Origin of the sequence: Butyrivibrio sp. INlla16, assembly GCF_900104155.1 — a bacterium.
Classification (GTDB): Bacteria; Bacillota; Clostridia; order Lachnospirales; family Lachnospiraceae; genus Butyrivibrio.
Window position 1 is genome coordinate 57672 of sequence record NZ_FMYB01000010.1, and the last position, 52453, is coordinate 110124.

At 42.3% G+C, this 52453-nt stretch carries 53 protein-coding genes and 1 pseudogene (1 of these 54 running past the window's edge); 14 read left to right on the forward strand and 40 right to left on the reverse strand.

Annotated elements, in window-relative coordinates:
• The 12 genes from BLR42_RS06820 to BLR42_RS06875 form a co-directional block, all read right to left on the reverse strand.
• Nucleotides 1-356: the start of a methyl-accepting chemotaxis protein gene (locus tag BLR42_RS06820; protein WP_091867736.1), read on the reverse strand. It extends 1129 nt beyond the left edge of the window; only the first 356 of its 1485 coding nucleotides appear in the window; the start codon lies at nt 354-356; its stop codon lies off the left edge, out of view.
• A gap of 140 nt (nt 357-496) precedes the next feature.
• Nucleotides 497-1036, reverse strand: a complete 540-nt coding sequence (locus tag BLR42_RS06825) for a hypothetical protein (RefSeq protein WP_091867739.1) — start codon at nt 1034-1036, stop codon at nt 497-499.
• A gap of 30 nt (nt 1037-1066) precedes the next feature.
• Nucleotides 1067-1402, reverse strand: a complete 336-nt coding sequence (locus BLR42_RS06830) for a GtrA family protein (protein WP_091867741.1) — start codon at nt 1400-1402, stop codon at nt 1067-1069.
• 5 nt (nt 1403-1407) lie between these two features.
• A complete protein-coding gene (locus BLR42_RS06835) occupies nt 1408-1959 on the reverse strand; it encodes a glycosyltransferase family 2 protein (RefSeq protein ID WP_091867743.1) in 552 nt (183 codons plus the stop codon).
• A gap of 2 nt (nt 1960-1961) precedes the next feature.
• A complete protein-coding gene (locus BLR42_RS06840) occupies nt 1962-3890 on the reverse strand; it encodes a hypothetical protein (RefSeq protein ID WP_091867745.1) in 1929 nt (642 codons plus the stop codon).
• 42 nt (nt 3891-3932) lie between these two features.
• The gene (locus BLR42_RS06845) at nt 3933-5501 is read right to left on the reverse strand and encodes a helicase HerA-like domain-containing protein (protein WP_026497791.1); all 1569 of its coding nucleotides are present in this window, start codon (nt 5499-5501) and stop codon (nt 3933-3935) included.
• A 145-nt stretch (nt 5502-5646) separates the two neighbouring features.
• Nucleotides 5647-5925, reverse strand: coding sequence for an HU family DNA-binding protein (locus tag BLR42_RS06850; protein WP_022761419.1), 279 nt, complete (start codon nt 5923-5925; stop codon nt 5647-5649).
• A gap of 215 nt (nt 5926-6140) precedes the next feature.
• Nucleotides 6141-7562, reverse strand: coding sequence for an amidophosphoribosyltransferase (locus BLR42_RS06855; RefSeq protein ID WP_022761418.1), 1422 nt, complete (start codon nt 7560-7562; stop codon nt 6141-6143).
• Between the two features lie 114 nt (nt 7563-7676).
• Nucleotides 7677-8795: a glucose-1-phosphate adenylyltransferase subunit GlgD gene (gene glgD / locus BLR42_RS06860; RefSeq protein ID WP_091867747.1), complete on the reverse strand. Its 1119-nt coding sequence runs from the start codon at nt 8793-8795 to the stop codon at nt 7677-7679.
• The gene (locus tag BLR42_RS06865; protein ID WP_091867749.1) at nt 8795-9937 is read right to left on the reverse strand and encodes a glucose-1-phosphate adenylyltransferase; all 1143 of its coding nucleotides are present in this window, start codon (nt 9935-9937) and stop codon (nt 8795-8797) included. The genes glgD and BLR42_RS06865 overlap by 1 nt, the downstream gene beginning before the upstream one ends.
• 167 nt (nt 9938-10104) lie before the next feature.
• Complete coding sequence (locus BLR42_RS06870) at nt 10105-11799, reverse strand: DUF3502 domain-containing protein (protein ID WP_091867751.1); 1695 nt, start codon at nt 11797-11799, stop codon at nt 10105-10107.
• Between the two features lie 131 nt (nt 11800-11930).
• Entirely contained in the window at nt 11931-12389 is a 459-nt protein-coding gene (locus tag BLR42_RS06875) for a CAP domain-containing protein (RefSeq protein ID WP_170832661.1), read from the reverse strand.
• Between the two features lie 302 nt (nt 12390-12691).
• On the opposite strand from BLR42_RS06875, the gene BLR42_RS06880 reads away from it, so the two are divergent.
• Nucleotides 12692-12952 (forward strand): hypothetical protein, encoded by a 261-nt coding sequence (locus tag BLR42_RS06880; RefSeq protein WP_022761413.1) that lies wholly within the window; start codon nt 12692-12694, stop codon nt 12950-12952.
• Between the two features lie 48 nt (nt 12953-13000).
• Here the strand turns inward: BLR42_RS06880 and BLR42_RS06885 are convergent, their stop codons facing one another.
• The 13 genes from BLR42_RS06885 to BLR42_RS06945 form a co-directional block, all read right to left on the reverse strand.
• Nucleotides 13001-13480, reverse strand: a complete 480-nt coding sequence (locus tag BLR42_RS06885) for a hypothetical protein (RefSeq protein WP_091867756.1) — start codon at nt 13478-13480, stop codon at nt 13001-13003.
• A gap of 30 nt (nt 13481-13510) precedes the next feature.
• Nucleotides 13511-14482: a phage tail tip lysozyme gene (locus BLR42_RS06890; RefSeq protein ID WP_170832662.1), complete on the reverse strand. Its 972-nt coding sequence runs from the start codon at nt 14480-14482 to the stop codon at nt 13511-13513.
• A gap of 15 nt (nt 14483-14497) precedes the next feature.
• Nucleotides 14498-15277, reverse strand: a complete 780-nt coding sequence (locus tag BLR42_RS06895; RefSeq protein ID WP_022761410.1) for a CheR family methyltransferase — start codon at nt 15275-15277, stop codon at nt 14498-14500.
• A gap of 129 nt (nt 15278-15406) precedes the next feature.
• Nucleotides 15407-15850, reverse strand: coding sequence for a DUF3021 domain-containing protein (locus tag BLR42_RS06900; RefSeq protein WP_170832663.1), 444 nt, complete (start codon nt 15848-15850; stop codon nt 15407-15409).
• Nucleotides 15843-16334, reverse strand: coding sequence for a LytTR family DNA-binding domain-containing protein (locus BLR42_RS06905; RefSeq protein WP_091867762.1), 492 nt, complete (start codon nt 16332-16334; stop codon nt 15843-15845). The genes BLR42_RS06900 and BLR42_RS06905 overlap by 8 nt, the downstream gene beginning before the upstream one ends.
• Nucleotides 16335-16536: 202 nt before the next feature.
• Nucleotides 16537-18384 (reverse strand): leucine-rich repeat protein, encoded by a 1848-nt coding sequence (locus tag BLR42_RS06910; protein ID WP_170832664.1) that lies wholly within the window; start codon nt 18382-18384, stop codon nt 16537-16539.
• A gap of 81 nt (nt 18385-18465) precedes the next feature.
• Nucleotides 18466-18678, reverse strand: a complete 213-nt coding sequence (locus BLR42_RS06915; protein WP_091867767.1) for a cadherin repeat domain-containing protein — start codon at nt 18676-18678, stop codon at nt 18466-18468.
• Nucleotides 18679-18819: 141 nt separating this feature from the next.
• Nucleotides 18820-19545 (reverse strand): hypothetical protein, encoded by a 726-nt coding sequence (locus BLR42_RS06920; protein WP_091867770.1) that lies wholly within the window; start codon nt 19543-19545, stop codon nt 18820-18822.
• A 319-nt stretch (nt 19546-19864) separates the two neighbouring features.
• Nucleotides 19865-20998 (reverse strand): 30S ribosomal protein S1, encoded by a 1134-nt coding sequence (rpsA, locus tag BLR42_RS06925; RefSeq protein ID WP_022761606.1) that lies wholly within the window; start codon nt 20996-20998, stop codon nt 19865-19867.
• Nucleotides 20979-21833, reverse strand: a complete 855-nt coding sequence (ispH, locus tag BLR42_RS06930; protein ID WP_091867772.1) for a 4-hydroxy-3-methylbut-2-enyl diphosphate reductase — start codon at nt 21831-21833, stop codon at nt 20979-20981. The genes rpsA and ispH overlap by 20 nt, the downstream gene beginning before the upstream one ends.
• Before the next feature lie 49 nt (nt 21834-21882).
• Nucleotides 21883-22545: a (d)CMP kinase gene (cmk, locus tag BLR42_RS06935; protein ID WP_091867774.1), complete on the reverse strand. Its 663-nt coding sequence runs from the start codon at nt 22543-22545 to the stop codon at nt 21883-21885.
• A gap of 1 nt (nt 22546) precedes the next feature.
• Nucleotides 22547-23830 (reverse strand): BaiN/RdsA family NAD(P)/FAD-dependent oxidoreductase, encoded by a 1284-nt coding sequence (locus tag BLR42_RS06940; RefSeq protein WP_091867776.1) that lies wholly within the window; start codon nt 23828-23830, stop codon nt 22547-22549.
• A 21-nt stretch (nt 23831-23851) separates the two neighbouring features.
• Nucleotides 23852-24406: a TetR/AcrR family transcriptional regulator gene (locus BLR42_RS06945; protein ID WP_091820479.1), complete on the reverse strand. Its 555-nt coding sequence runs from the start codon at nt 24404-24406 to the stop codon at nt 23852-23854.
• A 253-nt stretch (nt 24407-24659) separates the two neighbouring features.
• Between BLR42_RS06945 and BLR42_RS06950 the strand changes: the two genes are divergently transcribed.
• On the forward strand, nt 24660-25469 hold the full coding sequence (locus BLR42_RS06950) for a hypothetical protein (protein ID WP_091867781.1): 810 nt from the start codon (nt 24660-24662) through the stop codon (nt 25467-25469).
• Nucleotides 25470-25576: 107 nt separating this feature from the next.
• Here the strand turns inward: BLR42_RS06950 and BLR42_RS06955 are convergent, their stop codons facing one another.
• From BLR42_RS06955 to gap, 6 genes are all read right to left on the reverse strand, one after another.
• A complete protein-coding gene (locus BLR42_RS06955; protein WP_091867814.1) occupies nt 25577-26926 on the reverse strand; it encodes an NCS2 family permease in 1350 nt (449 codons plus the stop codon).
• Between the two features lie 210 nt (nt 26927-27136).
• A complete protein-coding gene (locus BLR42_RS06960; RefSeq protein ID WP_091867783.1) occupies nt 27137-29155 on the reverse strand; it encodes a methyl-accepting chemotaxis protein in 2019 nt (672 codons plus the stop codon).
• A gap of 175 nt (nt 29156-29330) precedes the next feature.
• Entirely contained in the window at nt 29331-30077 is a 747-nt protein-coding gene (gene tpiA, locus BLR42_RS06965) for a triose-phosphate isomerase (protein WP_091867785.1), read from the reverse strand.
• 71 nt (nt 30078-30148) lie between these two features.
• A complete protein-coding gene (gene tpiA / locus BLR42_RS06970) occupies nt 30149-30895 on the reverse strand; it encodes a triose-phosphate isomerase (protein WP_022761615.1) in 747 nt (248 codons plus the stop codon).
• 18 nt (nt 30896-30913) lie between these two features.
• Nucleotides 30914-32149, reverse strand: coding sequence for a phosphoglycerate kinase (gene pgk / locus BLR42_RS06975; protein ID WP_022761616.1), 1236 nt, complete (start codon nt 32147-32149; stop codon nt 30914-30916).
• Between the two features lie 70 nt (nt 32150-32219).
• On the reverse strand, nt 32220-33245 hold the full coding sequence (gene gap, locus BLR42_RS06980) for a type I glyceraldehyde-3-phosphate dehydrogenase (protein WP_022761617.1): 1026 nt from the start codon (nt 33243-33245) through the stop codon (nt 32220-32222).
• A gap of 281 nt (nt 33246-33526) precedes the next feature.
• Here gap and BLR42_RS06985 point away from each other — a divergent pair, with 281 nt between their 5' ends.
• On the forward strand, nt 33527-34369 hold the full coding sequence (locus BLR42_RS06985; RefSeq protein ID WP_170832666.1) for a cache domain-containing protein: 843 nt from the start codon (nt 33527-33529) through the stop codon (nt 34367-34369).
• A 28-nt stretch (nt 34370-34397) separates the two neighbouring features.
• Nucleotides 34398-35228 (forward strand): histidinol-phosphatase HisJ family protein, encoded by an 831-nt coding sequence (locus BLR42_RS06990; RefSeq protein ID WP_091867789.1) that lies wholly within the window; start codon nt 34398-34400, stop codon nt 35226-35228.
• 78 nt (nt 35229-35306) lie between these two features.
• On the opposite strand, the gene BLR42_RS06995 is transcribed toward BLR42_RS06990, so the two are convergent.
• Together BLR42_RS06995 and BLR42_RS07000 are read right to left on the reverse strand one after the other, a co-directional pair.
• On the reverse strand, nt 35307-37340 hold the full coding sequence (locus BLR42_RS06995) for a methyl-accepting chemotaxis protein (protein ID WP_091867791.1): 2034 nt from the start codon (nt 37338-37340) through the stop codon (nt 35307-35309).
• Between the two features lie 16 nt (nt 37341-37356).
• Nucleotides 37357-37593 (reverse strand): hypothetical protein, encoded by a 237-nt coding sequence (locus tag BLR42_RS07000; RefSeq protein WP_022761621.1) that lies wholly within the window; start codon nt 37591-37593, stop codon nt 37357-37359.
• A 176-nt stretch (nt 37594-37769) separates the two neighbouring features.
• On the opposite strand from BLR42_RS07000, the gene BLR42_RS07005 reads away from it, so the two are divergent.
• Genes BLR42_RS07005 through BLR42_RS07045 form a run of 9 tightly spaced genes read left to right on the forward strand, consistent with a single transcriptional unit; the run spans nt 37770 to nt 44591 of the window.
• Nucleotides 37770-38492, forward strand: coding sequence for a GGDEF domain-containing protein (locus BLR42_RS07005; RefSeq protein ID WP_170832667.1), 723 nt, complete (start codon nt 37770-37772; stop codon nt 38490-38492).
• Between the two features lie 10 nt (nt 38493-38502).
• Nucleotides 38503-38991, forward strand: a complete 489-nt coding sequence (locus BLR42_RS07010) for an RNA polymerase sigma factor (RefSeq protein WP_139165119.1) — start codon at nt 38503-38505, stop codon at nt 38989-38991.
• Nucleotides 38992-39032: 41 nt separating this feature from the next.
• Nucleotides 39033-40154, forward strand: coding sequence for a transglutaminase domain-containing protein (locus tag BLR42_RS07015; RefSeq protein WP_242879240.1), 1122 nt, complete (start codon nt 39033-39035; stop codon nt 40152-40154).
• A 14-nt stretch (nt 40155-40168) separates the two neighbouring features.
• Nucleotides 40169-41221 carry a type II secretion system F family protein gene (locus BLR42_RS07020; protein ID WP_242879242.1) on the forward strand — a complete coding sequence of 351 codons (1053 nt, stop codon included), beginning with the start codon at nt 40169-40171 and terminating at the stop codon, nt 41219-41221.
• Nucleotides 41222-41227: 6 nt separating this feature from the next.
• Nucleotides 41228-41581: a hypothetical protein gene (locus BLR42_RS07025; protein ID WP_022761626.1), complete on the forward strand. Its 354-nt coding sequence runs from the start codon at nt 41228-41230 to the stop codon at nt 41579-41581.
• The gene (locus BLR42_RS07030; protein ID WP_022761627.1) at nt 41578-42078 is read left to right on the forward strand and encodes a DUF4860 domain-containing protein; all 501 of its coding nucleotides are present in this window, start codon (nt 41578-41580) and stop codon (nt 42076-42078) included. The genes BLR42_RS07025 and BLR42_RS07030 overlap by 4 nt, the downstream gene beginning before the upstream one ends.
• A complete protein-coding gene (locus BLR42_RS07035) occupies nt 42075-42662 on the forward strand; it encodes a hypothetical protein (protein WP_022761628.1) in 588 nt (195 codons plus the stop codon). The genes BLR42_RS07030 and BLR42_RS07035 overlap by 4 nt, the downstream gene beginning before the upstream one ends.
• The gene (locus tag BLR42_RS07040) at nt 42652-43071 is read left to right on the forward strand and encodes a hypothetical protein (protein ID WP_091867796.1); all 420 of its coding nucleotides are present in this window, start codon (nt 42652-42654) and stop codon (nt 43069-43071) included. The genes BLR42_RS07035 and BLR42_RS07040 overlap by 11 nt, the downstream gene beginning before the upstream one ends.
• 20 nt (nt 43072-43091) lie before the next feature.
• On the forward strand, nt 43092-44591 hold the full coding sequence (locus BLR42_RS07045; protein ID WP_091867798.1) for a diguanylate cyclase: 1500 nt from the start codon (nt 43092-43094) through the stop codon (nt 44589-44591).
• 353 nt (nt 44592-44944) lie between these two features.
• Here BLR42_RS07045 and BLR42_RS07050 read toward each other — a convergent pair whose 3' ends face one another.
• From BLR42_RS07050 to BLR42_RS07060, 3 genes are all read right to left on the reverse strand, one after another.
• A complete protein-coding gene (locus BLR42_RS07050) occupies nt 44945-46831 on the reverse strand; it encodes an InlB B-repeat-containing protein (protein ID WP_170832668.1) in 1887 nt (628 codons plus the stop codon).
• Nucleotides 46812-47444, reverse strand: a complete 633-nt coding sequence (locus BLR42_RS07055; protein ID WP_091867802.1) for a hypothetical protein — start codon at nt 47442-47444, stop codon at nt 46812-46814. Before BLR42_RS07055 ends, BLR42_RS07050 begins: the two co-directional genes overlap by 20 nt.
• Before the next feature lie 119 nt (nt 47445-47563).
• Nucleotides 47564-48016: a hypothetical protein gene (locus BLR42_RS07060; RefSeq protein ID WP_091867804.1), complete on the reverse strand. Its 453-nt coding sequence runs from the start codon at nt 48014-48016 to the stop codon at nt 47564-47566.
• A gap of 379 nt (nt 48017-48395) precedes the next feature.
• Between BLR42_RS07060 and BLR42_RS07065 the strand changes: the two genes are divergently transcribed.
• Nucleotides 48396-49535 (forward strand): transglutaminase domain-containing protein, encoded by a 1140-nt coding sequence (locus BLR42_RS07065; protein ID WP_170832669.1) that lies wholly within the window; start codon nt 48396-48398, stop codon nt 49533-49535.
• 55 nt (nt 49536-49590) lie between these two features.
• Here BLR42_RS07065 and BLR42_RS07070 read toward each other — a convergent pair whose 3' ends face one another.
• The 4 genes and pseudogenes from BLR42_RS07070 to BLR42_RS22650 all read right to left on the reverse strand — a co-directional run.
• Nucleotides 49591-49971, reverse strand: a complete 381-nt coding sequence (locus BLR42_RS07070; protein ID WP_091867808.1) for a hypothetical protein — start codon at nt 49969-49971, stop codon at nt 49591-49593.
• Nucleotides 49955-50683, reverse strand: coding sequence for a hypothetical protein (locus BLR42_RS07075; protein WP_139165121.1), 729 nt, complete (start codon nt 50681-50683; stop codon nt 49955-49957). The genes BLR42_RS07070 and BLR42_RS07075 overlap by 17 nt, the downstream gene beginning before the upstream one ends.
• 217 nt (nt 50684-50900) lie before the next feature.
• The gene (locus BLR42_RS23265) at nt 50901-52175 is read right to left on the reverse strand and encodes a hypothetical protein (RefSeq protein ID WP_091867812.1); all 1275 of its coding nucleotides are present in this window, start codon (nt 52173-52175) and stop codon (nt 50901-50903) included.
• A 4-nt stretch (nt 52176-52179) separates the two neighbouring features.
• Nucleotides 52180-52453, reverse strand: a pseudogene (locus BLR42_RS22650) (transposase); the annotation flags it as partial.

Sequence of the window (52453 nt, forward strand, 5' to 3'; positions counted from 1 at the left end):
ATTACTGAACTTCCGCCTATTATAATGCGCTTGTTCATATAAAGAATTCCGCATACAAGGATAGGAAGTCCGAACATAACATAGTAGAGCTGACCTTCGACAACCATTACAACAACGAAAGTAACCGTTGCACCAAGCATGATCATCGTAGAACCGATACGGCCTTCCCTGAACTTCGCCATCGCTACGCGCATTACCGCAATACTTATCACAACGGAAGCTATTTCAAGAATTCTTCCGCCGGAAAAGCCCGCCGTAACCCCTTCAAACACAAAAGCGAGTGCACAGGTAGCCACAATAATAAGGCATACCGTAAACGCTCGCTGATTGGCACGGGAGAATTGGTTCTTATCCATATTGTCCTCCTGATATATAAATGCAAACAATTGATACAAATATTCTCACACTTAATATTTTATCAGAATAGACGAAATTCAGTTCTAAATTTTTACTAAATAAGGATATTCTCTCTTTATAATTACTTTATAAATCGGACCTATTGCCTGTCATAATAAGCTTTGCCTGAGCAAATAAAATAGGTTCTGATGTATCCGTCTGTGGAAACAAAGGCGATTTCATTGGTTGATTCAAGATAATAAATATCATCACCGTCCTCGGCTTCAGTCTTGTGAAGAGCCTCCGGATTGTTTATAAGAGCATTGGCTCCTTCAAGATATTCTTCCTCTGAAGAAAAGCCCATTTCCGCCCCATGCTTTTCGAAATGGCCGGATAAGCGGTCAGGATAGCGGAAATTGTAGGTTTTCCCATCACGCTCTTCAATTGCTGATATAGCAGCCTCTGCTGCACTTTTGGCATCGCTTTTTTCATCGTCTGTAAGGAGCTGCGCTGAATTTTCCGCAGGCTCGTAGCTTGAAAGCTCAGAGCTGCTACTTCCGGCATTATTCCCCTCATTCGATGAACCAAACTGGGGATACATTATCATATACATCACGCAGATGATAAAAAGAACCATTATCCCCATGTAGTAGCTCTTTGATTTTTTTCTGCGCGGTTTTCTATTTAGACGATTATCCATTACTCTAATCTCCAACAAAACCTAAGTCATTTATTTATATACAAATTCGCGCTGTATAACAAAGCTAAGCAAAAACAATACGGTGTCCACCGGGATTTTCACATATACTTCCGGAACCGATTCAAAGAAGCCGTGAATAAAGGTAACTCCGTAGCCGCTAAGCAGCATTATAACAACGGCAAGCAGCAGATATTTGGCTGCAGCAAGGAATTTGTTTCCTCTCCCCTTAAATACCACCTTGTAATTAACCATAAAATTGTAGGTGGCGGATATCACTCTTGCCAGTATCGTAGAAAGCAGAATATATCCTATAAAAAGATCCTCGACATTCCTGAAAAGTCTGCAAAACAGAGCAAACATAAGCATATCTATTACACTCGACGAAAGCGAGGAAATAATAAACTTAAAGAACACCGCATAAATCCCGCAGGAATAGCACGTAGACCGGTCTGTGTATCAGTCACCTTTACTCCGGTCAGGACACCCATCACCTTGCTGGTGGTTTTATTTCCAAACACGGATCTCGCGGGAATTCCGCCCTCATCAAAATTTCGGCACCCTAAAATCAGAGCATCGCTGTTTTCCAAAAGCTCTCTCTTGACCCTTGTGATATCTGTCGTTGTATGCTGTCCGTCGGAATCAGCGGTTATGACTCCTATCATATCGGGATACTCATTCAAGCAGTAATTGAAGGCATCCTTCAGTGCTCTTCCCTTACCCATATTGACTGCATGTCGAAGGACAACTGCCCCATATTCAGACTTGGCCGTCTCAAAGAGTTGTCCATAGGTATCCTTATCCGAGCCGTCATCCACTATTACAACAGGTTTAAGCTCCGATGCTTTCAGGTCGGAAAGAAGCTTTATTAACTTTTCATCCGGCTCATAGGCCGGGATTATAATCGGTATTGTCTTATTTTCCATATTTAATATAAATAAACAGGGTATAGTTTAATATCGTTTCCTGATTTTTCTATCCTGTATATCTTCCAGAATTTAAAATATTCCTCACCTTCCGTGATGGTGTTAAAAGTTTCTGCCATAGTCTCTTCCCCAACAGAGGGTACTTCCGCAAAGAGATACTCAGCATGACTGCTTAATATTTTTTCACATATAGTCGCTGCTGTATCAGTCTCTGTAAGTGTATCATACACCGCCGGAACAGGCGATGCTTCCTTGCTGATGTAGGTATCGTGGACCCAGTGATTAGACTCACCGCTCCTAAGATTCAATACTCTGTGTCCCCAGAGATCCCTGTGCCCGTAAACGGCTTCAATAAACATCTCTCCGCCATCATCTATCATATCGCCGTTGTACGTCTTATTATCGGCAAGTTCTGTTCTATATCCCGCTAGATACTTGTACATACCCTTATAATCTGCCGTAAGAAGCACAAAAGCCGCGAACGCGATGTAAATCAGTATCGCCTTCTTATTGTTGTCCGGGGCATCGGATTTTTCCGAAAGTTTCTCATATCTTCTCGCCTTCGTAAATGCTATTCCCGCAATCAGATATATGCCGCCTATAGTAAAAGGTGCCCCATATCTTGCTATCGAATTTGTCATAGCAAAGGCATCAAGATACTGATCCTCAGCCTGAAAAAGCGAAATATGTGCAATGAAAATAATTGCATGTGAAATAAAAGCTGATATCAAAAGGAAAATCCCTATCGGCTTCGCCTGCTCCCTTGCTATTATTCCCTTTTTTACCATCAGAATAAAAGCTGCAAAGATAAGGATTATCACCGCGCCTATCGGAAGGTCAAAGGTTATATTGTGATCAGCATGCATCGGCATGGTCCAAAGCCCGAGGAAAAAGTATCTGGCTTTATCAAGTGCATTAGCGGGGACAGAATAGGAACCTGTTGCCATTTTTATTCCAAGTCCCGTAGCCTTGGCCACTCTCCTGTTTATCAGGCAGAACAGAAGCCAGCTTCCGTAAAAGGATGCCGAAAAAAGTGACGCGAAGATTATTCCTCTCTCTTTGTATCCAAGCATAAAATAGAACAAAAGTGCAAAGAGTGCCCACTCGATACCGACAGATTTCGTAAGGAACAGCACCGCTGCATATAGCGCAATCCTTCCGTAATAAAAAAGACTTGCATGGTCTCTTTTGTCCCAGATGGCATACAGCAGAGCTCCATATATGATGCCCATAGTGATATCAGCCGGAGTTCCGTAAAAGATAATTCCGTTTACAATTCCCGGGACCATAAATGCAAGCAGAGTTGCCGGCGCTGAAAGCTTGTCCCTCACTGCTTTTACAAGAGGCATAAGAAAAACTGCGTTTAACGCAAAATAGCCGGCAAACTGGAGTCCTTCAATATATCTGCCCGAACTAATCTGCAGGAAAACCCATTTAAACAGTGATGTTACCGGCGGATAATCTCCGAATTCCGGTGAAACATTGCCGTATTTTCCGGGAAACCTGTTCAGATAAAACAACTGTTTAGCATCAGATGACCAGAAATTGATATCATCCCACCAGGTGAAAATCTGGTCCTTTGTAAGATAGGTAACAGCTGTCAAAACAAGGATAAAGGTAATTACAGAAGGTCTAAAGAAAGCCTTTAAACATCTTCGAAATACTCTTTTTTTGCTGTTAATGTTCACGATCTTGGATGCAAGCGAAGCCTCCTTTATACAGTGCTCCGCATAAATAATCAGCACAAAAAAGGCTATTATCAAAAGAGCTATTACATAAATAGCCCTCATTTCCCCAATTACAGCCAGAAGGTACAATGCAAGTATCTGCATTGCACCTGTCATGGCTATGGTATCGCATATGCTCTCTTTGAATTTAACGGCAAGAACAGATGCCGTCAGAAAAAATGCTGTTGGAATTAGCAGCCACATGTGTATGTCTCCAGATTAGTATATTCTCCCAGGGGGAAGGCTTTATAACTTAAATAGCGTACCGATAATTCCTCGGCCGAGGCTTGCTCCGATGTTGCCTCCAAGTGTCTTTCCGAACTTTCCGAAGCCCTTGCCGGCAGCTTTACCTACTTCACGTCCCACTGTGCCACTCACGGTTGAAGCAACGGATTTTGCAGCGCGCTTCTTTGCAGCTTCTGCCTTCTGCTTTTCACGCTCCTCTTCTTTTGCCTTGGCTGCCTCTTCTTTCTCCTTTGCTTTAGCAGCCTCTGCCTCGGCTTTAGCCTTAGCAGCTTCCTCTGCAAGCATTACTCCCTTTCTCTGAAGCATCTCATACGCAGAATCGGAATCTACTGCATTTGCATATTTACTGTAGAGAAGGCTTCCCTTTATTGCGCTGTCTCTCTCAGAGTCGTCAATTCCTCCGATTTTACTCATAGGAGGAAGAATAAATGCACGTCTGACAACTCCCGGCGTACCGTTCTCATCAAGGAAGGACACAACAGCCTCTCCTGTTCCAAGCTCCATGATAGCATCATAAGTCTTAAACTCGGGATTCTCCCTGAAGGAATCCGCAGCGGCCTTAACAGCCTTCTGATCTGCGGGAGTATAGGCATGAAGCGCATGCTGTATTTTATTGCCGAGCTGTGCAAGAACTCCATCCGGAATATCTCTCGGATTCTGAGTGATGAAATAAACACCGACTCCCTTGGAGCGAATAAGTTTTACGACCTGCTCTATCTTATCAAGAAGGGCCTTGGAAGTGTCCTTGAAAAGAAGGTGCGCTTCATCAAAGAAGAATACCATCTTGGGCTTCTCCATATCTCCCACCTCGGGAAGCGTCTCAAAAAGCTCTGAGAGCATCCAGAGAAGGAAGGTTGAATATAAAACGCCATTATTTATAAGGCTCTCGGAATCAAGAATGTTGATCATTCCCTTTCCATTCGTATCTGTTGTAAACCAATCGGTGAGATTAAGCGCAGGCTCTCCGAAGAAAGTCTCGGCCCCCTGTGTCTCAAGCGCAACAACGCTTCTTAAAATCGCGCTTATGGATACGGGACTCATCTTACCGTACTTGGCGGCATATTCCTTATTGTTCTCTGAGAGCTCATTTAAAAGAGCCTTAAGATCTTTGGTATCAAACAGGAACCACCCGTTATCATCCGCTATTTTGAATGCAATTGTGAGGATATCGCTCTGAAGATCGTTGAGTCCAAGAATTCTGGACAAAAGAATAGGTCCCATCTCAGAAACAGTGGTGCGAAGCTGAATTCCCTTCTCTCCGAAAAGATCCCAGAAAGTAACAGGATACTTTTTGTATTCGTAGCCTGTTCCTGCAAGAGAAAATCTCTCTATTCTCTCTTCCATCCCTGAGCCTTCGCGGATCATTCCTGCAAGATCGCCCTTAACATCGGCCAGAAATACCGGAACACCCATATCGGAGAAGGATTCCGCAAGAACCTTAAGTGTAACCGTTTTACCTGAACCGGTTGCGCCTGCAATCAGTCCGTGTCTGTTTGCCATCTTCGGCAAAAGGCATAAATCATCCCCATTGTCTGCTTTTGCTACCCACACCTTACTGTCTTTAAACATTTCCATACCCTCCAACGTTATGCTTAAATTCAATCTACTTACTATTTTAACTACAAATCTTCAGCAAAACAACAAACATAAACAATTTTTGATTAATTGAAAAAACCGGTAGTCTTACGACTACCGGCTGTTTCTGAAGTTTAAATTATTTCTTATTAACAAGATCCTTAAGAGCCTTACCAGCCTTGAACTTAGGAGCTACAGAAGCGGGAATCTTGATGCTCTCGCCAGTCTGAGGGTTCTTACCTGTTCTAGCTGCTCTCTTTGTGGTCTCGAAAGTACCAAAGCCAACAAGCTGAACCTTATCCTTCTTCTTAAGCTGCTTTGAAACAACGTCAACGAAAGCCTTTACAGCCTTCTCAGAATCCTTCTTAGAAAGACCTGTCTCCTTTGCAATTGCTTCTACTAATTCTGTCTTGTTCATAATCGTTTTCCTCCAAATATAAGAAAATTTAACTACATTGACTATACTAGCACCCAAAAAGCCTAAAAACAAGCCTTTTTTGACAAAAAAAGTCGGATTTTTCCGTATTTAAGCCGTTTTTAGTGATATCTGTCAAAAAAGTCTGATTATTCTTGTGAAAAACAGATATTGAAACTTGCAAAATAAGGTGATTCAAGGGTTTTCAGAAGGTGGGATTACTCTTTACCGCTCCAACAATAGGTACACAGCTTGCAGGGTTCGATCGGTATAGCCTCCACCATGTCATCCAGTCTGTGGTAATGAAGGGATGTGAAATTAAGCTCCTTTCTTATCTCCTCAAGCATAGCCTCGTACTGGGGAGAATCGGGATCGGTATACTTACGTACAGTCTCTTCACCCGGCTTCGGATATCCTTCAAGCTTCTCAATGACGCGTCTTGTGATAAGCTCCATCTCCGAATTCGAACGTGAGAAATTCAGGTACTTGCAGCCGTAAATAAGCGGAGGACATGCAGGTCTTATATGAACTTCTTTTGCCCCGCTCTTGTAAAGAAACTCAGTTGTCTCACGAAGCTGAGTGCCTCTTACTATCGAGTCATCTATAAGAAGAAGACTCTTATTGTTTATCAACTGATTAACGGGAATTAGTTTCATCTTGGCGATGAGGTCACGTCTTGACTGAATTGTGGGCATAAATGATCTCGGCCAGGTGGGTGTGTATTTTACAAACGGTCTTGAATACGGGATTCCTGAAGCATTCGAATATCCGATGGCATGAGCAACTCCGGAGTCAGGTACACCTGCAACAAGGTCGGGATGCAGCCCTCTTTGCATATCACGCTGAGCAAGCTTTTTTCCGCAGCCGTATCTGATATTCTCAACACTTAGTCCCTCATAGGTCGAAGCAGGAAATCCGTAATAGATCCACAGAAAGGTACAGATACGCATTTCATCAAAGGCCGGAGCTACTATCTCTACACTTTCGGGTGTGATGAAAGCAATCTCTCCGGGGCCGAGTTCCCTGTAGGGATCATAACCCAGATTCAGATATGAAAAGCTCTCAAAGCATACACAATATCCCTCATCCTTATGGCCGATTTCAACCGGTGTTCTACCGAATCTATCTCTGGCTGCATAAATGCCCTCCGGAGTCATAAGGAGCATTGTGAGCGATCCCTTAATTATCTCCTGCGCATATCTAATGCCCTCAACAATCGTAACCTTCTGATTAATGATGGAAGCAACAAGCTCTGTGGGGTTTATATCGCCACCGCTCATCTCAAGGAAATGAGATCTGTTGTCCGCAAATAGCTTATTGGTAATCTCTTCAATGTTGTTGATCTTACCGACCGTAGTTATGGCATAAGTGCCATGGTGAGAACGAACAATGAGAGGCTGCGGCTCAAAATCGGAAATACAGCCGATTCCGAGATGTCCCTCCATTTTTAACATATCCTCTTCAAATTTAGGTCTGAAATACGATCTCTCGATATTATGTATGGAACGGTCGAAGCCCTTCTTCCTGTCATATACAGCGAGACCTGCCCGGCGAGTGCCGAGGTGAGAATGATAATCAGTTCCGTAGAACAGATCAAAAACTGCGCTTTCACGCGATGCTACGCCAAAAAAACCACCCATGGAAACCTCCCGATAATGATTATTTAAACACTACGTGTTCAATAATATCATAAAGGAAGTTCCATGTGTGGTTAAATTTTTATATTATCCCCCAAGGGGAAGGCTTGGGATAAATCACAAAATATCGTTTCTCTTTACATAGGCGGGTGTAACCGAATCAGAAACTACTCTCTTCACGTTTCTTATATCAGCCCACTTGTCTATTACAGCATTCTCGATATGCACGCCGTCAGCGATGTTATTGTAAGCAAGAACGATTGAATTTCTTACAACCGCATTCTTACCTATATGAACATTACGTCCGATTATGGAGTTCTCAACAGTTCCTTCGATGAGCGATGCATTACATATCATAGAATTTGTAACCTTCGCGCCGTGGAAATACTGAGTAGGACATGCATCTGTAGTTCTTGTATAAATAGGCCACTCAGGTCTGAAGAATTCCATTGCAGTACCATAATCAAGAAGCTCCATGTTAGCTCTGTAGTAATCATCGAGACTTGTTATCGCTGCGAAGAAACCTCTGTGTTGGAATCCCCTTATATCGAGATCCTTGCATGAAAGGGCGATCATATCAGCCAGAGAATATGCAGAGGATTCTTTTCTCGACTTCTTAATGAGATCAATGAAAATCTCCTTCTTCATAACATAGGTATCCATGCTGATATTTCTTTCCTTAGCTGTGCCCATGTTGCGCTCGATTGACTCGATACCCTTCTGCTTATTAAGAGTTACTATGTTGCAGGCTCTGTAATATTCCTTAGCCTGATCTACTTTGTGATAGAGAAGTGTAATATCTGTCCCTGATGCTACGTGCTCATCAAGGAGTGCCTGATAATCCTGCTTGTAGATCATATAGCTCGGAGCAACAACAACGTAGTCCTGATGCATACGCTCGATCTGCTCCATATTCTCAATATAGGCATTGATATCAGTGTTGTAAATTGAGCTTGCACCATTGTTCTGTGTAAAGAACATCTGGATCGCACCGCGCTTGGAGTTGATATTGTAGTGACGTCCGGAGCCGATGTGCTCAACTATTGATCTGGGTCTGCTGTTGAGGCATACCTGAATTCTGTCGAATCCACTGTTGCTCATGTTGGAAATAGGAAAATCGATTACACGAAATCTTCCAAGGAATGAAAAAGCTCCTATAGGTCTGTAATCATGAAGTCCCTCAACGCGAATATAATTAGCGGCGGAATTGATCACGCCAAATGCCTTATTTGCCATTATTTATCATCCCCCTTTACACTTTTTGCAACAAGGAGGATTTCCTCGCTCTTTTTGCTTCCGACAACAGCATTCTTGCCAATGCGTACCCCCTCTGCCACAAGGCATCTGGTAACCGTAGCACCTTCAAGAACTGAAGCATTAGGCATCAGAACAGAGTCTATAACCTTTGCTCCGGGTCCGATCTTTGCTCCGGCAAAGATAACTGAGTTCTTAACCTCTCCTCCGATAGCAGAACCCTGATTGATATAAGCCCTGTCAATCTTGGCGGATTCTGCGATATATGCAGGTGTCATTCCGACATCCTCTGAATAAATCTTCCAGGACGTATCATCAAGATTAAGCTCGTTCTCACTGTCAAGAAGATCCATATTAGCTTCCCAAAGAGAATCGATTGTTCCGACATCCTTCCAGTAGCCGGAGAACTCATAGGCAAAAAGTCCCTTGCCTTCATTGAGCATTACAGGGATAAAGTCCTTACCAAAGTCATGACTGGAATCAGGATTCTTCATATCCTCGATAAGCATCTTGCGCATGGTCTTCCAGTTGAAGATATAGATACCCATGGAAGCCAGATTGCTCTTAGGCTTAGCAGGCTTTTCCTCGAACTCTATAATGCGTCCGTTGCCATCAGTGTTCATGATGCCAAAACGGCTTGCTTCCTTCTTCGGAACGCCGCGAACAGCAATGGTTGCATCTGCCTTATGCTCTTTGTGGAATCTGAGCATCTTATCATAATTCATTTTGTAGATGTGATCTCCGGAAAGAACAAGAAGATACTCCGGGTCGTATGCATCGATGAAATCAATATTCTGTGAAATTGCATCAGCGGTTCCGCGATAAACGTCGAGTCCGGAATCTGCCTTTTCTCTCGGAGTCAGAACGAATACTCCGCTGTCCTTTGTATCCAGTCCCCAACGTCCGCCGGCTGCAACATAACTGTTGAGAAGTACCGATTCGTACTGAGTAAGGACTCCGACAATATCAATTCCACTGTTCGCACAGTTACTAAGCGGAAAATCAATAATGCGGTATTTTCCTCCATATGCTACAGCAGGTTTTGCAACCTTGTTTGTGAGCTCGTGGAGTCGGCTTCCCCTGCCACCTGCAAGGATCATAGCCAGCATATTAGTCTGAGCCATATTGTTTATTCCCCTCTCTATATTTATAAAAACTTTATAACTTATATTCTAAGCGTTGTGCACAATATTTTCAACGAAAAATCATGCTTTTCGGCAATTTTTGACATAGAAAAACCGGAGAATTTAACCTCCGGTTTTCAAACAAATTACTATTTTCAAAAAAATGATCACTTAAATAATACGTCTATCTGTTCCTGTAAAACAGCCGTAACGTCATCAATGCCCTCAAGTGCAAGCTCATCCTGCATTTGAGTCACGATATCTTCAGCTGTGCCATCATACTTCCCGTAGGATATCTGCTTCATATAAGTGCTGTAAATCTCATTACACTTTTCTATTTTGCCCTCTATCTCGGTTTCATCGGGAACAAACTGCCCATAGGGATAATCCCTCTTCTTTTTCTCATAGGCTGTGTAAAGCTCATCTACCGTATCCCAGTTTGTCTTTGCGTCGCGAATCTCATTATTGTCGTTTCTGCCCCACCAGAAGTTGGTTATGTCATATATATTGTCAGCTTCCGGATTATAGCCTTCAGGCTGATCGCGAAGCCCCTGCTCGTTTATCGAATAAGAAACTCCCTCTATTCCATAGCATATCAATCTATAGCAGACAGGATCGTTTCGCAAAAGATCATATACCATAAGTGCGCGCTCGGGATTTTCAGATGCCGCCGAAACCGCCATAGCACCGTGAGTGATAATCGGTGCAACAAGGTTCCCGTTTTCCTGCCCAAAGTAAAAGAATCCTGAGCTTGCATCCGGATTGTCCTGATATAGAATATTTTCACCCGTTTTTGAGCAAAGATTTACATAGGTCTGTGTGTGATGCTGTTCCAGTGCAACCTGCCCTTTTCTGTATTCCTCGCGATTATCAGCGCTGCTGTTCGTCATAACATCCGAAGGCCACACTCCCCTGGCATCCCACTCTTTCATGAGCCTTGCATATTCAATAAGCATATCCGTATCCTGCATTGCAGGAACATATAATGTATAAGGATCTTCCAATGTCCCGCCCCACAGATTGGATGAACACAGCCCCTGAATAGGTACATAATCGCTATGGGAAACTATCCATCCCTCTGCCATATTAAGATACTGCGTACCATCGGCATCCCAAACTTCCTTAAGTTCGGGATGAATACTTCTGACATTCTCCAAATACCGGGTTAACTCTTCCCAATTTGTAATGCCGTCTTCCAGCCCCAGTTCCTTTGCAAAATCCATACGATAGATAAATCCATGGTTTGTCCACTGAGTATAATTATCCTCGGGCATAAAATAAATATCGTCATTGTACTTGCACATATCCCAATGTTCAGGTGTAACTGACTCATAGGTAAGGGGCGCATATTTTTTCAGCATATTTTCCGACAGAGGTAAAAAGACACCTTTTTTAGCATTTATCCATCCGTCAAGCCAGTCGGTCGAGGCTCCCACCAGATCTACGCTTCCATCAAGCAATGCCAGCTTCTCATTATAGTTTTCGAGGTAATTATCCCATTCCACAAAATCAATATTAAGCTCGGCATTGACCTTCTCATTAAGTGTCTCATTAAGCTCAGCTATGGTCTCCCTGAGTCTTTCAGCCGCTTCTCCAACCGGCTTATCTCCTGTCGTAAGATAAGTTATGACAACATGCTCCGAGGTATCAATACCTGAAGTATCAAAACCGCCCTCTTCTTCACTCTCTGTAAGTGAAATGCCGGCAGTCCCGTTCTGCATTTCTTCGGACACAACAAAACCGCCCTCCTGCTCTGAAGCAGTAGGCTCGGCAGGCTCATTCGGAGGAACCGCTTCATTACACCCTGCCGTACCGAGCACAAGTATTAAGCTGATAATTGCGGAAAGTGCCCGTCTACTCATAAAAACACCCCTGGTTACGTAAACTACATATACAATTTAATTATGTCATAAAACAGCGATGGGAATTATTATATTTGTATAAAAAAACAGCTATCCTTTCGTAAAGGAAGAATAGCTGTTTCCCATAATATTCAATTAAATTCGCAGGCGATATAAGCCACTCCGTTTGCATCCTCGTAGCAGGCAATTCCTATCTGCGTGGACTTGCTCAAAAGATTTGCCCTGTGAGACGGGCTGCGATACCAGGCTGCCATTATATTCAGCGTTCCTTTTTTCTCGTCATTGTCCGCCCGTGCCAGATTTTCGCCGTAGATACCGGAGCCTACTGTATACCATGCGCTTCCATCAGGTCTCGTGTGATCGAATCTCGCCGGTAGTTCACTTGCTCTGATAGCTGCGGACTGGTTAAGCGAATCCGATACAGTAAAAGCAGGAAGCCCTAATTCACCTCTGAGCGCATTCATGTAGGCAACCACCTCACCGGTATTTACCGTCTTTGCCCTCGCGGTGATACCGCCCGATACAAAAATCATAACTGTGATACACAAAATAAAATGAAGCTTAAGCAGGCTGATCCTTGTTGTACTCATATTCAATTTCCCCCTCAACAAAATAATAATCTCCATATAGGCGACCATATTTTTATAAATATATTATCGTGCAAAAATTTCAAGAAATTATAAAATTTCTGTAAATTTTTGCCGAATTATATCATTTCCATGATTATATACAATAAATAGTCGGATAATTGACAATTTTTAGAAAAAATTTCACTTGACCTTAATAATACTTGATAGTCTGCTTCCTTTGTGGTAATGTATATGTAGTTTTAAATACTACATGAGATAGTTATTTCTATTATCTCATTGTGGATTGCATATTGGAGGAAGGTATGACAGCAAAAGAGTTAAAGAGTTTTTTCAAAGAACACCTCGTTCCATCCAAACTGTACAAGATTGGTAAAGAGCGTGACGGCAGAGTGTGTCTGACCAAGAATAAAGAATTTTGGGAAGTGTATTTCCTGGATCATAAGAAAAAGATCGGTCTTATGAGATATACCGATGAAAATAGCGCATGTCTTTCCATGATGAATGAGCTCAGAAAAATAATGGAAAGTTTTTACGAGATAACCTGGAAACCAACCAGAGCATAATAAAAGGCTATATCCGCAACTTACGGATATAGCCTTTTTCTTTTGTTTTTAGCTTCTGAAATATAGGATTGCACAAATAATTGATAATGCCCAGAACATGAACCCTACGTAGGTTGTCCATCTGGAACTGTCATATTTTTCCTGTGCGATGTAGTTTTCCTTTATTAGTTCTATTCGTTCCTCCTCGTGACCGTCATAAAGCGGAGGTCCGGCTTCTTCCTCTTCACCCTCTGATTGTTCTTCGGATTCAGCCTCTTCCTCAGCTGCGTCCTCCTCGTCCGTCTCAAGAGCAATGTCTTCTATGGTTGGTTCTTCAGGCTCAGGTACAGGCATCTGAATATCTTCTCCGGATATTTCAGCCGTCCCGGGGCCTTCCTGTTCTCCATTTTCTTCATCCTCATGCCCCAATAAATTGGGATCCTTGAGCTCCGGCTTAGGCGGCCTGTTAAACTCTCCTGCGGTAAAAAATCCCATGCCTACAAGGAATATAAAAAGCGAATAAACCAGATATATCTTGTTATGCTCCATATAAGTCCTACCTCATAAGAAAAAGTATACTTAATATTTTTGAATCTCAATTCCTTCAGGTGCCACTTTTTTCAGCTTTTTGGCATATTTCTTTTTAACAGCCTTCTTGACATAAAATACAGCAGTTTCACTTATGTCTCTAAAGCAGGCTTTTCCGAAGGTTTTTATTTTCTTTGACTTGATTGTAATTTCATTAAGATGCGAGCAACCTGCAAAGGCACACTTTCCTATCTTGGTTACATTCCCTCCTATTGTAACGCTTTCAAGGTTTTCATTATCCTCAAAAGCCCTTGGAGCGATCGCCGTTATCTTGGCGGTGATATTGCCTATCTTGACTTTTCCCGGTATATCAAGAGAAGTCACTTCTTCATCAGTCATCTCTAAGAATGTGACCTCAAAATCTCCCGTTGCCTTAAAAATACCCATGTCAGTTTCATAGGTTTTACCCTTCTGAAGCTTGGTCTTTACGCTCTTATACTTTGGCCAGTAATAATCACGTGCAAGCTCGCCTCTTTCCCTGGCTCGCTCCTCCTTGTCCGCAGGAACTTCAAAATAGTAGCACCAATCATGTCCCGCTCTATAAGCCCCTGACTTTGAGTTTTTCACTCCCCGAAGAACCGAGCATGTGTATGGATAATACGTGTCCAGCTCATATTCAAGGTAATAGAGCTGCCCCTCCAGTTCTTCCCAGTCATAACCGTGGTCATTACACCAGGCTCTAAGTCTTGACATTCTCTCTGCATGCCATTGGCAAATGCCATAGCTTGTACCACCATCAGATAATGCTTCCGTCCTGAACGAGGATTCCTTTTCAATATTTGCAAGAACACCGGCACCGGCAGCATTGTTGAAATTCATTTCTTCTCTTAGAAAAAAGAAAATCTTTTCCTCATTGCTATTTCCATGCAAAGATGCAGCCTTTGCACCCATTCCGGGCACAAGCAGACTGCATCCCAATATACATAATATTCCCAGAATTATTTTTCCCCAAACTTTTTTCATACACATGTCCCCTTTTCACATTGGCTTTTCGTAATAGAATGAGCTCTTTCTGATAAAGCCAATCTCCTTATAATTTATAATCTGCTCTGTACTACCTATGAACAGAACTCCGCCGGGAGCAAGAGAAGCATAATACTTTCTGAAAATTTCATCCTTAGCTTCCTCTGTGAAATAGATAAGCACATTTCGACATACAATAAGATGATAATCCTTCGGATAAGGCTCTCTCAAAAGATCTGCCTGCTTAAAGTTTACACGCTTTTTAACATCATCGCAAACACGCCACTTATCACCTTCCTGGGTAAGATATTTCTTCTTAAGGTCGGCCGGAACACCCGATACTTCCTTGGCATCATAGACGCCTGCTCTTGCCTTCGCAAGCGCTACAGTGTCAATATCCCACGCCATGACATTGATCTGATTGAGTGGCACATGATTGGACATGAGCATGACAATCGTATATGGCTCATCACCTGTAGAGCAGGCAGCGCTCCAAATCTTCAGGTTCTTACCAAACCTGTTCATCAGCTCCGGCACCATCTGCTTATCCATCAAATTCCACTGATCGATGTTTCTGAAAAACTCGGAAACATTGATTGTAAGATAAGTAATAAAGGTTTCTCTTGCAGTCTGGTCCTTTTTGATAAGATCCATATACTGATCATAACCCTTACATTCTGTCTTACCGATGAGCGTATCAATTCTGCGCTTCATCTGCTTTTCTTTGTATGCATTAAGATCAATCTTTGTGAGCTTATAAACTTCGCCTTTAAACCACTCATAATCAACTGCCATATCTTATAACCCCCTTATAAGTTGATACGTAAGAAAATTAAGCGATTATCACTATTTTCATTGTAGCCCACATCATAGATGAATGTAAAATTAAATATATATAAACATAATTATGTAAATATAACTAATTCAGTTTATCTGCTTATTTGAGCGTATCGCCCTAATATCATCATTCATCCCTCTGATATACTTCCTATATGCCAGATAATTAAACAGCCATATGAGAAAATAACATACCAGAAAAGCCACTGAAATTATCCAAAATATAGGATTATCAAGTCTTAACCATCCCTGCACAGCAGCAAGAATAATGAATCCCGAAAAAGTTATAACAAAATGGGTCGCAGTTGCTCTAAAAATGCTCCACTCCTCTATTTCATATATAACGCTTCCTCCCATGGGTATAGCGCCGTATATTCCTCCTGCCAAAAGTTTCAAAAGGATTTCGCCGGCAAACACCATAGGACCATCCGCATTACCATTAGCCAAAAAGCTTATGAAAACACCAATAGCCAGTCCTATCCAAAATCCTATTGTTGCTAAAACAATTCCTTTTTTTATCAATCTATTCATGATACTCACCACCTCTTCGCATAAAGCTAAGCCTCTTCTGCAAGTCCTTGACAAAGCGTCTCGCAACCCAGGTTTCGCTTCCATCTTCAAAGGATACATGAATAGTACCAGTGATACTCAGATCAAACCCCGAAATCCTTTTAATATTAACTATTTCTGCGCGACTTATTCGTGCAAAAAATCTTTTATCAAGCCTGTCTTCCAAGTCGCGCAGCGCTCCCCTTACTTCATATACCCCCGCCATGGTACACACCTTCAGCTTTCTGCTCTCGGTATATATACGAATAATATCGTTAATATCAATTAGTATCTCCTTATCCCTGTCCTGAACTACTATTTTGGACATGATATTCCCAAGTGCATACTGCTCGATACTCTTTATAATGTTTTCTACCAGTTCATTCTTTTCACTTGCCCTGATTATCACCTGCGGCTTATCATGCTCAGGGTCATACTCAAAGCGAATGTTAATTCTATCATCCATATAGAGTAAACACTTTCCGATTTATACGTTATATTTTAGTCTTCATAATGAAAACATATTGCCAGGAAAAACATGTATTTCTCTCACAATTATACTATATTTCACTATGGTTCAAAACTAAAATACGTTTATCACAAAATGATACTTTCAGGATTATTATTCTTTAGCCTCAAGATATGAATGTGTTTTTCCCCAAATATTTTTACTGATAGCTATATGTGATATATGCAGTATCTGCACTATTTCTTGTATTACCTGATGCACTTACCCTTATATTATCATTGTCTGTTGCGGAAATAGCGTTGGTGTTACAAAGAGTCCAGTACTGATCAGCAGTTCCTCTGTAATTAATCTGAGTGAGCTCATGAGCCGTCGGATGATCCTGAGCAAAAGCACCGGCGCCAATCGACGATACCGAAACCGGAAGTGTTATGGTTGACAATTTATATATACTGTCAAATGCATAAGCACCTATAGTTTCAAGTTGGCTGTTTACACCAAAGCTTACGCTGGTAATTCCGGTTCCGCTATTATATATACAGCAATTGCGGAATGCAGAATTACCTATAGATTCCAAGCTATCAGGAAATGCTATAGTACAAGTCAAATTATCATTATAAAAAAAAGCGTAATCACCTATGGATGTAAGTCTGCTTCCATTCGTAAATACAAGACTTGAAATTTTTCCATGTTCATTCATCGAAAATGCACTATCCGCAATGGTTGTTACAGTTGAAGGAATGGTTAGTGTTCCTGAAATCGCTTTTTGATTTCTAAATGCGCCTTTCCCAATACTAATGAGCCCTTCATTTAAGGTAACCATGGCAAGCTCAGGATTCCTGTCATAAGTAACAGCAAATGCCCCTTCACCAATGCCGGTCACAGATGTTGGAAGTACAAGTGCAGCAAGTGCAGTATGGTTATCAAATGCATGTGCACCTATATAAGTAACGCCATTTCCAATCACTAGTTCTGTGATATATGCTTTATATTCGTGCCAAGGAGTGTTGTAATCCCCATAAGACCACGAATAATCTGTCATCGCGCCATTTCCGGTTATTTCAAGTCTATAAGTTGTATTAGATGTCCTATACAGTGCATAAGAAACATTGCCTGAAGTCCCTGCCATAACTGCATTTATAACAGTAACGCTGCACGTCCTGCTAGCTCCACTTCCATCTGCCGCAGTACAGGTTATCGTGGCATTTCCTGCTGCTACACCACTCACAACCCCGGCAGCAGTAACCGTAGCTATAGCAGTATTTGAGCTTTTGAAAGTGACATTTTTATTTGTCGCATTTGCAGGGGCTACTGTTGGAGTCAAAGTAAAAGCCCCACCAACAGGTATTTGATTTGATGTGTAGTTTAGAGTAATGGACGCAACCTTGATATCAGCATTGCCTTGGTTGTCATCATTTCCTTGGTTATCATCTTTACCTTTGTTGTCATCATTGCCTGAATCATCCTTCGCGTCTTCATTAACTGTTACTGTACATTTAGCACTTTTCCCATCAGCTATAGCAGTGACAATTGTCTGACCTGCTCCCATCGCAGTAATAACGCCTGAATCAGATACCGTTACGACAGCCGCATCTGAGCTGTTAAAGCTAACTTTCTGATTCGTGGTTGTTTCAGGAAATACCTTAGCTGTTATTCTTTTTGATTCACCCTTTTTTAGCGTAACATTAGCCATATCAAGTTCAACACTCTTTGCAGCTACTTTATTCACAACCTTCAGCGTGATCACACATTTATTCTTTTTGTCTTTTGAAGCAATCGTAATTTTGCATTTCCCTATTTTTCTTCCTGTGATCACACCTTTGTTTGTAACCTTGGCTATATTTTTGTTACTCGAAGAGTATTTTAAATTCTTGCCGGATAAAATCTTCTTTCCGGTATCACCACTGATTTTGATTTTGTATCCTTTTGTAAGCAGAATTGTTTTCTTTGAGGACTTCTTTTTTAAATCTATTGTAATATTATGAGTTCCCCCTGCAGCCCTAACACTGACTGCCGGCAAAGCTGCAAAGAGCATGATGAATAGAGCCAAAATACATAGTCCATGAAATTTGCTTTTACTATAATAATATTTCAAATTTTTCATAAGCACTTAGCACCTGCCCTTCTGTATTTATTTCACTGTTATTCTAAATGTCCCTGTGACAACTCCCTTTTCATGGTTCTTATCTCCCTGCGCGGTAACCTTAACCGTGATATCATAAGTTCCTTTCTTTACACCCTTCTTGATTGTAACTGCTCCTGTACTCTTATTTATACTTGCTACATTACTTCCCTTTACTATGAAATATCTCTTTTTACCTATAGCCTTGGATGCCCTGAACAACTTGCCATACGGAACTACGAGACTTGATTTTTTAATCTTTGAATGTTTAACTTTGTAATTCTTGTGGGTCTTTATCGCAATCGGATTCGGAGCCTTTTTAATCTTCCATTTAAAGGATTTATTCTTTTTGCTTCCATCCGGTCATGTATAACCGTTCTTAAGTTTCGCTGTAGCTTTATAACTACCGGCATTTGTTCCTTTATTACCGGTAATTGTATATCCGGTTCCGGAAGCAACACCTGTCTGTGTTTTGCCATTATATACAGGATTATTCACCTGCGGTATACTTGCAATCTTACGCCCAATCTGAGATGTAGCACCATCGCCGCCACCGGCTCCTCTATCATCATTTTGTCCTCCTGAACCTGAATTACCGCCGGCAGCTCCGGAATTACCGCCGCCAGCTCCGGAATTACCCCCGGCACCTTCTGCTCCACCTGATCCTGAAGATGACTCATTACCGTTTGGATTATTCTTGTCATATTTACAAACCGTACATATGCCCTTGTCATCAAATTTATGATCCTCACCAATGCTGTATGCCCCACATACATCACATGTACCACTGTATGTATGGTATGAACTGCTTGTTATGGTGATAGTGGCATTAGGATAATCAGAATGGTGTTCAGTCCGTGTCGTATCCGGTTGTTCTCCATATGCATTTACAGCTGTTCCATCGAAAATTTTTCCGCACTCAGTACACTCTGTACAGACGGTATGAGTAGTCCCAGTTTGGGATATAACATGATCCTTATATGAATGAGCATAACCGCATACTGTTTCAGCCGCATGCACATGTATACCATCCATAGTTACAAAAGCCATAGACACGGTCATTGCAATTGTCATGACCGTCGATATCATTCTAAAAATCTTCTTTTCATAGGCCGCTTCCTTTCCTGTCTTTCCTCATAATCGATTTACAAGTAGTATCAGAATAACTAAATGATATCTTAGGGTTATATATGTTCAATAGGTTTTGTCTAAGCGGTCGTTTCCCGTGTCTAAACGGTCATTGGTTTATGTAAATTTTCCGGCTGGTTTATTACTAGTTAATATTGTCGTTCAAGGAATAGCAAATCAATTATCTACTATGAACACAAAAAATGGTGTATGTCTATGACATACACCATTTTGCTCAATTTCATATAGGACTTTTATAATGCCTCAAAATCAATTCTGATTATTCAGCATCCTGCTCAGCGATAGCCTTCTCAATATCTACTGATACAACATCACCGCTCTCCTCAGCTTCGTCCTTCTCGGGAGCTGTAAGAGCCTTGATGCTAAGGCTGATCTTGCGATCTGCTTCGTTGAAATCAACGATTCTGGCTGTAACTTCCTGACCGATGCTAAGTACATCTGAAGGCTTCTCAATGTGCTCTCTTGCGATCTGAGATACATGAAGAAGTGCGTCGATGCCGGGCTCAAGCTCGATGAATGCACCAAAGTCAGTCATTCTTGCAACCTTACCGGTTACCTCGTTACCAACTGCATACTTGGAATCAGCATCCTTCCAGGGATTCTCATCATCAAACTTTCTGGAAAGAGCGATCTTGCTGCCGTCGATACCCTTGATCTGAACCTTAACTGTATCGCCAACCTTGAAGGTCTTCTTAGGATTCTCAACACGTCCCCAAGACATCTCAGAGATATGAAGAAGTCCGTCTGCGCCGCCGAGATCGATGAATGCACCGAAATCTGTAACGTTCTTAACAACACCTTCAACGATATCGCCAACACCGATTGTCTCAAACAGCTTCTTAGCCTGCTCAGCCTTCTCAGCTGTGATGAGCATCTTGCGGTTACCGATATATCTTCTGCGCTTAGGATTGTACTCTGTAACTACGAACTGGATCTCCTGTCCTTCGTACTTGGAAAGATCCTTCTCGTATGTATCTGATACAAGACTTGCAGGGATGAAGATACGAACTTCATCAACTACTACTGTAAGACCGCCATCGAGAACCTGAACAACCTTAGCTGTAAGTACTTCCTGGTTGTTATAAGCCTCTTCGATACGCTTGTTTCCTCTGTCGAGGGCAAGTCTCTTGTATGAAAGGATAACCTGACCGTCTGCATCATTGGTCTTAAGGACTTTGACATCCATTGTGTCACCTTCCTTAACAACCTGAGTAAGATCGATACTGTTATCGTTACTATACTCGCTCTTGGTAAGTACACCATCTGATTTATAGCCAATGTTAAGAATAATCTCATCAGGCTTCACAGATATAACAGTGCCTTCAACGACCTCCCCCGTATGAATTGTTTTGAACGACTCATTGAGCATTTGTTCAAAAGATTGTTCTGACATGATTCTGAACCTCCTCGATAATGTTCTTTGGGGTGGACGCCCCGGCGGTAATACCCACTAGTTTAACCGCTTTAGGAAGTTCTAAATGCAAGTCATCCAGTGTCTGAATAAAATATGTATTGGCACACTTCTTACTGCATATCTCATACAGTTTCCTTGAATTAGAACTGTGCGCTCCGCCTATCACTATCATAGCATCGACTTTAGCAGCAATAGCTTCCGCTTCTGTCTGTCTTTCTTCAGTCGCACTACAAATAGTGTTCACAACATTAACATTGTAGCGCGTATCTGAAAATTTATCAACGGTTTCTTGAAATTTATTTGTATTAAATGTTGTTTGTGATACTATACAGATTTCCGTTCCCTCTTTCAGGTTTAAAGCCTCCGCCTCTTCAGGGGATTCCACCACGAAAACAGGTCCCGTAGCATAACTCACAATACCGTCAACTTCAGGGTGTTTTGCGCTGCCTACAACCACTATTGTTTTGCCCTCTGCGCTCTCTTTCTCGACTATGTTGTGAATTCTTTTTACAAAAGGACAGGTCGCATCGACATAGTCAAGGCCCTGCTTTTCAATAAGTTCATAGATTTCCTTGCGGATTCCGTGGGATCTGATGATTACGATCCCCTCCGTAAGCTTCTTTAAATCCTCTGCACCTTCAATTACCTGAACGCCCTGCTTTTCAAGATCCGAAACCACAGTTTCATTATGAATGATAGGGCCGTAAGTGTAGATTTTTTTACCCTTATTCTTTTCTATCTGGTCATATACCACGTCAACGGCTCTGGTTACACCAAAGCAGAAGCCGGCATGTTCGGCGAGAATAACTTCCATAATGTTTCGTCCTTTCCCCTCATCCGGCGCTACGCGCCGGATGAGGGCATTAATGTTCCTTATACAGAGATATAATCCTGTCTGCCACTTCCTCGATTGTCATATTGGAAGAGTCGACCTCCACCGCGTCATCTGCCTTTTTAAGCGGTGAATTTTCTCTTGTCATATCTCTGTGGTCTCTTTCCTTGATATCTGCCTCAATCTCATCGATGTTGCAGGTTTCGCCCTTTTCGATAAGCTCTTTGTATCGTCTCTCGGCGCGTACTCTGGTTCCCGCGGTAAGATAAATCTTAAGCTCTGAATCAGGAAGGACAACAGTTCCGATGTCTCTTCCGTCCATGACAACATCTGTGGTCTTAGCCTGCTTTCTCTGGAGCTCCACAAGCTTTTCTCTCACCTTCGCATTTGCGCTGGTCTTTGAGGCCATAGCGCTTACCTCTTCTGTCCTGAGGAGTGAGTTAACGTTTTCTCCGTTGAGATAAACTACCTGCTCTCCGTTCTCATGTCCTATGGAAATATCTGCGCTGTCGATGTTCTTTTCAATCTCTGCGCTATCATCTCCGGATACACCGTTTCTTATCATGTGAACGGCCATTGCACGATACATAGCGCCCGTGTCAATGTATATGAATCCAAGCTTTTTGGATACGATCTTTGCAATTGTACTTTTGCCTGCTCCTGCAGGTCCATCTATGGCAATACTGCTTCCCATATTAGTTCTCCTTTTCTGTTGTTGCTGCGGATTCGCCCGCCAGGTGTCCCGTGGACCAGGCTATCTGCAGATTAAAGCCGCCGGTCTGAGCATCAACATCTATCACTTCACCAGCAAAATAGAGCCTCTTTATCTTTTTGGACTCCATCGTCGAAGGATTTATCTCGTTCACGGCAACGCCGCCACGCGTGATTATGGCTTCGGGGAAACCGCGAAGTCCCTCAACTTCCATCCTGAGATTCTTGATCAGCGATACAAAAGAAAGTCTCTCTCCTCTTGTTATCGAGTTGACCTGTTTCTCGGGATCTATGCCCGACAATCTTATCATAACAGGTATCATCTTTGAAGGAAAAAGTGAATTCAGGCAGTTTTTAAATTGTCTGTTCTTACCATTTTCAAACTCTCTTTGTATTCTTTTATCCAGTTGTTCTTCAGTAAGTGCCGGCTTAAGATCGAGATGAATCACATAAGAATACTTCTCTCCCTTTTTGTCAGCCTCCTCGTAATAACAGCTGGATGTAAGGATCAGCGGTCCGCTTACGCCAAAGTGCGTAAACAGCATCTCTCCGAATCCGTCATAAACATACTTCTTTTTCTTTCCGGGACCGGACGCAGGAATCTGCTCCAGTTTTATCGCAACATTTTTAAGAGAAAGTCCCTGAAGCTCAGCGCACCACTCTTCCTTGATGTTATAAGGAACAAGTGACGGTGTGGTCTTCGTTACCTTTAATCCCAACTCTTTTGCGAATTTAAGGCCATCTCCGGTAGATCCGGTAGACGGATAGGACAAGCCACCGGTACACACTATTACAGCATCAAATTCACTTATACCGGAATCCTCGGAAACTACGCCCTTTACATGGCCATCTTCTCCGACCTGAATCCACCTGACCTCGTCCTGATATCTGATATCCACTTTGTTTTTCTTAAGGATTCTAACGAGTGTGCTTATTATGTCTGAGGAGTGATCCGACACAGGAAATACCCTGTCGCCGCGCTCCGTCTTAAGCTTACAGCCGTTATCCTGAAAAAGGCGCATTACCGCTTCGTTGTCAAAGCCGTATAGTGCGCTGTACAAAAATTTTGAACCATGTGGTATTTTATCAAAATATTCAGATATATCGCAGGCATTTGTTACATTACACCTGCCCTTACCGGTTATATAAATCTTCTTGCCTGGCTTTTCATTTTTTTCAAAAATAGTGACGGCTGCTCCGCTATTCGCCGCGGAAATAGCCGCCATCATTCCGGCTGCACCGCAGCCAATTACAGCAACCTGCTTCATAAAACTCCAATTACTCCAAAATCAGGAAAGTCTGAATGCCTCATATGCTGACTCAAGCATTGAAACAGACTCAGCCTCTTCAAGGTCAAAATCCCCGGTTACAGCCATGCAGCCTGCGCCGTGGATAAACACCCACATCTTCATGAAAAGCTGCTCCGCATCCGGAACACCCTGATCCTTAGCCTTTGAAACCTCTCTTACAACATTGTCATCAGAACCGTTGACAATATCATACATGCTACGTCCCTCAAGCGCATTCGCAGTAATAAACAGAAGCTTAAAAAGATTCGGGTACTTCTGCGCAAAGGTGATATAGCTAAGTCCAAGATCAATGAAGGGCGTATCATGGTTATTACCGGTTTCCCTGCAATGCTTCTCGAAGGTATCTACCGCCTTGGCGATGACATCCTTTTTAAGTTCATCCATATTCTCATATATTCTGAAAATAGGCTGTGTTGAACATCCTGCAGCTGCGGCAAGACGTCTTGACGTGATCTGATCAAAGCCCTCTTTCTTAGTGATTTTAAATGCAGCATTTACTATTTCTTCCTGCGTAATCGTGGCTTTTCTTGACATAGGATTCCCCTCCGTTTAAGCATATTGTTAATCGTATCATGTGTTATTATTTTAGTGTTTTGAAATTCTCATGTCAATCGGGAACTCTGTAAAGTCTTAGAACAAATTGAAAGAAACTTTCATTTTTTTTCAGATAAAAAGAAAGTTATTTTCAGACAATAATATAAGTTGTCAGAATATTGCAAAAGTGGTATAATCAATATAGGTATTTATGTGCAGTTATCTGCACGCTTGGGGAGACTGGAGGGTTACTATGGAAGATTTAAGTATTTCAATGGTCAGAACCGGCACAGAAGCTATACGCCCCACTCAGACAGCGGATACCACCAGTAAGGCTGCGGAAACCCTGAAAGAGCAAAATAAAGATGACAGTTCGAGAAAAGAACGGATCCAAGAGGTTCTTAAGGATGTTATAGCTGTATCCAAGGATGGTGATACTGCACAGGCAAGTAAAATCTCCCAGGATAAACTGAAAGAGACCGAAGAGATCGGCGATGTCAAGGAGCTCAAAACCAAACAGGACGCAGGGCCTTCTCCTGCTGAGCGCGCTATTGAAGATGCTGAGAAGGCAAAAGCTCAAATTGAAGAGGCTCACAAAAAAGCTGAAGCTGCAGAAAAGAAAGAGAATCCTTTCAACAAAATAAAGAAAGAGAATCCCTTTAATGCAGAAAAGAAGGAAAATCCTTTTAACGAGCAGAATAAGGCTCCTGAGTTAAGCAAGGTTCACGCAAATCAGCCTACTGTTAATACTAAGAACGCCAATGCTCGTTCCTTTGATTCCTACACTGACGCACAGCTTCGCCAGATGTATATAAAGGGCGATATCTCGCGTTATGATTATGATCACGAGATTACCACCCGCGAAGAATCCGGCAATAACAAAAATGCTGAAATACGGGAGGAAAAGGTATTTCAAGAGGGTATCGTAAGAGCCATAGATAACGAGGAAAAGACTGAACGAAGCAGCGCAAATATTGAGCGGGCTTTTGATGAGGAAGCTAATGATAATATGAAAGCCGAACAGCGAATGGCTATGGTTGATGCAGCAGAGCTGACAGGCTAAGCCGGCAGATAAGAATTAAATAACACGAACTTTTTCATAGAAAGAGAGCGCGTACATCGACTGACACTGGATGTGCGCGCTCTCTTTATTATCTGTTTTATAAACTATTACTGGAAGTTGGTAATAAGTGCAATTATTCTAACTGCAAACATTACAAATACAATCCACATAACAGGTGATACGTCCTTAGCCTTGCCAATGAGAAGCTTAACGATAACCCATGCAAGAACTGCGAACATGATACCGGTTGCTATTGAATATGAAAGCGGCATCATAACAAGTGCAAGGTAAGCGCCAAGAGTATCTGCGATATCACCGTCAAAGTTAATATTCTTAGTGCTGGCAACCATAAGCATTCCAACATATACAAGTGCGGGAGCAGTTGCAAATGAAGGGATAGCAAGGAAAATAGGGCTAAGTACAAGTGATACAACAAACATGATACCTGTCGTAAGAGCTGTAAGACCTGTACGTCCGCCTGCAGCAACACCGGCACCTGACTCAACAAAGCTTGTTACTGTTGAAGTACCAAGGCATGCACCAACTGTTGTACCGATAGCATCTGACATGAATACGCTTCCAACCTTGGGAAGGTTTCCGTCCTCATCAAGGAGGTTAGCCTTATCTGCAACACCTACTACTGTTCCTACTGTGTCAAAGATATCAACATAAAGGAAACTGAATACTATAGCAATAAACTCAACAAAATGAGCTGCAGCCCATCCGAAGTTAAACTTGAATGCTGTATCTGCAATTCCGCCGAGCTGAAGTCCTGCTGAAAAATCAGGGAATACATTAGTTGCTGTATACCAGCCTGTAGCCTGTGCAACCATTCCGAGAACCCATGTAGCAATGATTCCGATAAGAACAGAACCTGTAACATGGAAATGCTCGAGTACGATAATTATGATAATACCAATCAGGCAAAGAACAACGTCTGCATCAGCAAAGCTACCGAGTGCTACTGTAGTAGATTCACTGGGAACGATAACGTTGGCTCCTCTAAGTCCGATAAATGCGATGAAAAGACCGATACCTGCAGAAATACCGAACTTAAGGTTCTGCGGTATACTGTTGATGATCTGCTCACGAATCTTAACAAGTGACATAAGAAGGAAAATGATACCTTCTATAAATACAGCTGTTAAGCAGATCTTGAATGCATTCTCACCCTCTGCTGCAAGCTCACCAAGGCAAACAGTGTAAGCAAAGTAAGCATTAAGTCCAAGTCCTGCTGAAAGCGCTATAGGATAATTGGCCATGAATGCCATACAGAATGTAGCAATTGCTGATGCAATAGCTGTAGCTACAAAAACACCGCTCGGATTCATTACAGTTCCAAGAATACTGGGGTTAACGGCGAGAATGTACGCCATTGAAAGGAACGTGGTTAAACCGGCAATAATCTCGGTTTTCACCGTAGTATTGTGTTCCTTGAGATGAAAAACTTTCTCCAACATGTTACTCTCCTCCTTTTGCGGGTAGACCGCTGTGCATGAACACATAAGATAAAAAACCTTTTAAAATATATCATAATTCAGTAGCATCAACAATATGAAATAACCACGGAAAAAATTGATTTTTACATCCTTTTTGCACAAAAAAGTCCCGTCATCAAATACTTGTGATTGATGACGGGATTTCCCTATTCCATAAAAATTTATCAATTAAGACTTGAAGAATTTCATCTCTTCATTGAGCTGTTCCGCTATAGCCTTCAAGCTGTCGGCTGAGCCTGCAAGCGTTGTTACCGTAGCTGAAAGCTCCTGCATGGAAGCTCCGGTCTCCTCCGAAGATGCAGCATTTTCTTCTGAAATTGCGGAAAGTGCACTCATGGTGTCAACCACAGCATTCTTAGAGGACTCGCAGGTATCCGCGCCTTGAGAAATAAGCTGTACACCTCCAACAGTACTTCCGATATCCTCAAGCATTCCGTTAACAGCATCAAGGGTTTCTCCGATGGCAATCTGCTGTTCATTGTTACCCTGCTTAACATCCTCTGCAGCGGCAACGGCTGCTTTACTCTGTTCAAGAAGTGTACCCATCTCCTTCATGATGTCATCAGCCATCTGCTTGGAATCATCTGCAAGCTTACCGATTTCCTCAGCAACAACCGCAAAGCCTTTTCCTGCTTCGCCTGCCCTTGCTGCCTCAATAGAAGCATTGAGAGAAAGAAGGTTTGTCTGAGTAGCGATGGATGTGATACCCTCAACCTTTTCACTGATATTGTCTACAGCTTCCTGTGTTGCCTGAATCGTTCTTGCAATGTCATCAATCTTGGCTGTCATCTCAGCAGAAGAATCCTGAAGGGATGTAAGTGATTTGCTTGAAACTTCGGATGCTTCCTTCATCTTTCCGGCAAGTCCGGAGAGGTTTCCTGTTGATGTCTGTACATCTCCGACAGCATCTCCGATAAGGCCTACATTTTCAGATGCACTCTGAATCTCATCAGCCTGCTGCGTAGCACCGGATGCAATCTCCTGCACCGCATTTGATACATCCTCTGCCGTCTGCGAAATCTGGTTAGCCATGTCGGAAAGCTCTTCCGAAGAAGATCCGACATTTGCTGCAGATTCTTTAATATGTGAAACTATTTCATCAAGGGTATGTATAACAGAATTAGTATTTCTGGATATCTGTCCAAACTCATCTTTTCTGTCAGCTTCTTTTCCAACCTTTTCAAAACGTCCGTCAGCAAGCGCGGAAAGAGATTTCCCGACTGCTAAAATCGGTTTTGTAAAGCTATTAGCCATTACGAAAGATACAATAATCACGATTACCAGCAGCACCAGGCCTACAATTATAGTAATAGTAGCTGATTTTCTTGCAGATGCAAGCACCTTCTTCTCATTGCTTGCTGCGCAGACTCTAAACTGTGATTGGGGTTCTTTTACATATGCGACATAAGCATCATAGCCCTTGCCTGTATCCACAAAGTAGAAGCCTTCGTCCTTGCCCGAAACCATAAACTCTGATTGAGCTCTGCTCTCCTCTTCATGCTCGCCTTCACCGATTTTATACTGTGAATGTGCCGCTACAAGGCCTTCTCTATCTACAAGGAAGGCATCCTCTGCTTCATTTGCCAGAAGTTCATGGAAATTATTAAGGTCATAGTTCCTGTGAACAATACCTATAGCCTTACCATCAAACATAATAGGCGCAGCAAAAGTCAGCATACGTCTTCCGTTCTTCTTACTGATCTGAACGTTAGAAACATATACGGTTCCTTCCATCGCCTTCTGGAAGTACTCTCTGTCAGAAACATCGATACAATCTCCGGATGTTCGAGCAATCTGCATTCCTGTCGCATCTGTAATTGCAGTAGTATCTCCATCATTCAGGATAGTGTCACACTCCGAAAGAGTATTTATAATTGCATCCAGCGGAATATCTCCCTCCTTGGCAACAAAATTGACCACGGTAGGACTTCCGGCTATACTCCTTATCATGTTCATATTCGTATCAAGCACAGTAACAAACGACTGCTCCAGATACCATGCCTCCCATTCCAGGGAATCCTGAGCATCAGCAAGAGCTTTATCCGTAGATGTCTTATAGCTCACGATTACAGCTATCAAAAGAGGTATCGCAGCAGCCAGTATCATTATACAAATCAGTTTGGTCTTGATACTGTCCTTAAAGCTAACTCTTTCAGTGCTTCCGCGAGCATTTTCATTCTTTGCCATAACACGCCTCCATGATGAAATAAATCATTTGAAAGGAAATAGTTTCTCATCAAAAATTATACAACTTAAGCGTGCCTTAAAAAGTGAATTTGTGAACATTTAATCGTTTTTTAATATCAAGTTTATATATAAAAAACCTGCCACCATGAATGCTTTTCATAGTGCCAGGTTTCTTTTAACAGTTAACGATTTTTCCAAAATCAGGCTTAAGAGATGCACCTCCCACAAGACCTCCGTCAATGTCAGGCTGCGAAAACAGCTCTTTGGCATTAGCCGCATTTACAGAGCCGCCGTACTGGATGCGAACTCTCTCCGCTGTGCCTTCACTATAGATTTCAGCAATGCACTCACGTATAGCCTTGCATACCTCCTCTGCCTGTGCCGATGTGGCAGTTTCACCTGTGCCTATGGCCCAGATAGGTTCATATGCAATAACCATCTCTTCCACATCTGAAGCAGGAACTCCTGCAAGATCAGACTTTATCTGCATTCTGATGAAATCGAGTGTGATGCCTTTATTCCTCTGCTCCAGTGTTTCTCCGCAGCACAGGATAGGTGTAAGGCCGTGTTCAAAAGCCTTCTTCACCTTTTTATTAAGTACCTCATCTGTCTCGTGGTTATATTCACGCCTTTCCGAGTGACCGAGAATAACGTATTTCACACCAGCATCCGTAAGCATTCCCGGTGCTATTTCGCCTGTATAAGCGCCATTCTCCTCAAAGTGCATATTCTGTGCACCTATTTCTATATTTGTTCCCCTTGTGGCTGTCATTGCAGGGATAATATCAATAGCAGGCACACATAAAACGACGTCAACCTCTGTATTGTCAACCAGCGGACGAAGCTTTGCAATAAAAGCAGTCGTCTCTGCCGGTGTCATATTCATCTTCCAATTTCCGGCTACTATTCTTTTTCTAGACATTACAAATACTCCATATAAAAATGAGTTCAGTTGATGAAGCCAACTGAACTCATCTCTTATTTTAATATATATTATGCGTTAACAATCTTACCAAAGTCGGGCTTAAGTGAAGCACCACCGATAAGACCGCCATCGATGTTGGGCTTTGAAAGAAGCTCAGCAGCGTTGCCTGCATTCATTGATCCGCCGTACTGGATACGAACTTCATCAGCTGTAGCCTGATCGTAAAGCTTAGCAACAAGCTCACGGATAAATGCACAAACTTCTTCAGCCTGGTCAGCAGTTGCTGTCTCGCCAGTTCCGATAGCCCAGATAGGCTCGTAAGCGATAACAAGCTTCTTAACCTGATCAGCTGTTACACCGCTAAGATCCCATGTAATCTGTCTCTCGATCCACTCCTTGTAAGTACCGGCCTTACGAAGTGCAAGTGACTCACCGCAGCAAAGGATAGGTGTAAGACCTGCAGCAAATGCCTTCTTAACCTTAGCATTGATAAGAATATCATTCTCGCCGAAGATGTCTCTTCTCTCGGAATGTCCCATGATAACATACTTAACGCCTGCATCTACGAGCATGGGTGCGGAAATCTCACCTGTGAAAGCACCCTTATCCTCGATGTAGAAGTTCTCAGCACCAACATTAACGTTTGTACCCTTAACAGCCTCTACTACAGGAACGATATCAATTGCAGGAACGCAGTAAACTACGTCTACATCATCATTTTTAACTAAATCTTTAAGCTCAGCAACAAGCTTTACAGCTTCAGAAGGTGTCATGTTCATCTTCCAGTTGCCGGCAATGATTCTTCTACGTGCCATTTTAAAAAGTCTCCTTCTTTACTTATTATCTGCAGCAACAACACCGGGAAGCTCCTTACCCTCAAGGAACTCAAGTGAAGCACCGCCACCTGTTGAGATGTGGCTCATCTTGTCAGCAAAACCAAGCTGGTTAACAGCTGCTGCACTATCACCACCACCGATGATTGTTGTAGCATCTGTCTCTGCAAGAGCCTTAGCAACAGCCTTTGTACCTTCAGCAAGTACAGGGTTCTCGAATACACCCATAGGTCCGTTCCAAACAACAGTCTTTGCACTCTTTACAGCATCTGCGAAAAGATCTCTTGTCTTCACACCGATATCAAGACCTTCCTTGTCAGAAGGAATTGCGTTGGACTCAACGATTGCTGTCTCGATATTAGGATTGTCGATAGGATCCGGGAATCCGCCTGATACAACTGTATCAACAGGAAGAAGAAGCTTCTTGCCGTTCTTCTCAGCCTTCTCCATCATTTCCTTACAATAATCAATCTTCTCGTTATCTACGAGTGAAAGACCTACTTCATATCCCTTAGCTTTAAGGAATGTGTAAGCCATACCACCACCGATGATAAGTGTATCGCACTTCTCAAGGAGGTTATTGATAACATTAAGCTTATCAGCAACCTTAGCGCCGCCAAGGATTGCTACGAAAGGACGAACCGGATTCTCAACGGCGTTGCCGAGGAAGTCGATCTCCTTCTGCATAAGGTAACCAACTGCGCAGTTGCCGCCCTTCTCACGAACATACTTTGTAACAACAGCTACAGAAGCATGTGCTCTGTGAGCAGAACCGAAAGCATCACATACATAATCGTCACAGAGATCTGCAAGCTCTTTTGCGAAAGCTTCGCCTGCATCTGAAGGCTTTGTCTCTTCCTTGCCACGGAAACGTGTATTCTGAAGAAGAACTACATCGCCCTCGCCCATAGCCTCTACTGCAGCAGTTGCGTCTGCACCTGTTACGTTGTAGTCAGCGATGAACTTAACGTCCTTGCCAAGCTTAGCAGAAAGGCTCTTAGCTACAGGAGCAAGAGACTCACCCTCGTTGGGGCCATTCTTAACCTTACCAAGATGTGAGCAAAGGATTACCTTGCCGCCATCTGCGATAAGCTTCTTGATTGTAGGAAGTGCAGCGTTGATACGTGTCTCGTCTGTGATCTCACCATTCTTGAGCGGTACGTTGAAGTCACAACGAACAAGTACTCTTCTGCCCTTTGCGCTGAAATCATCAACAGATTTCTTATTAAGTGCCATTATAATAGCCTCCTTGTATTAAAAATTTAAGGCCCGGTCCTTTCGGACCGGACCTTTTCTTAATCAGTTCTTACTTAACGAATTTTTCAAAATACTTGATTGTACGAACCATCTGAGATGTGTAAGAGTTCTCGTTGTCATACCATGAAACAACCTGAACTTCATAGAGGTCGTCACCAATCTTTGTAACCATTGTCTGAGTTGCATCGAAGAGTGAACCATATGTCATTCCAACGATATCAGAAGATACGATCTCATCCTCGTTGTAACCGAATGTCTCAGGATCAGAAGCCTTCTTCATAGCCTCGTTGATGCTCTCCTTAGTAACTTCTGTGCTGCTCTTAACTACAGCAAAAAGAAGTGTTGTGGAACCTGTCGGAACCGGTACTCTCTGAGCAGCGCCGATGAGCTTGCCGTTGAGTTCAGGAATAACAAGGCCGATAGCCTTTGCAGCACCTGTGCTGTTAGGAACGATGTTAACAGCGCCTGCACGAGCTCTTCTAAGGTCACCCTTTCTCTGAGGTCCGTCAAGGATCATCTGATCACCTGTGTAAGCATGAATTGTTGCCATGATACCGGACTGGATAGGTGCATAGTCGTTAAGAGCCTTAGCCATAGGTGCAAGGCAGTTTGTTGTACAAGAAGCTGCAGAGATGATGTTGTCATCTGCTGTAAGTGTCTCGTGGTTAACGTTATATACAATTGTAGGAAGATCATTTCCTGCAGGAGCAGAAATAACAACCTTCTTTGCACCAGCGTTGATGTGTGCCTGAGCCTTGTCCTTAGATGTGTAGAAACCTGTACACTCAAGAACAACGTCTACACCGATCTTACCCCAAGGAAGGTTATTAGCATCAGCTTCCTTGTAAATTGTGATCTTCTTTCCGTTTACTGTGATGGAATCGTCATCGAAAGATACCTTATCAGCATACTTGTACTTACCCTGTGAAGAGTCATACTTAAGAAGGTGTGCAAGCATCTTGGGTGCTGTAAGATCGTTGATTGCTACGATCTCTGTTCCCTCGTGCTCAAACATCTGTCTGAATGCAAGACGACCGATACGGCCAAAACCATTGATTGCTACCTTTACTGCCATTTTAAGTCCTCCTAAAATGATATTAAAATTTATTTGCTGCTACTAATTCTTTACAACGTGATTGTCAAAAATTTGACAGCAAATTTATTTTATCTAACTTCTCTCAATTTTTCAAGTAATCTTTGGGCAAAAACACAGAATTATCAAAAATTTCCTTATATAGAATCAAAAATGTACGCATAATCGTTTTATCTGAACTCTTAATTGATAAAATTCTTTCTATACTCTAGAATATAGGATGTTTTTGAACAAAAAGATTTATGATTTACAAGGAGATCATTATGGGAGACACAGAAAACAACAATTTTTCAGGAATTAGAATGAAAACAATTATTATTGTAGTAATAATAGTTGGTTTACTTCTGGCATTCCTGATTCCGCTTATCGCATTTCTTTCGGTTAATCACATGAAAACCTCGGACAAGGTACTCAGCAGTACTCACGATTCCATGAAATGGGAAGCACATAATATTGAAGGCGAGTGGCAAAGGGTTATAGACGAGAATCTGGGATCCCTTGAGGCTGTTGCATTATCGCCTTCCACAATTTCTTATATGGAAGATACTGCCAATGCAGAACTTGCAGACAGTGAATTATCTTATCTGCAGAGTGTTGAATCTTCTCTTTCCGAGGATTCAAAAATCATTCTTACCGGCGCTGACGGCATGCAGCTCCTTAGTACAGAAGGCGACCTTAAGGATGTCTCTGAAAGAGATTATTTCGCAAAAGCCATAAGCGGAGAAAATGCCATATCCGATGTCATTGTTTCAAAATCAACAGGTGCTCTATTAGTAACCTTTGCCGTTCCGGTCAAATCCGAAAGCGGTGATATCCTGGGTATCGTTCAGAGAAACTATGATCTTTTCAATTTTCATAAGATCCTGGCAGACCAGAATGATCACGCATTTCTTGTGGACAGCTCGGGAATGCTTGCAGCTCATTCCCAATTTGCAGCAAACGGTGACTCAGTCAAAGATTTGAGCCACGAGCTCTTCATGACTCAGGAAACAGGGGAAGGTCTTTACAGAGCCAATAACGGACAGGGCACCTGGTATAATCTCTATCATTTAAGAAACGAAGCTTCAGACTGGACCATTTGTGTAGTAAAAGAAGAAGAAAAATAATGAATTCATAACGGAGAAAAAAACAAACATGTCAAAACAATTACCGGCAGATTTTCATATGCACACACACCACTCGGGAGACTGCGACTCTCCCATGGAGGCTGTCATTGAACAAGCCATCAGGAAGAAATTACCCGCAATATGTATTACAGAGCACATGGACATGGACTATCCCGATGTTCCGGACGGAATAACGGATCAGTTCGTAGTCGATACGGATGCCTATTACAAAGAGTACACTTCTATTAAAGATTATTATGCCGATACCATTGATATTTATTTCGGAATCGAGCTGGGAATGCAGCCGCAGGTTGTGGATGCAAACCTCGAATATGCAAAAAAATATCCCTTCGACTTTATCATAGGTTCCAATCACGTATGCCACGGAAAAGATCCCTACTTTGCTTCTTTCTATGAGGGACGTACCGAAAAGGAAGCCTTTACTGACTTTTTCGAATCAACTCTCGAGAACATTAACTTATTCGACGATTTTGACGTCCTCGGTCATCTGGACTACCTTGTGCGCTACGCTCCTAATCTGAATAAGAACTACACCTACAAGGATTATTCCGATGTCATCGATGAGATACTGAAGACTCTTATTGCAAAAGGAAAGGGACTTGATGTAAACACCAAGTCCCTTTATACAGAGCCTACTTTGGGTGATCCCAATCCCTCACGCGAAGTGCTCGCCCGCTACAAAGAGCTGGGCGGCGAGATCATTACTTTCGGTTCCGATGCGCACAAGCCCGAGAATGTCGGTCTTGGCTTCGAAACCGCTGTAGAAATCGCCAAAGCCTGCGGATTCAGGTATTACACACTGTTCGCCAAACGTAAGGGCACGTTTATTAAGCTTTGATCATAAGGAAGTTCTGCTCTCGCTTTGCTCGCCAGAACTAAGTGCGCACCAGCAGCTCGAAATAACCTCGCTGGGTGCTTACTTAAAGAAAGCCATCTCTGCGTTGAGCTTCTCGGCAACTTCCTTAAGGGAGTCTGCTGAGGATGCCAGCGTTGTAACGGTTGCTGAAAGCTCCTGCATGGAAGCACCGGTCTCCTCGGAGGATGCGGCGTTCTCCTGCGAAATAGCGGACAGCGATGCCATAGCGTCGGCAACCACATTCTTTGCATCTACGCAGGTTCCTGCGTCAGTTTCAATACTCTTAACACTTACAACCGTTGATGAAATGTCTTCTATCATAGCATTTACGCTCTGAACTGTACTTCCGAGTACTGCCTGCTGCTCGTCGTTTTGTCTCTGAACCTCTGATGCCATAGCAACCGCTGACTGAGACTCTGACAGAAGAACATCCATCTCTCTTCTGATATCATCTGCCATAGTTCTGGAATCGTCGGCAAGCTTTCCGATTTCCTCAGCAACAACCGCAAAGCCTTTTCCTGCTTCGCCTGCTCTTGCTGCCTCGATGGAAGCATTAAGTGACAATAGGTTTGTCTGGGATGCAATGGATGCAATTCCCATAACCTTCTCATTGATGTTCTCAACTGCCTTACTGGTTGCACCAATCTTCTCGGTAATCTGAACGATACTCTCGCTCATGCTCTCGGAACTATGCTGCAGGTCTGCAAGACTCTGCGCAGATTCTGTGCTGACTTCCTGCATTCTGCCTGCAAGATTTGCAAGATCATCCGTGCTGGTCTGAACATTGCCGGTTGCTTCGCCGATACTGCCGACATTCTCTGTTACGCTCTGAATCTCGTCAGCCTGCTGCGTTGCACCTGATGCAATTTCCTGAACCGCATTGGATACATCGTCTGCTGTCTGCGAAATCTGATTAGCAGTATCCGCCAGTTCCTCAGACGAACTGTTCACGGATATCGTCGAATCCTTAATGCTTGTAACAATTGAACTCAGTTTATCAATAACCGCATTGGTGTTATTGATGATCTCACCAAATTCATCCTCTCTTTTTGTGAACTTAGTAATCCTATGAAACTCGCCTTCTGCAAGCTTACTAACGGAATCATTAACCTCTTTAAGCGGAAGTGTAAAGGAATTGGCCATCTTAAGTGAGATGAATATCGCAATGACAATCATAGCTAGTCCAAGCCCGATGATAATATTGCATGAATTATATGTAGGTGCCATTATCACATTGTATTGCGCTGCAGTTACAATAAGCCAACCGGTCTTGGGTTCCTTTTGGAAGGACATAACATACTTTATTCCATTGTTCGCTCCAATGATACTTCCGTTATCAGCAGACTGAGATTGCTTATAAAGATCAAAATCACTAAAATCAATAAGATTATTTGCATCAATCTCCATCGCGCAATGTCCGATAAGCTCGCCCGCTGAAGATAGTATGAAAGCCTCTTCACCCTTTGATGAATCAACATTTTCCGCAAGAAAAGAATTCAGATTATCAAGGCTATAACTTCTCATTATGGTTCCAATAACCTGCTGCCCCTGATCAAAAATAGGGGTAATAATGAAAATTGTAGCCTTTCCTGTAGTCTTGGAGACATATACTCCTGAAACAAAGGTATTGCCCTTAAGCGCATTCTGAAAGTAATCTCTGTCAGCGATATTCGTTAATTCTCCCGATGACCTTACAACCTGATTTCCGTCGGGAGCAGTAACTACAATCGAGTTATCTCCATCAAGCTTACTCTCCATATCCTGGAGCCAGGCCTGCATAGCCTCGTTATCACGCTGATCTTCAGGTGTTTGCATATAGCTGACCATATAAGGACTCGAAGCTGCTGTCTGAAGAACGCTGACCATCTGCTCAATGTGTTCCATATAAGCTTTCTCTATAACCTGAGCCTTCTTAACATTAATTGACTCAGCATCCTCTAAAGAGTTAGTCATTGAATTTCGATAGCTTACAACAACCGATACCAGTATCGGAATTATGCAGATAAGCAGCATAACACTGATAAGCTTCGGCTTTACGCTTTTTAATGAAAAGCCTTTCTTTTGTGCGCCTTGTTCCTTTTTTTCCTGTGCCATCTTAATTACCTCCGTTTTAAATATCCTTATCAACTGTCAGAAAACACTCTTCTGCCAGCTCGGTTTCCTTTTCATATAAAAGCTCTTTAAGCCTGAAAATCCAAAGACCTTTTGGAAATGACATGATCTCATCCTTCTTTACTCCGAGACGCAAAAGCCGCTTTCGCAGCTGCATGCACTCATCTATGTAAAGATAGATTGCCAGAGTCAAAATAATGATAAACATCAAAATAAAGACAAACAAAATAATCATAATCCCACCTCGCGTTCATTATACTAAATTCCATTTTGCAAATGTGTGATTTTCCGAATATTTTAGGCTAACTTTATCCTTAGTTTATGGTTAGAACATTTTTTTTGAATAACCTATACCTTATAATATTTAAGTAAGAAAATATGCCATTTTATGCCCACGGAGGAAGATTGGGGATGTCCAAAAAACCTGACCTTGTAAAGAAAATATGCATCACCAAAGCTGCATTTATGGCAGTTTTCATTTTGCTTGCAGCAATATACTTTTTCATCCTTATAACTAATCAGAATCTTCGCAGTTCCATCTTTGAGGACAAGGCTTATCTCGTATCTTTTATAGTTATATGGCTCTGTCTTCTGACAGGATTTCTTTGCGTTTTCCTGGATTTTATTCTTATGAAGAAAAACCGGAATATGCTTCGGGATCTGCGTGATCTGTCTTTTCTCGATAAACTCACGGGTCTCCCCAACAGATACAGTATCGACCGCATATCTCAGAAATACGACTCTCCCGAAAAGCTCCTGCACCTCGGGTGTGTCCTTATGGTACTGGATAACTTAAAAGAGATAAATGAAAAAAGCGGACGTGGAAGCGGTGACAAAATCATTTCCGATTTTTGTTCAATTCTTGAATCGGTTGGAACTCAGTATGGTCTTATTGGAAGAAACAGCGGTAATGAATTTTTGGTCGTAATCGAAAACTGTGACAGAACCGCCGTCGATCTTTTCCTGGGTGATCTCGGAAGAAGAATTCACAACAGGAATGCTCTTTCTCCGGAGAATCCCATAACGCTTTCATATTCAAGCGTCCTTGGGGACAGTGTAAATGCAGACCATTTTTATACTTTAATAACCTGTGCTTACAGGAATTTTACCGAAAACCCGAATGTTCTTACTTAAGGTGCAACAGATGATGTTAGGGAAGCGTTCTTCAAGAATACAACAGCTCGTTCTTGATATGTGGAACGACGACACAGAGGCTTTCACAGAGATCTACTGTCTCACCGTGGATGATACCTACAACTATTGCCGGCACATCCTTGGTGAAGACGACAGGAGTCTTGAGGCTGTGCGCGAAATATACTCCATTGTTGTAAAGAACATACTTAAGCTCAAAGATCCTTCCCTTTTTGATGCGTGGCTTCGCCGCATCGCTTTCGACGTATGTTATGACCGGGTCATGGCAGAAGGCCGCACCGATCTGTACTCACTGCTCCATCCGGAAGAGATTGAATCTTTATCATTTTTTGAGAGAGAGATTTTCTTCCTGCATGATTTTGTAGGACTATCAGATAAGGATATTGCAAACGCTCTTCATATAACAAAGCGCCATGTGGAAAAAAGCCTCACAAACTCAAGAGAACACATTTTAGAGCTAAGAAAACTAATACGCGCGTGATGACTATGGAATATGTAAAAGACAGGAAGAATAAATTTCATATGAGCGATAACGAGATTTCTTCCACTCTCCTTGAGGTATTGGAGTTATCCGGGAAGGCCGGTGCTTTTGCGGGAGAAAATCAGGAAAAGATTAAAGTATCAAGAGGCTTTATAAAAAGCGCTCCGGATTTTCTTTCCGTGAATATTTATGTGAGCCTCGCTATGCTTGTCATTATCACCCTGTCTCCGATTTTGCTGCTTGTTCTGCCGCACGGCATTGTCATTGACGCGGACAGACTGCTTGCCGCAAAAGCCATGGCTAACCGTGAGACCTATGATGTCTCGACACTTGTTAAGGGCACAAGGGACAATACCCCTGTGTGTCTAAAACCCAAGGCAGACGGCAAAGTCGTATACAAAAACGATGTTGCAAAGGTTGATGCAACAAACGCATCTGAGGGCTATGTGATAATACGCTATACCGGCGAATCGCCAAAGGTAAAGCTCAGAATAACCGGTCCCGATGAGGTTGTATACACCTATAACCTCACAACAGACGGCGGAAAGGACGAGGTTTTTCCTCTTCAGGCAGGGGATGGAAAATATCTCATCGCAGTCTATGAAAACCTGGTCGGAACACAGTATGTAACGGCATTTACTCAAAACATAGAGGTCACCCTTAATGACGAATTCCTGCCGTTTTTGTATCCGAATCAATATGTGAACTTTAATGAGGGCAATCAGGCGATAGCCTATAGCGAGTATTTATCCTACACGGCAAACGATGACCTGGATGTAGTTTCCGCAATATATAACGCCCTGATCAGCAGCATGTCCTATGACTACGAGGAGGCTGAAACCGTACAGAGCGGTTACCTTCCGGACATAGATGAAGTTCTGACCACCGGAAAAGGCATCTGTCTTGACTATGCCGTGCTAATGACATCAATGCTTAGATCCCAGAGGATACCCACCAGAATGGAGGTTGGGTACGCGGGAACCGCATACCATGCATGGATAAGTACTTATATAAAAGATGTGGGCTGGGTTAACGGAATGATTCAATTCGACGGCAAAAAATGGTCACTTATGGATCCGACTTTTGCATCCACAACAGAAACCACAAAACTGGCATCCTTTATCGGTGACGGTGAAAACTACCAGACTAAATACATTTATTAACTGAGGAAAACACTATGAATTCAATGGCTGAAAAAAAACTATCGGACTATGAGATATCCGTTTTCTGCAGGCAGATGGCAATGCTGATAAAAGCAGGTATTGCCCCGCTTGAAGGAATAGAAATCATGCTTCAGGATTTCAAATTTGAAGGGGATGATTCCACCCTTAAGACCATCTCACAAATTCTGAGTTCCGGTGAAAGATTTCACGTTGCCCTGCAGATGACCGGAGCTTTTCCAAGCTATGTGATACACATGGTAACCATCGGTGAAGAGTCCGGTAATCTGGATCTGGTAATGGATTCCCTTGCCGATTACTACGAGCAGGAAGATACCATACGCACAAATATAAGCAGCGCCATCTCCTATCCTCTCATAATGATAGGAATGATGATCGTTGTAATCATTGTTCTGATCACACAGGTGCTTCCCATTTTCGGTCAGGTATTCGCTCAGCTCGGAACCAGCATGAACAGCTTTTCGAGGTCGCTCTTGGCTGTAGGAAACGCGCTAAACCGCTACTCCATCGTGTTTATAGCTATCATGGTTATTTTTGCGGCCGGCTGTATCTTCTTCGTTAAAACTAAAAAGGGGCATGATATTTTCAGAACTATCGGCATGCACATTCCTCCGATAAGAAAGATTTACGGAGAGATTGCAACCGCCAGATTTGCAAATGGAATGGTACTTACTCTGTCAAGCGGAATGGACACCTATGAAGGACTCCGCCTTGTAAGTAAGCTGGTTGAATACAAGGACATGGTTGTAAAAATCGAGACATGCCGCTCACTTATCGCAGCGGGTGACAGCTTCCCGGAGGCTGTTAAGGAAGCCGGTATCTTCAACAAGTTTTACTCAAGGATGGTTGCCATCGGCTTCCAGTCCGGTTCAATGGATACAGTAATGCAGCAAATAGCCAGAAAGTATACGGATGAGACCCAGAGAAAAATGTACAATTTCATTTCTATCCTGGAGCCCACTCTCGTAATCATCCTTTCACTGATAGTAGGACTTATCCTTCTGTCGGTAATACTGCCGCTGATGGGAATCATGTCATCGATCGGGTAAACATGTATGGAAGAACTCACTCTCAAAAAAAGGCAAAACTTCATACTTAGTATCATGGGCTTTATCGTTCCTTCGCTTGTCATCATTTTCATCATCGTGATTTTTTACATCGGAGTTTCACAGATAAGCAGGAGCACAGAAAAGAAACAGGAAGAAAGCCTTTATACAGCAGTGGAAAGAGACATCGTTCAGTGCTATTCCATCGAGGGAATCTATCCTCCGAGTTTGGAATATCTTGAGGAACATTACGGCCTTGTCTATGACAAGAGCATATTTTTTATAGATTACAGACCCGTCGCATCCAATATCTATCCGGATGTCACAATTTTGCGCGTTAAAGGAGCAGGCCTTCGTCCATGAAAAAACAATTTGAAAGCAGACATACCGTGGATATGCTCTTCGTCATCGCTCTTCTGTTTTTATTTGCAATGGGAGCGCTGATGCTTATTGCGCTTGGGTCAAGCATTTATAAGAGAAGTGTCACCACTCTTGCGGAAAACTATGACAGACGAACAGCTTATGCGTATATTACAGAAAAGCTGCGGCAATATGATACCGAAGGAAATATAAGCACAGATATTTTCAATAAATCCGGTGCTCTCAGAATAGATACAACAATAGGTACAGTGGATTATGTGACCTACCTCTATGAGTACGAAGGCAGTCTTATGGAGCTGTTTTCAAGAGCAGACGCAGGGACACTTCTACCTGAATCGGGGCAGCGGATAATGGATATTAATAACCTTGAAATAACAAGTAAAGGAGAAGGTCTTCTACAGATAACCATCACTTTGACTGACGGAAAGGATCTTACTTTTATAACATCGAAAAGATCCGGCACAGGGGCTAACGGATGAATCATACACAACACAGCAAAACGAGTCTCTTTCTGATGGAGCTCATCATATCAATTTTGTTTTTCTCTATATCCGGGGCAATCTGCATACAGCTCTTTGCCAAGGCTCACACTTTGTCCGAGCAATCTGTGGAGATGAACAATTCAGTTTTATGGACGCAGAATATCTCTGAGGTTTTTTACGGAAGCCGCGGGAATCTGCACACCATCGCCGACTATTTTGCTGGCTGCTGCGTTGTCCTTGAATCCTACGATGACACCCCTGAGATCGGGGCGCTTATTATGTTTTTTGATGAAAACTGGAATCTTATAGATTTTCCTTCTGAAAACGGTGCTCTGAATTTCGCAGGATATGAGCTCCTTCTGTCCATAAAAAAACTTCCCGCAAAGGAAGTTTACGCAGACACGCAGGCCGACACCTCACTAATGGACGGCGATGCGCTCCAAGGCGAGATAACCATCCTCAGGATGGATGAGCAGACCACAATCGACCAGATTCCGGATGATGATGATCCTGATATCATCTCCGACAGATACACCGATTTTTACATTGGAAACACGGAGGTAGACAATAGTGAAGCGTAAGCCGATCTACAGCACCCATATAGGCGCAGCATCTATTTTGCTAATTTTCCTCGTGCTGAGCCTCATATCCTTTGCATCGCTGACTCTTGTCAATTCAAGGGCAGATTATATTCTGAGCAAAAAAATGCTGGACAGATCTCTTTCCTACTATCAGGCCTGCCACGAAGCCAGCGGATTTATTGCCGAGAATGAGCCTTCCTATAGAAAAATCGACTGGAGCGATCCGAATATCAATGTGAATTCGCTTAATAAAAGTATTACTCTTAGTGAATTCCAGACTCTTGATGTAAACATAAAACCGATGTACTCGGAAGGTCCGGATACTCCCACCTATGAGATTCTTGAGTGGCGTGTTGTTACACATAATGATGAAGTTGTTTATGATGAGACTCTTCCTGTAATGAAGTGATATTTTTCAGGGGCATTTACATGGATAAAAATTATGGCTCTAGCAAAATTGAATTCAGTGCAAAAAGAGAGAACAGAAAGATTCTCGAATACTTTGGCAAATGTACTGAGACCATAGAAAATAGCAATCGTTACATGCTTAGAAAGTCTTGCATGTATATTGCTATGTGTTATATTGCAATGATTTTCCTTGGTAAGATCATCGTTGCCGACTTCAGACTGAGCATTGCTCATGTACTGCTGGTTCCGCTGCTTACCATTTATTTCCTGATCAATCTTTATACGAGAAAAGTGGAAAAATTGTCTGCCGTCACAACAGAAGTTCTTTGCATAACCTTCTACTTTGTTTTATTTATTCTGTTTATATTGAGGGATATGACATCTTCCGCTGATCATCAGGCCATGTGGTTTCCATTATACCTTGTGGTATTCCCTACGGTGTATATTGCAAGGATGTATAAATATGGCCTTTTTGAGTTGACGCTTGTTATCATCTTCTGCATTGCTTCATTTTTCACCAAAACCACAGATATCTTCCACCATGATGTATATCTTGCTCTGGCATCTTATGTGTTATCTATGCTAAGTGCGCACATCATTCTGGAGGTAAGATCCCAGGAGGGTCTTGCCTTTGACGAGCTGACCAAAATCAGTACAATCGATAAGCTTACTTATCTTCTGAATAAAGGTGCTCTATTAACTGCAATCAACAATTATTTTGAGCGAAGAAAGCCCGGCGATCCGTGCGGTATGTGTATTATCGACGTGGATAATTTCAAACAGGTCAATGATAATTTCGGCCACGATACCGGTGATAGGCTTTTGGCAAATATTGGCGAGCTTCTAAGAAAGAACTTCAGATCTACGGATTATATCGGAAGATTCGGAGGAGATGAATTCATGGTATTCATGCCGGGTCTGGCAAGGCTTGATATTGTTGAGATGCGCTGCAGAACTATGCAAATGATGCTGACTGACTTGGATCTCGGTACCGGTAGTCCTTTTACCTTAAGTATAGGCGCGATCATCGACACCGGAGATCATTCCATTGGTGAAGTATTCCGCATGGCTGACGACGCCCTCTACCAGTCCAAGCTCATGGGCAAAAACTGTGTTAGTACCTGGGTTATTCCGAAGAGCGAAGCCTACGGAAAACCTCTTATTTTGCTTGCTAGCTCCGCAGAAAGCATGAGGTCGGAGAAATTCCTGAATGCAGCTTCCGAAAAGTTTTCGATCGTCGAGACTCACAGCGGCGACACAGCTCTCACTTACCTAAGCCAGTACCACGATAACATCCGTCTTGTCATCGTGGATCTTGATATTGAAAAAATCTCCGGCGATCAGGTCATCCATTACATCAAGGATCGCGCCGGTTTCAAGCACATCCCCGTCATTGCGGTTGCCACCGACGAGGATTCCTTCATGGAGGCCCGAGAAGCCGGTGCCGACAAGGTCTTCTTCACAACAGATAAGGCGGCCTCTTTCAAGACTGCTATCGACGAACTGACTAAGGAAGAATAACGCGCCGGAGCGACTGTATAATCTGCCGATATGGTATTAATTGGCGCCAGGGAGTTTTGGTGTAATCCACTTATGCCCGGGCTCTGCATTTGTAAATGAGAGAGCATTTCAAGCAATTTGGTACCCATTTTAGCAGGTATTAGGGACTTTTAAGAACTGTTTTGTAAATGAAACGCCGATATTTCCAATTTGGTATCCCTATTTTGTCAAAACACGGATACTAAAGCGGAAATATCGGCGTTCTATTTACTTTTCATGTGAAAACAAGCCGTAAAAAGCACAAAAATGTATACCAAAATGCCGGAAACCCTATTTGATTTACTCAGGCGGCTTTACATCATATAGCTAAATCGTCATCCCTTCTTAAACTTGAATGTAGCTTTCTTTGCCCCGGCTTTCTTAAACTTTTTCACAAGTTTATTGAATATTTTCTTATTCTTGCATATGATCGTTATCTTAGCCTTAGGACTTATTCCCTTAAAGCTGCCGGAACCAACGGTCTTTAGGTTATTTCCTCTTACGGTTATATTCTTTAGATTCTTGCATCCGCTGAAGGCACCGGCTCCAATCTTTGTCACGTTACTGCCAATAGTAAGCTTCTTGAGCTTTGTACACCCTTTGTATGCATTACTCTGTATCTCTGTTATCTTATAGGTTTTTCCATTGTATGTTACTGTATCGCTTATTGTAACACTCGTTATGTTTTTGTTATCTTCCTTGGTTACAGTTGCGGTATCAGAGGAAGTAGTCTGGTAGTCATTGTCGCCGGATGTAATTGTTTCATCAGAAGAAGTATCATTATTGCCACCGCCTGATCCCTGATCAGTATTACCATTATTTCCATTATTACCATTACCGCCCTGGTTATTATCATCAGGATCCTGCTGCTCTACAATTTCCGTCCAATGAGCATACAGAGTGTGGTTTTGAGTTGTTGAGACACGTGTATACGGTGTTACCTGAGTGCCTCCGGTTGGCCTTGTGAACCATCCATCGAATCTGTATCCGGGGCAAGTCAGTTCGGGAAGCTCGCCATATTGCTGCCCATATTCTACTTTCTTTGGTGCTAAATCAACCCCCTGAAGGCCGTTCAAGTCAAACGATACCCAGCAGGTTGGTGCAGGAACATTGATCACACAGTAGCCTGTATACATACCGTCCTCTGTTGTCACTGTAATTAAGGAAACGCCGTAATTCTGTGTCTCGTAGATTATCCTGTTACTCAATATGCCTGCGCGTGCATACACTACATTTTCGTTTGAGTTTTTAATTCTTATCCTTTTATTTGATGCACTCTCAGGAGTAATTGTATATTCTATAGTTCCTTGCACTCCAATGTCGGCAGATACTGTTTCCGGATTAACAGTAATTCCGCCAACCCACGTATCTCCGAATTCATCTGTGATAATAGCCTGGCATACTGCTTTTACTTTGCCGTCCAGAGTCTCCGCCGTAATATCCGCTACTCCCGGACCGACAATCTGATACTGTCCAATCTGATTTACTGTAACAACATTCGTATTAGAACTTGACCATACAAGACCATTCGGGTTAGCACCAGCGGGACTACAAGTCACGGTAAACGTTCCGCCTGTCCCTACCGTCCCTGCATTTCCTGCAATCGAACTGGGACTTAAGGAAATCCCCTGAAGTGCCTCAACCTCGTAGTCAAGATTTCCGTCTATAGCTGCAAGCACATTCTCATAAGAATATGTCGTAGATGTTGCCGAAGGAGCTCTGTAAAACATTGCATCCCTATATCTTCCGGTTGATCCTGCGCTTATCGTACTATTATGGTTCTGAATATCAGCTGTTGTCAGATGATAATACTCATGTGTAACTGCCTTACGAAAGGCATCTGTCCAGCTGCTGTTTCCTTCCTGGTCATCCCATGTGGTATCCGTTTCATACCAGTCTCCGCCTACCTGAACCATATTCCATGCATGACCTCCGCGCTCTGAGCCGCTTCCGGCATAGCCTCCTACAGTTATTGAATTGACATTTATTCCTTCCAGAAGGTAGGAAAATGCCATAGAATAGCCATCACATACGGAAGTCCCATTAATCAGTGCTCCATATGCCGTATGCCCTAAATGATTCGGATTTCGGGAAGTATAGCACTCATTGTCATAAGTGTTGATCTCAAGAAGAATATCATGAACAGCAAGCTCTTTCTCCAGAATTCCATTTGCCCCAAAAATCCTTGCATCTCTTATAATCTCAGCTCTTCGGGTCCTCATCTGGCCAGACATCTGGGCAAACCTGTTCTGTGTAATAGGAAGAAGGTGATACCAAACAGATATATGTATTGTATTCTACTGTATTTGAACTGGTATAATACAGCGTCAAAACAGCGTTTCCCATCTGACACATCGTAAGCTGTATCAGGTCAGGATGGTCATACCGGACTGCCTCATATGCATTGTTGAACTGGTCATTATTCCAGGAAAAAACGGAGTTTTCTCCAAGCGCTACAGGCACCAGGCTCGGATCAGTATACTCGACATCCTCAACATCGTACTCAATGATGTGATCACTTGCAACCATTAATGCCCTGTACAGTTTCTTTTCAGTCTCATCAAGGTACCTGTAACACTGTCCTGTAGAAACTCCGGTATTAAGATTGGACGAATTCCTTGTACGTATCTTGGCCCCGTTGATCACCTGCGTTTCATTCTTGATAGTTTTAGGCTCAGGTACCCTTACAAGATCATTTGTGGGATAGGACAGCTTTACTCTTGTCGCAGCAAAAGCTGTCATGGGAAATTGTGACACCGGCAAGATAAATGATGCAATGCACAATATCGATGCCATAAACATAGATAAGATACGGGATTCAGACATCTTCTTCATAACTATACCTCACAAGAAACAGATGTGTTATCATATATGTGCTTTGTTTTAACATTATATCACTCATATATGATTAACATTTTTGCGCACTCGTGATTTAATAGTAATTTTATACTTAGTTATGAATTACAATAATTTACAGAATCCATACTATCTGAAATGACAGCGCGGCATTCCTTTAAAACTGACATGCTGCTGCAGAGGATAAGAACTTCATTCCAGCATGAATACAACTCATCAGGGAGGCTTTCTATGTCGTTAAAGCACCACATGACAGCGAAATCCTCGTATCCGTCTGCGCCATTAAATCCGTTTACATCAAGGTCGACCTTTTCAAATATTTGGTGCCACTCTTCTGCATTTGTTCCGCAAAATGCTATGTTCTTACAGCCTTTTAGGAGAAGGATCTCTGCAAACTTTCTGATCAGGGAATCATCGATAATCTCATCCGTAACGATAATAACCGTATGGTTATCCAGTTCCCTAAGTCTTTTCCTGTTAACAAGGATGTTTAAGGAAAAAAGTCCGTAAGTGATTGATGGATATGTCTGCTCATATGGATATATGCTCATTTTTTACCTCCCCATTATACGCAGATAGTTAATCTTACCGCCTGCAAACAACAACTTTTTCTTCTACACCATATTCTCGCATTTTATGTGTGCGATATATGGGACAGTAAATATTCATCAAATGCCTAATAAAATCAGTCATGCTTATATCAAGCAACCTATAAACGCTTTAGTTCATGGCTTGAGTTCATCATTATATATTAGAAAGCCAACTATGAAACTTTTATTTACCAATGAACCATCAACCATGAAAAAAAGCCTTCAGAAAAAGCTATTATAATACCCTTTTCATATTGTATATATTGTGGCCCTTTGATATTATGACTCCTGTTGCGCTTAAAAATATCGAATAAAAGTATCTATGATGAGGATTCATATAATGAAGAAAAGAATAATAACAGGAATTCTGACAGCAGTATTAGCCTTCACAATGGCAGTTTACGCTGGAGAAATAAAGGCTGAGGCGAAAACTGCTAACTGGAGCGAGTACGCCCCATCCTCTTGTATATGCACCAGTGATTTTGTGAATATAAAATGCACAAGCAAACGACATAATCTTGCTGATACAAGAGCGAAGATAGACTCCATTCTCCAGGTAATAAAGCCAATAGTTGATGCTGCGCCAGAAGCACCTCACGAAGCAGTCAAATATTTCCATGATGAGATTTGTCAGATGACAACCTATAAGCTTGACACATCCTATGATATTGCTACCCCATATGGCGTCTTCGTTAACAAACAAGCAAAGTGCGTTGGATACGCAAGCGCATTTAAAGCATTATGCGACATAACAGGAATCCCTTGCTACGAAGTTAGCGGAAAAATAAACTCAGGCTACCACGCCTGGAACATCGTTCAACTGGAAGATGGCCAATGGTATGAAGTTGACTGTACTTTTGACGACACATACTCAAGCAAAGAAATCTCATACAAGTGGTTCCTTATAACAACAGAGCAGATGGGAGCTGATCACACTCGCTCAAGCATAACCATGCCTGACAGTTCAATATACAATCCCAACGAGGGCGTTCCCATTGCTTACGGAACCCTGTATGCTCATAAAAAAAGCGAAGAGGAACAGCTTGAGGAATACGACAGAAGGGTAGTCAGGGTTGAAGGGGCTGAATACTGGATACATGCTTCAAGCAAGACATGCGAATTCCAAGAATTCCCAAAAAACACAACCAGCTACACAATCCCAGATACAATTAACTATAAAGGATTTGAGTTGACCGTAGACACCATAAATATAGACGCAAGTATCCGCTCCCCAAAACTAAAATCAGTAACCATTGGGAAAAACATAAAAAAAATTGACAAGGATTCCTTTTCAGGATGCAAAAACCTAAAGAAAGTCACCATCAAGTCCACCATACTTAGCTCTGTTGGAAAAAATGCATTTAAAGGTATATCATCCAAAGCCGTAGTAAAAGCACCTAAGAACAAGCTCAAAATCTATAAGAAGATACTTGGAAAAAAATCAGGTATTCCAAAGAGTACAAAATACAAGAAATTATAATAAAATGCGGGAATGTCCTTTTTTGAACATTCCCGCTTTTTTAACATATCGAACATCACTCCCTGATATATGTATTACCGAATCCATTAGAAAGTTTTCCACCACTATAAGTAAGTGTCATGGATGAATTTGTAAGCGTGATATTTATGGTATTTCCGCTAACGGTATACGTTATGGGAGTAGATTCTCCGCCTCTTTCCCAGAAAAGTGTTCCTGCCCCGTTACCGCCAAACTGGAACACAACGGTATCAAGCCCAGTAGGATCATACCATGTTCCTGTTATATCTACAGACTCTTCTGCCGAAGACTCAGGCGCGGCATCTTCTTTCCCCGGTGCATTTTTAGTAAAGACATTATTATCCCTGTCGGCAATAAGCTTCCCATCTTCATAGAAATACTCGGCCGTTCCGCCATTAGCTTCATAAACAGTAAGCACATTGCCCTGATATGTATATGTCAGCGCGATCACTTTCAGCTTCTTCTATACCTAAATCGCCATCATAGAAAGTTCCTACATATGCCTGGAGCGTATCCATCGATTCCTTGGTGACATTAAAGATGACTGCCATATTTGTTATGGCGAGCTTACTGTTCCCATCATCCCAGAACAGTCCGTATAGCTCTGTATCCATGGGATATGTCTGTGTAAGTGAAACGCCAACCTTTGTAGTTACAACAGGCAGTTCGATCTCCTTTGAATCCTCTGTCACAAATACAAGTTTTTCCGGCGTATTATCCGTGACATCTATATTCCAGAATTTCTGCGATATCTCAAAAGGATCCGTCAGCTTCTGGTCTATTACCTCATTTGCTATATCATCATATTTTTCATCGAAGAATGCTTCATAGGATGAGAGCTCATCCGTATAAAAATCCTCAAATAATCGCTTAAGTGTCTCGCCTTCTTTACCCTCGATATTTATCTGCTCATAAGTATATTGGGACTGCTGAGATTCATCCATCCCAGGGAGTGCCGCTGAATTTTCCGGAGCTTTCACCCTTTTTGACCACTGAGGCGGAGAAGAAGCCACGTCTGTAAACAGCATTCCCGTCCTTACTCCGCAGTATTCATCGCTTTCAGGAAGGTCAAAGTAATAGCTCTTTGGTGCATCAGGAACCGTGACGTTATGAACTATATAAAATCCCAAAGATATAGTCTCCATACTCTCTGGTAACTGGTTCCTCTTCTTTGTTTTCTTCCGGCGCTAATGAAGTTTCTTCTGTTTTCTCATCCTGAATAGATGATGAAGACTCTGGAGCAGGTGTCTATTCGGTTTTTCCGGCATCTGAGCACCCCGAAGCCAGAATGAGTACTGTAAGACTCAGCGCAACAAATATTTTCTTTCTCATCATTCCCACACACATTTATTTTACTTTTACTTTTATCGTCTTGGTCTTCTTCCCCGCGGTCAACAAAATATTGCATGTCCCCTTCTTTTTGGGTGTGATTGTAAGAATGCCGGTTTCCTCATCATATTTAACGGTGACAATACCCTTTTTGGACAGCTTTACCTTGACTTTTTCTCCGGTCGATATCTTATCCGGAGTTACAGTAACTTTAATGGCTAAAGGTGATCCACCTTTCTTTAGGGTACTAGATCCTTTTGATAATTTAATAGTCTTTGTTGTAACTTTATTATTCTGAACATGTACGATTAACATACATCTGTTTCCGGCACTTGAAACAACTTGCATTTTGGCTGTCCCGGCTTTTTTCCCGGCTTTAATGGTTATTTTATTACCACTAAATGAAGCTGTTGCTATCTTTGGTTTATAACTTGTTACAGACTGTATCGAATCATTGGTGAGTTTAGCCGTTACTCTGGAACATCTTTCACCCGTCTTTATGTATAGGATTGAAGCATTGAGTTCCATTTTGGGGGTAGGATTTTCCGCAGGCGGCTGAGGATCGCTATTTCCTCCACCATTACCATTTTCATTGCCATTCTCGTTTGTATTATTATTGTTATTATTGTTGTTGCCGTTATTGTTATTTCCGTTATTATTATTGTTGTCATCGTTGTTATTGTCATCACCACTACTAGCAGGTTCAAAAACAACTTCCTTAGCAAACACGTTATTGGGTTCGTCAAGGATCCTATTGCCTGCATAGACAACTCCTCCAACAGGTTTCGTTATCACAACACCGTCCCCTAAATCAATAAAATTGGTCTGCCCGTTTCCAATAGTCATTACAGCACATTGTCCATTGGAAGTTTTTGTGCTGACTTTGGTTATCCCATTACCTATGGAAAGATTCCCGTTAGTTGCAATGATCGCCGAACCTTTACCTTCTGCAGTTACTGTACCGCCCTGGATATTTACCTGGTTATACCCATAGATGCCCATTCCGCTCAAGTTCACACTTGTACCTTTGGCATTTACTGTTCCGCCAGTTATGCTAATATTTCCATGAACACCGCCGGTCGTATTGTAATTTGATATCCCCGCCACGCCACCTTCAGCGGTTATAGCACCACTTTCAATAAGTATATCCTGATCCGCATATATTCCGCATGATTCATTACCCGTTGCTGTCGAAGTAATCTTTCCTCTAAGATGCAGTTCACCAGGGTTTATTTTTGCTATTCCTTCCTCAACTGCAGTTATAACCCCTAAAGTCGTTAAATGTGTACTCAAATCATCACTCCTGATTTAGGCCTATTTTTTCCAGATAGAGCGCATCACAGGAGGTTATTTCTGTATTCCATCTGCGACTGCGGAGTTTGGTAGATATCTCTACCTGCTCGATTGTATCAAACCACTGCAGCTGCAGATATAAAGGTGTATTGTTGACCCAGGTTCTTAGCTTTTTGGTGGTCTTGAGATCTTCGCTCTTTAAGTTCCCGCTGTTGATCTCGTTGTCGAGAACTGCCTTGAGCTTGCGTATTTCTTCGCTGAAATATTCGTAGTAGCAC

Coding starts and splice junctions, on each gene's coding strand:
- BLR42_RS06905 (WP_091867762.1), bottom strand. CDS start 16,334: ATGGATGATAGAATTAACATTCGCTTTGAGTATGACCCTGAGCATGAT.
- BLR42_RS07030 (WP_022761627.1), top strand. CDS start 41,578: ATGAAAAAACAATTTGAAAGCAGACATACCGTGGATATGCTCTTCGTC.
- BLR42_RS06940 (WP_091867776.1), bottom strand. CDS start 23,830: ATGAAGCAGGTTGCTGTAATTGGCTGCGGTGCAGCCGGAATGATGGCG.
- BLR42_RS06890 (WP_170832662.1), bottom strand. CDS start 14,482: ATGAAAAAAGTTTGGGGAAAAATAATTCTGGGAATATTATGTATATTG.
- BLR42_RS06835 (WP_091867743.1), bottom strand. CDS start 1,959: ATGGAAAATAAGACAATACCGATTATAATCCCGGCCTATGAGCCGGAT.
- BLR42_RS06960 (WP_091867783.1), bottom strand. CDS start 29,155: ATGGCAAAGAATGAAAATGCTCGCGGAAGCACTGAAAGAGTTAGCTTT.
- pgk (WP_022761616.1), bottom strand. CDS start 32,149: ATGGCACTTAATAAGAAATCTGTTGATGATTTCAGCGCAAAGGGCAGA.
- BLR42_RS06825 (WP_091867739.1), bottom strand. CDS start 1,036: ATGGATAATCGTCTAAATAGAAAACCGCGCAGAAAAAAATCAAAGAGC.
- ispH (WP_091867772.1), bottom strand. CDS start 21,833: ATGGAAGTTATTCTCGCCGAACATGCCGGCTTCTGCTTTGGTGTAACC.
- BLR42_RS07015 (WP_242879240.1), top strand. CDS start 39,033: ATGAGCGATAACGAGATTTCTTCCACTCTCCTTGAGGTATTGGAGTTA.
- BLR42_RS06865 (WP_091867749.1), bottom strand. CDS start 9,937: ATGGCTCAGACTAATATGCTGGCTATGATCCTTGCAGGTGGCAGGGGA.
- BLR42_RS06885 (WP_091867756.1), bottom strand. CDS start 13,480: ATGGAGCATAACAAGATATATCTGGTTTATTCGCTTTTTATATTCCTT.
- BLR42_RS06880 (WP_022761413.1), top strand. CDS start 12,692: ATGACAGCAAAAGAGTTAAAGAGTTTTTTCAAAGAACACCTCGTTCCA.
- BLR42_RS07000 (WP_022761621.1), bottom strand. CDS start 37,593: ATGATTATTTTGTTTGTCTTTATTTTGATGTTTATCATTATTTTGACT.
- BLR42_RS06990 (WP_091867789.1), top strand. CDS start 34,398: ATGTCAAAACAATTACCGGCAGATTTTCATATGCACACACACCACTCG.
- BLR42_RS06985 (WP_170832666.1), top strand. CDS start 33,527: ATGGGAGACACAGAAAACAACAATTTTTCAGGAATTAGAATGAAAACA.
- BLR42_RS06875 (WP_170832661.1), bottom strand. CDS start 12,389: ATGAGTACAACAAGGATCAGCCTGCTTAAGCTTCATTTTATTTTGTGT.
- BLR42_RS06840 (WP_091867745.1), bottom strand. CDS start 3,890: ATGTGGCTGCTAATTCCAACAGCATTTTTTCTGACGGCATCTGTTCTT.
- BLR42_RS07055 (WP_091867802.1), bottom strand. CDS start 47,444: ATGAAGAAGATGTCTGAATCCCGTATCTTATCTATGTTTATGGCATCG.
- BLR42_RS06920 (WP_091867770.1), bottom strand. CDS start 19,545: ATGATATCGACGGTCATGACAATTGCAATGACCGTGTCTATGGCTTTT.
- BLR42_RS07010 (WP_139165119.1), top strand. CDS start 38,503: ATGATGTTAGGGAAGCGTTCTTCAAGAATACAACAGCTCGTTCTTGAT.
- BLR42_RS07035 (WP_022761628.1), top strand. CDS start 42,075: ATGAATCATACACAACACAGCAAAACGAGTCTCTTTCTGATGGAGCTC.
- BLR42_RS06900 (WP_170832663.1), bottom strand. CDS start 15,850: ATGAATAGATTGATAAAAAAAGGAATTGTTTTAGCAACAATAGGATTT.
- rpsA (WP_022761606.1), bottom strand. CDS start 20,998: ATGTCAGAACAATCTTTTGAACAAATGCTCAATGAGTCGTTCAAAACA.
- BLR42_RS07020 (WP_242879242.1), top strand. CDS start 40,169: ATGAATTCAATGGCTGAAAAAAAACTATCGGACTATGAGATATCCGTT.
- BLR42_RS07060 (WP_091867804.1), bottom strand. CDS start 48,016: ATGAGCATATATCCATATGAGCAGACATATCCATCAATCACTTACGGA.
- glgD (WP_091867747.1), bottom strand. CDS start 8,795: ATGGCAAATAAGGCATTTGGCGTGATCAATTCCGCCGCTAATTATATT.
- BLR42_RS07065 (WP_170832669.1), top strand. CDS start 48,396: ATGAAGAAAAGAATAATAACAGGAATTCTGACAGCAGTATTAGCCTTC.
- BLR42_RS06845 (WP_026497791.1), bottom strand. CDS start 5,501: ATGTTTAAAGACAGTAAGGTGTGGGTAGCAAAAGCAGACAATGGGGAT.
- BLR42_RS06870 (WP_091867751.1), bottom strand. CDS start 11,799: ATGAGTAGACGGGCACTTTCCGCAATTATCAGCTTAATACTTGTGCTC.
- BLR42_RS07045 (WP_091867798.1), top strand. CDS start 43,092: ATGGATAAAAATTATGGCTCTAGCAAAATTGAATTCAGTGCAAAAAGA.
- BLR42_RS06850 (WP_022761419.1), bottom strand. CDS start 5,925: ATGAACAAGACAGAATTAGTAGAAGCAATTGCAAAGGAGACAGGTCTT.
- gap (WP_022761617.1), bottom strand. CDS start 33,245: ATGGCAGTAAAGGTAGCAATCAATGGTTTTGGCCGTATCGGTCGTCTT.
- BLR42_RS06945 (WP_091820479.1), bottom strand. CDS start 24,406: ATGTCAAGAAAAGCCACGATTACGCAGGAAGAAATAGTAAATGCTGCA.
- tpiA (WP_022761615.1), bottom strand. CDS start 30,895: ATGGCACGTAGAAGAATCATTGCCGGCAACTGGAAGATGAACATGACA.
- cmk (WP_091867774.1), bottom strand. CDS start 22,545: ATGGGAAGCAGTATTGCCATAGATGGACCTGCAGGAGCAGGCAAAAGT.
- tpiA (WP_091867785.1), bottom strand. CDS start 30,077: ATGTCTAGAAAAAGAATAGTAGCCGGAAATTGGAAGATGAATATGACA.
- BLR42_RS06950 (WP_091867781.1), top strand. CDS start 24,660: ATGGAAGATTTAAGTATTTCAATGGTCAGAACCGGCACAGAAGCTATA.
- BLR42_RS07050 (WP_170832668.1), bottom strand. CDS start 46,831: ATGAGGACCCGAAGAGCTGAGATTATAAGAGATGCAAGGATTTTTGGG.
- BLR42_RS07025 (WP_022761626.1), top strand. CDS start 41,228: ATGGAAGAACTCACTCTCAAAAAAAGGCAAAACTTCATACTTAGTATC.
- BLR42_RS06855 (WP_022761418.1), bottom strand. CDS start 7,562: ATGGGTGGTTTTTTTGGCGTAGCATCGCGTGAAAGCGCAGTTTTTGAT.
- BLR42_RS06830 (WP_091867741.1), bottom strand. CDS start 1,402: ATGCTTATGTTTGCTCTGTTTTGCAGACTTTTCAGGAATGTCGAGGAT.
- BLR42_RS06895 (WP_022761410.1), bottom strand. CDS start 15,277: ATGGCAGTTGATTATGAGTGGTTTAAAGGCGAAGTTTATAAGCTCACA.
- BLR42_RS06995 (WP_091867791.1), bottom strand. CDS start 37,340: ATGGCACAGGAAAAAAAGGAACAAGGCGCACAAAAGAAAGGCTTTTCA.
- BLR42_RS07005 (WP_170832667.1), top strand. CDS start 37,770: ATGTCCAAAAAACCTGACCTTGTAAAGAAAATATGCATCACCAAAGCT.